Below are 43,729 nucleotides of genomic sequence, written 5' to 3' on the forward strand. Positions count from 1 at the left end.
AACCATTACACAGGTATTGCGCAAGGAATAGCCCTAATGAATAATGGGCACGTTTCATATAATCTTCCGTCCAATGTTCGGGGTATTGCTTTGAAACGAAAAGGTTATAAAGCTCTGTCATCTGGTTTACGTTCAGGAAACTCTGCTTGCGCTTTGCGCTCTTGGGAATGCTTACCAAGCCTTTCTCTTTCTTGTTAGAAAAAGGATAAGGAACATCTTTGAGGTAGCCCTCATGCACACACCTGTTCCATACAGCACGGCAACAACGCAAATAGATGCCAGCGGTAGTGTCGCTGATTTTCCCGACAATCACACCATTCTCGTCTTTTACCCCATTGTGCATTCCGTCCTTCCATTTCTGAAGTTCTGCCGCACTGATACAAAAGTCTTTTATGGCATTCTCTCCAAGAATCTTTCTGAATGATTTGAGAGAACACTCGTAACTTTCGGCTGTGGTAAAGCGTACTCCGCCATCTTCTGTTCGGAGGTCATGGATGACTTGCTCCCAAATGCCAACAAAAGATTGAGAGGCAGTAGCGTTGTCATCTATGGATGTTGCTTCTTCACCGTCTATTATACATCGACGTACCATTTCGTATGTGAGGATGCCTCCCTTGTTCAGATTCGTCAAGATTTCCTTGTACTTGGGAATAAACGTGTCCTTCCATTCCTTTTGCAACTTATAGTTCTCGCTCCTACATTTTACAGCACTACAAATGTCCGAAAACTCTTTTGCAGTATAAGACCCACCAACGGGATAATAAAAAGCTCTACGTTCTAATGTAAAACGCACAGATAAAGGGTACTCACTTGATTTCCTCCTGTTGGTTCGAATATCAAGGGCAAGTGATACAGTACAACCACGCTCTTTGAAAAGGGGCATGGATTTGGTTAATTTTTCCATTGCATTCAATAGTTTATGTTCAACATAACCTCTGAACACAGCCGCTTTGTAATGTGAGGCGTACATATACAAAACGCTGCATATAACCACTGAGTCCCTATCCTTTGACGGATAAAAACATTGTCGTTATATGCAGCGGTGCAATCTCGTTGTCTTCTGTCGCTGACTGGTAACCGGGCTTCTGCTAATCGGTCTCAACCCCTGAAGCAACTCTCACGTATTGTTTGAAATAGAGTATTCTCCGACTAATACTCCCTCTACGCTTCGATTCATCGGAATGGGATGACCCTCCCACGAAGGTTAGGCAAACTCACTTTTCCTTTTGGGGAAAGAGCACCTTTTGGTCATGGCTCACCTTACATAATGATGCAAAGGTAATGAATTATCTTCATTTTCGTGCAATAACAAGATGAAAATCAAGTCTCATAGACACTATTTAACTTTCATACTCATGTCAAACGCCACTATCATACTCTATTTATGTGTTTTCTCCATCATTTCTGCGAAAACAATGCGAAAACAATGCGAAAACAATGCGAAAACAAATGGTTTCAGTTAGGGGTATTTAGTGAGTTTCATAGGGAATAGTAAAATTTACAACTAATTGATACACAGCGAAAACGTGCGAAGTAGACTATCACAGAATATCATATTGCCGTTCTCATAATCTGGAGGTCCCTGGTTCAAGCCCAGGCTGGTCCACTGAAAAATTCCTGTAAGTGCTTCACTTGCAGGAATTTTTCCTTTTTATAGCCATCCTCCAACTAGAATAAAAGATAACTAATTGTTCCCAAATAGGTAAAAACAACAGCAACGGACAAAGCAGAAATGGCGAAGAATAAGCAATAGGGGAATAACACCTATAATATTAAGCTATAGAGTACCCAATATTAAATAATTCCAAAATGTTTCAGCGCTTTACAAAGCCCGTCATTCTCCACCGTATCAGTAACAAAATTGGCTGAAGCCTTGACTATCTCCGATGCATTTCCCATAGCCACTCCGATTCCGGCAACTTCCAACATAGGAATATCATTACCACCATCGCCGCAAGCCATTATTTCCGTCATTCCGATCCCATAATAATCAGCAAATACCGAAAGGCCGGTTGCTTTACTTATTCCTGCCACATTTACGTCAGCAAATAAAGGATGCCAGCGCGACAAGGAAAGATTAGGCAGAAACGACATCACTTTTTGTTCCATCTCATCATCGATATAAAAACAAAGCTGACAACACTCTTTCTTTTCAAACAGGTTTTCAATGTCTACAACGGTCGGGATAGGGTGTTCCACGATTTTAGCAATCTGTTCGACAGTCGGAGTCAGACGATTAACAAACACACCTTCATCCAATTCAATAGCGACTGCAAAATCAAAGGTCTTTGCTATTTCCATGGCTTTCTTAAAATCATCTTTCGGAATAAGGTGCTTTCTTATCACGGTGCCATCCCGCAAAACACAGTCGGCACCATTCAATGCAATAATTCCGTCATACGGAACATCAGCTATTTCATGAAGGTCGCCTGCCGCTCTACCGGTAGCAATGACTATTCGAATTCCACCGTCATGAATCTTCCTAAGGGCATCAACAGAGGATGGCAACACTTTATGAGTTTCAAAACTTACCAATGTTCCATCCACATCGAGCATGATCGCTTTTATCATAACATTTATATCTTTATTCATTCTTCGACAATTTAGAGAAGCAAATCGACTATCCTTGACTGATAAGTCAGAGCAGTCAATTAAACAGTGACAAAGTTACTGAAAAAATTCCCATAACAAATACAAACCTCCAACACATAAAATAAAAAAGGCAAAAGGAAACGAGATCCTTTTGCCCTATACCTATTGATACCAACTGAAAATTGATAGTAAACGTTTAGCGGAAGTCCTTTAATTCTTCCTGCAATTTCTGACGGGTAAAGAATATGCGGCTCTTTACAGTACCTAACGGAAGATTCAGCTTTTCTGCAATCTCACGGTACTTGAATCCTGAAACGTGCATAGCAAACGGAACTCTGTATTCTTTCGGCAGAGCATTGACTACACGGTGCATTTCTTTTAAATCGTAAGCTCTTTCCGTACTTTCAAAACCTGAATCTTGCGGCAGGTTTAAGTGATAGAGGTTTTCAGTCTGATCGACAAATGTCTGATCGCGCACTACTTTGCGGTAATTATTAATAAAGATGTTCCGCATTATAGTATACATCCATCCTTTGAAATTTGTGTCGGGGGTATATTTGTCTTCGTTATCCAATGCTTTTAATGAGGTTTCCTGTAACAAATCGTTTGCTTCTTCACGATCGGTTGTCAGTTTATATGCAAAACGGAGTAATTCATCCTGTACTCCTATCAGATCTTTCCTGAAGCTTAAACTTTTCATATACGTTATTTTTAAATTGTGAGTATTCGTCATCATCATTTCGATGTTGCAAGTTTACGGGTTTTCAACAAATGTGGCAGGTGAAGAACAGACATTGTTTAGGGGAAAATCTATCCACTGATAGAATTTAGCTCATTTCTGATAGTATTCAGGTGGTTTTGAGACTGTCCTTATAGCGAAAATCCCATTTTGAAGTCACACCTGACTCAAAATGGGATAACACAAACAAAACAAACAATATTAGCGATTTTCACAAACAGCTGTCTTTTTCATCTTTAAAAATTCATAAGACTTAATTTAGAATCTGTTACTAAAACATTCTAATTATGGGAACAAAAGTATTATTTTCCGGCAAAAAGGAACGTAGAAATTAAGAATAGTTATAAATAATAGTTGTTTTATGTATAAAAAATTGTGCCTGACTATAAAGAATTGTATTTAATATTTGCTGCCAAAAGAGGCATAAATGCTTCATTTGACGATATTTTATAATATCAGTATTCCAAAGCGATGTAAATTCTCCTACTTCTTTTTTTCACTAAGAATTAATTTCTATATTTGGAGAATATACAACCAAATTCAGATTTACTATCTATGACTGATACCATCTCTTACCAATATGCAGCTCCTTCCGCACTGCAACGGTCAGCCGATCAGGACGAACTGTTTCTTGCCAAATACAGCGAAATAGAAAAGAAAGAAACACCCTGTTTCTTTTGGGGAAAGTTGACACAACCCTACATGACAGCACGCTGCCTCATCGCATTATCCAATGTTGTGCAGTCCAGTTTTAATCTGACACCGTCACAGCTTTCCATGCTGAAAGATCCGATTGTAACCGCAGGAAATGACCGCCTGCGTTTTGAAGGATTCTCTAATTGTGCAGGTGTATATGCCAGAGTCGACGTGCTTCCTGACGGACACGACGGAGAATTTCTGGAAAACGGGACAACAAACGTAGATTTTAATCCCGGAATGATTTCTGCCTTAGGAGGAATAGGCAGACAGGAGAATATGGTAATGTCGGTCGGTCCCAAAGAGGTGGGACTTTATCATAAAGGTGAGAAAGTAATAGAACGAAAAGTACCTCTTCCCGTGAAATGGATAAAAGGGCTGACTACGGTACAGATTTATCAATCCGTTGCGGAACAGCTCTACTCCTTCAATCGCATACAAACCTTACAACTCTTCCAGACTCTTCCGAAAAGTAGTGTGAAATGCGACTATTATTTAGTGATGCGCGGTCAAAAACCCGCCTTTTCACCGGTGAAAAGCATGAATGCCGTCTGCATTGGAGGACTTCATCGCTTACGTCTGCTCGAGCCCTTGCTTCCATTTGCCGATGAGCTGAAAGTCTTTGCGCATCCCACCATGCAATCTACCATTTGGCAACTTTATTTCGGTCCGGTACGCTTCAGCCTTTCTCTTTCCCGCGAATGTTGGAGAGGATTTTCCGGAGAAGGCGCCGCACTGGAATCTCTGCTCGAAGATGTCCCCGAAAGATGGATAGAGGCAATGGACAAATACAGTTATGCCAACCAACAGTTCAACCCCACTCTTTTTGCCATAGAGGAACATATTGACCTGGATAAGGTAGATTCTCTCGCGGCACGGCTGGCAGCCATGGGGTTATTGGGATTCGATTTGGATGAAAACAGCTTCTTCTACCGTCGCCTGCCTTTCAAAACCGAACGTATTTTAAGTCTCAATCCTCGAATGATAGCTGCAGAAAAACTATTGGAAGAAGAAAAAGTAGAAATCATATCGAATGACGAGAAACGGACAGAAGCACGCGTGGCAGGAAGTGGAGGTGTCAGGCATACGGTCATTCTCGACAGAGAGAGTGAGAAGGAGCGTTGCACTTGCACCTGGTTCAGCAGCAATCAGGGAGAACGGGGAGCTTGCAAACATATTCTGGCAGTAAAGAAACTAGTACAATGGAAGAACTAAAAAAAGAACTCGAGAAATTATCCAAGGCTTATGTGGATACTCCGGAGAATGAAGAGAAGATATTAATCCCTTTTGTCAAGAGATTACTGGAGTTACCAATGAAAGAAAGGCGGAAGCTGCTGCCGGTTATCCGGGATTTACAATGGATAAAAAGTAAGTTTGCCGGTTTCAGTAGTGAGACAACCTGCAGTGCGGCACGGGCACATTTTCTATCTGCTGTCCAGTTTGTCTGCGCCAACAAACGGGAGATGGATATGGCATATCATGTGAAGTTTGATATGCTTTGCAAACTACTCCCGCTCTACTACCCCACCTGGCTGACTGATTTTATCAATGATGACAAAACTTGGTTTAATTTCAATCTCAATTACGAACAGCTGATGCAGCTCATGGATATGGGATACCTCAAAGAAATTGCTCCAAGCCGCATTGCACATGTACTCCCCTGGATTACCCGCATCAGAAATAAGGAACCTAAAGGAAACGATACTTTCAACAGTGAGTTATTACTCAAGCGGGACATCACCCTGAAAGAACATATCTGGACGATTTTCGAATACGAATCGTCCATCGGCTATCAAGATGATTGCGCCAAAGAGGCTTATAAAAAAGGAGTTACCGCACGGGATGAAAGTATCAGTGCCGCTCTCTACCGCTTTTCGCTGGACGGCCATCTGGATAGAGAACGCCTATTAAAAGCCACACTCGCCACCTTCCACCGGAGTTTCAAAAAAGATATGGCAGGATGGTTTGCCGGATTCTTCGAAACTCTGCAACCAACTACCGGAGAACTGTTATCCTTGCAAGAAGAAATGATGCAAATATTCACCTCTTCCTATACCAAACCGGTGAACGTGATGTTGCAACAGTTGAAAAATATTGCATCCGAAGAAGGATTCCGTTATCAGGAATTCATCGAACGTGCAACCACCCTTTTCTTCTCCAGCCCCAAAAACTCGCTGCTTACCATTTACGCCCTCTTTGAAAAGATCGTCGCACAACATCCCGAGATGAAAGAGCCCTGCTGCATCACTCTCTGCCAACTCTTCTTGAAGAAAGACGAAAGCCTTCAAAAGAAAGCCGCTAATTTTATATCAAAATATGGAGACGCCTCTTCATCCAATCTCCAGGAAACACTGCAATCTTATCAACCGGAGATGTTTCAAAGCGTGCATGCGATACTCTCATCTTTCAAACCGCAGCCTGCGGAAGATACCCTTGAACCCGATGCAAGTGTGGGAGAAACGGTACGCATCTGCAGGGAAGACAACCCTATTCCCTTCCCCGCCAACAAAGAAGATTTCCTGTTCCAGCTTAGTCGTTTGTTCGACATGGAGGAAAGTTGGGAGATAGAAACAACCATCGCCGCCATCATTGCTTTCCATCCCCAATTGGTCAAAGAAGATCTCAACCAGATGGAACCTGTTTTCCAACGGGCTGCCACTATCGTTGCCAATAGCTGGGAGCCATACGAAGATCTTCTCGCTACCTTCCTACTGGAATATCAACGCTTATGGGCACAGAAAGATACCTCCAACACAGGATTTTTGAGAAATATGTTCACCCGACTGGAAGAAAGGCTGAAAGGAATAGATGAAAACAGAGGAGCTTATGACGAGCGCTCTTTCAAACGACTTGCCGACTGGAAACCCGGCTACAGCAACGCAACCTGTTTCACACCCATCAAACATTTATGGCTAAATGTGATCCGTAAAATAAAAGGAGGCAATGCCTTCCCCCTACTTTCTACTCCCACCCATACCCCGGCATACGTACAGGCTACCGAACTGGTACGCCGGCTTGCCGTATATCAGAAAGCAGAAACGAAACCCTGTCCATGGGATTTCCAGCTAGCTATTGCCCGATGTGCCATGGAAGACAAAGAAGAAGCCATCGCCACCGCCCGGCAACTGTTGCAAGATGAATACCTGCATCTCTTTCTGTTCCTGTTGGATGAAAACACGCTACCCGAACCGCCCTACAATCATCCAACCGCCTGGATGGCCGCCGGACTGGTAAAAGCACCGGAGACGGAATTCGAAGCATTCAAATCTTTCGCCTGTAACACATTACCTCACAACTATCTGACAGGAGACTACGAGTGGAAAGAGGTGAAACCCAAAGAGAAATCATACGAAACTGACAGGCGTCTGCTCCAACTCGAGTTCTACAAATGGCATACATATGCCGAATGCAACAGCCACCAGTTATGGCAGGAACATCTGATTATCAATAGTAAATATAACATGGATGATTCCTGTTACATGGAACCTCTGCTATGCTGTTTCCCCAACCGCCCGGAACCATTGATAGCCCAAATTATCACTTGCTACATGACTTTCGGCACTCCGCAGGAAGACAGCAAACGCACCCTCGCCTGTGCCTTGCGCATGTTGTTGTCTTTCCACTGCCCGCTCAAAGAGATGAGTTTGCTCCTACTAAGTGGTTCGCTGCTTTTTGTAGACAAAACAGTCCGTTCCTATGCAGCCGAATTATGGGTAGAAGGAATATCCACAGGAAGAATAAACAATCACCGGGTAGGAGAAATCCTGGCCCGCCTCATCCAGATGGAACTTGCTCCGCTAAAACGCTTCACCACACAAGTGTACGAAAGCATGTACAAACGAAGTACTTTCCACAACCAGCAACTGGAAGCACTGCTCACAGAATTTATAGGCGGATTGCCAGACAAACCCGTTACCGGACTCAAACAACTGCTCGAACTTTATCTGGAGCTATTGACCATCAACCACAGCAAGGTTACAGACGAACAAATCCTGCAACGCCTACAAGAATGGGGCACAAACAGCAACCTGAAAAAAGTGACGACTTCACTCAACAACCTATAACAAATTCATGATTATGACCATAGAAGAACGCCTCAACGAGATAGTAGAAAAAGGACAAGGCGACGCCATCATCCCTTTTCTGCAAGGACTAACGCAGGAAGAACGAAAAACGCTTGTTCCCTGCCTTAACAAATTGGAAGAACACTACAATAAATTCGTGCAACTTAACGAGAACACATACGGTACACGCGGAACTCCCGAACAGCATCGTATCATCAATCTTACCGCCCTCGTCATCTATTCGCTAAAAGAATTCCGCAAACACGAATGGGGAATCTATACGGAACAACTGAATGAATTGATCCCATGGTACATTCCTTCCTGGATCGACAGTTTCTTCAAAGAGGGTGAAAGCAAGGAATTCGGCGGTTTCTATGGAATGAATTACGAAACTCTGATGGATTGGATAGAACAGGGAGTACTCACCCTAACACCCTCTCCGCAAACCATCGCCGGTTATCTGGTGAACTACATGAACAATACCGATTTCCTGCAAAAGCGGGCAATCACACTCAAAGAACATATCTGGTATCTGTTCCAATACGATTGCGGACAAAACTGGACGGATAATCGTACAAGCGGACAGCCTTATTTCTCTTTCAGATACTTCGTAGAACACGGTCAACTAGATCGTATGCGTGTATTAAAAGAATCTCTGCTTGCCGTCAACCGGAATCTGAACAAAAACCTAAGTAGTTGGTTTGCAGGCATGTTTACCGCACTTAACCCCAGCACAGAAGAACAACTGACACTACAACCGGAAATATTTGCCGTTCTGTCCGCCCCTCACAGCCGTCCGGTAAATATCATACTCGGACTGCTGAAGAACTTATGCACTCACCCACAATTCCAGGTTGAAGAGTTTCTAAGTCAGACTTCCGTGCTTTTTGCTTCGGACGTGAAAGCGATTCACCAAAACACACTGGCAATACTCCATAAGCTGGCAAAAGAAAGAAAAGAACATCGCGACACTATCTGTTGTGCAGCCGCACAAGGACTGATGAGCCGGGAAGAATCCACCCAAAGTAAGATAGTCAAACTTATTCAGACGTATGGAGAGACGGCATCTACTACATTAAAAGAGGTACTTTCCATATATACGGAAACCATGTTGGCTAATACTAAAAAGGAGCTGAAAGCGTATTTGGAGAATAATGAGCCGGAAGATTCCGCCTCTTTCACGTATGAGCCAATACTCCCTATCATCCGTGAAGACAACCGGATACAGGAAATCACTTCCACTGAAGACCTGATATTTCTAGCCAGCCAAGTGCTCGACGTGAACGAGATCTATCACTTCGACCTGTTACTCGGAGCCTTAGTGAAATGGGACCGGCAACAGGAAGCAAAACAAATCTCTCAATGGACCCCTATTCTCCAACGTGCCTACAAATTGCTGATGAGCGGAGGAAGTTCCCGAAATGGTATATTAGACCAGTTAATGGCCACCTTCCTCCTTGACTATGCCAAACTGCTGATTAAACGTTTCCCTGAAGAAGCCCAAGAGTTAAACAACTTACATCTGAAAATGGTACAAAAAGACGAACTTCAAAAAGGCAAATGGGGGTATCGTAATCTACAAAAACTCACCATTCGTGAAAAGACGAACAAAAAAATAAAGTTCCCCGTTCATAAGCAACTGTTATGCCGGACATTAGACCTTCTGGAAAGCAAGGAGAAACCTTTGCCCCTATTGTCCACTCCCACTCATACACCGATGTTTATCGCTCCGGAAACCCTGATAGAAAGGTTAAAACAATATCAGCAGGCAAATGCCGAACCGGACGATATGGATATGCAAACAGCACTTTCACGAGTGGCACTGGAAAGTTCGTCGCAAGAGCTTCCTCTGCTCCTCCGAAGTTTGAAAGGAGAATACCGGCACCTGCTCACTTTTTTGCTGGGAGAAAAAGACGTACTTCCCCAAGCACCTTTCAATCATCCTTCCTGGTGGATGATGGCAGGATTAATGAAATCACCGGAAACAATCTATGCTGAATTTAAAGATTTCTCCTATAATAAAAGTCCACGTGAATTTCTGACCGGAAACTTTAAATGGAGAACCTATCAGTATACTGACTCGTACACGGATTATAACAAGAAAACGGTAGAATGGATTTGTTCAACTCTTACTTTCGATATTCCGGAAAGCGAGAACTCTCATGTCATCAATAAAGACAAATATAATGAAAGAGTCAGTTACTATTCATACGATCCGCATCCGTTACTGGTTGAAATGTACCCACAGATAGAACGTTTTGACGACATACAGAACGACTTGCCACGTTTGGCATGGTTAACTCCCAATATACCGGAGCCACTATTGGTATGGTGCATCCGCAGCGCCATATACGACCCGACGTTAAATGAGGTAAGGGAAGCAGGTATCACCCAAGCTGCCATTGAAGCGCTTCATCAGTTAAGGCATACATGGCACGAAGTGTCTTATCTACTGGAAGCCACTTGCATGCTGGTAGCCGATAAAACTTCCCGTTCCTATGCTGCCGAAATCTGGATAGAGCGTGTAGGTCAAGGCTGCATAGACAGTGGACGCATAGGCAGCATCTTAAGTTCGCATCAACATACCGGCTGGGGACCGCTGAAAAGACTCACTGATCTGATACAGCAACAAATGATAAACGTCAGTCCGCTGCATAACCGGGAATTGGAGAAACTAATCGTGGCAATGTTGGCCGGACTTCCAGAAAAGCCTGTCAAAGACTTAAAGAAATTACTGGAAATATATGCGGAGCTGTTATCCATCAACCATAGCAAAGCCGAAGACGAACATGTTTTGCACCTGCTTGACGCATGGAAAGGAGTGGCCAATCTGAAGAAAGCAGCAGCTAATATCCAACGGTAAGAGAGGTAGCTTATTGGAGCTAAAGCCAAAAAGAAGTATCTTTGGCACACTAAATACAAAAGGTTGAATGATTATTCTAAAATATAGTTTAGCTATTTTCTGTTTACTGCTGACAGGATGCTCCTTCTTTTCCAGTCATAAGGAAAAGGAGAGCACTCCCCTCATGGAATACGAACAAACGACGGAGGATATACAACCACGCGAAGAATGTTCCACCGTTTCACCACCGGAGCGAAGCGAAATGGCTCTCTACATGGACTCATTAGGACTCGTCAATATAGCTGACCTGGATAGCAGTCTCGTTGTAAAACTGATGTATACACAGGCTGATAATTTCACAGGCGAAGTGCTTTACGACAACTTAACGGAAGCCTACCTGCATCCGGATGCGGCATACGCTCTGATAGAAGCACAAAAAGCCTTAAAGAAACTACACCCGTCTTATAGTCTTATCATTTACGATGCGGCGCGTCCAATGTCGGTACAGAAAAAGATGTGGAACGTAGTGAAAGGAACGTCCAAATATAAATATGTCTCCAACCCCAACCGTGGAGGCGGGTTACACAACTACGGACTGGCAGTAGACATCAGTATCCAAGACTCTCTGGGACAGCCCCTACCGATGGGAACCAAAGTAGACCACTTAGGCATGGAAGCACACATCACAGACGAGATCGGATTGGTACATAATGGAAAAATGAGTGAAACAGAGCGTCAGAACCGGTTACTGCTACGAAAAGTGATGAAAGAGGCCGGATTCCGTGCATTACCCAGCGAATGGTGGCATTTCAATTTTTGCAGCCGGGACGTAGCCAAACAGAAGTATAAGTTAATACCATAACCGACACTCAACAACCCCATAATCAGAGCTCGACGATTCATTGTAATATCCTATAACACAATAACACCATGATGCAAATCTCTCCTGAAACCCAACTTTTTATTCGCGAACATTCATCGGACGATGTACGTGTGCTGGCTTTACAAGCTAAAAAGTACCCGGATATAGATATGCCAACTGCCATCACCCAAATTGCAGGAAGGAAGGTAGCAGCCGAAAAGATTCCCTCATGGTGGGAGATCGAAAAGATATGGTATCCGAAACATCTGTCGCTGGAACAATGCTCTTCAGAAATCACCGCCCGCTACAAAGCACGTCTTTTGCAGGGAGATTCTCTGACCGACCTCACCGGCGGATTCGGCATTGACTGTTCTTTTCTTGCCACCGGATTCAAGTCCGCCACTTACGTAGAACGTCAGGAGGAACTCTGCGAAATAGCAGCACATAACTTTCCCGTACTGAATCTAAACCATATAAACATAAAAAACGAAGATGGAGTAACCTACCTGCAAGCAATGTCCCCCGTAGACTGCCTTTTCCTCGACCCCGCGCGTCGCAATGAGCACGGCGGAAAAACGGTTGCCATCTCCGACTGCGAACCAAACGTAGCCGAACTGGAAGAGCTTTTACTTCAAAAAGCCAACCGGGTAATGATAAAACTCTCCCCCATGCTCGATCTTTCATTGGCACTGAAGGAGTTGAAACAGACACAGGAAGTTCACATTCTGTCTGTCAACAACGAATGTAAGGAACTACTTATCCTACTCGGACAAACATCACCGACAGAAATCTCCATTCATTGCGTGAACCTCTCCACGAAAGGGACTCAAGAAGAACAACACTTTGTATTCACCCGCGAACAGGAGCAATGCAGTGAATGTACATATACGGATTCTTTAGAAACCTATCTTTACGAACCGAATGCCTCCCTTCTGAAAGCCGGTGCTTTCCGTAGCATTGCAGCAGCTTACCCTGTCCGCAAACTGCATCCCAATAGCCATCTTTATACTTCCGATACTTTCATTGAAAACTTCCCCGGAAGAATATTCCGTATTGTCAACCAGTGCAGTTTCAATAAAAAAGAAGTAAAGGAGAATCTGGCAGACCTGAAAAAAGCAAATGTAACTGTCCGTAACTTCCCCGCCACAGTAGCCGAACTCCGCAAACGAATCCATTTGGCTGAAGGAGGAGATACCTACTTATTTGCCAGTACATTAAATAATGGGCAAAAAGTTCTGATTCGCTGTGAGAAAGTCTGAACTATTTTCTATTTTTGCAAAAAAGAAACACAATCTAAACTAATCCAGATGAATCAAACACTCATAAAAGCCATTCTATTACTAATCGCATTCACCTTGTCCTGTCACACTCCACTTTTCTCACAGAGAGATTTTGAGCGACACGAGTTCTCTTTTCACGCGGGCTACGGTGTTATGTTCCATCACCCTCCTACACTCACGTTAAGTACCCATAGTTACCAACGTACACTCGCACAAGGCGTAAGCTGGGATGGACAATATAATTTCCGCCCTCTCAAACGTTTTGTCTTTGGAGGAATCTACTCCGGATTTTCTTCCAAAGGAAGTCATCCGGAAGGGAAGGACCATTTATGGGTTCATTTCATTGGTACTCAAATCGGAATGTGTAATGCTAACACCAAACATTGGCAAATCCGTGTAACAACTGGTCCCGGTGGAGTCATTCTACGGAACAACAGTGAGGTGTTCGGCAAAACACGGAAAGTGAAAGCCTTCACTATTGGTCTCCTGACCAATGCCAATCTTACCTATAAGCTGAATCCCAATCTGGGAGTCAGTTTAGGAGTACAATATATGTATAGCGAACTGCTTAGAATGAGAACCCACTATCACGGAGAAAGGGTTATTGTAAAACTCGATGGCAATAATGATACCAACCTCACACGAATAAATTTCACTACGGGATTATCCTATTATTTTTAACATTCACTCAAAAAAAGCACTATGAAGAAATATATACTCATTCTTTTTTCCATTATCAGCTTTTGGAGCTGTACGGAAGATGAATCGATTGACATTACAGTTTTACCTTCTGTCACCACTACAGGTGCCAACACCTTTGGCTGTCTGATGGACGGATGGATTTATGTGGGAGGACGATACCTGAATTGGGGGCACTCGTATGTCTGGACGTATGATTCATTCCACTACTATCCGGAGGAGGACAAACTATCCGTCAATGTTTCCGTCAAACCTGACATCAACATACACTTCATCATTTTATCTCCCCAGGAAGGCAAAGAAGCAACTCTCACCGATATACGGTTCAGAGGAGAAGAACTGGAAGACGGAACAGCTTTTATAAGCCATTTCGACCCAGAATTGAATATTATCAGTGCAACCTTCGGCAACGGCAAACGTCTGACTAACGGACGTTTTGATATTCATTATACAACACAACAGCAATAATGGCGGCGACAGTAATAACTATTCAGATTTACTTTCTTCCCCCGCCTTATTGGAAGGATTGTTACTTTTCTGATACTCTTTGGGAGTGGTTGTCTCATTTCCATCCCGTACAGCCATATAGTGCGGCGACATAATTTCAATGCCGGCTTCATTAAATTTATCCTGAATATTCTGATGCAAATCCGAATAAATCTGTGCCATTTTATCTGCCTGTTTGATATAAGCATTAATTTGATAGACCGGATACCAGTCGCTCAAAGAAGTCTCTAACACAAACGGACGCGGATCATCCACCACTCCGGGAGTATTCAACGCAGCATCAATCAGTATCTGATTAACCTGTCGCCAGGGAATATCATAACCGATAGATACTTCCGAGTGAATAATCAGTCCATATTCACGTGCCGAAGTACTGTAGTTTACCGTATGAGACGACATGATAAATGAATTGGGAACAGTCACAACCTCATTTTTAGGAGTCCGAATACGTGTCACTAGAGGAGTCTTTTCGATGATATCTCCGGTGGTATCATTCAATTTGATCCGGTCACCCATCTTAAACGGACGCATATAAGTGATAACCAATCCAGCGATGATATTACCAATAACCGTACTTGATCCGAGCGAAACAATCAATCCGACAAATACCGAAATACCTTGGAACACTCCGGAATCGGAACCCGGGAGATAAGGATAAATCATCGCAATCATAAATGCATAGAGCAGGAAACGAGCGATATGGAAAGTTGGCATCGCCCAGTCCGGATAGAAGCCGTTGATTTTGAGCCGTCCTGCTTCCACCTCACGTGCCAGATACAAGACGAGACGTACCAAGTATTTCACGGCATACCAGATAACGATGATAGTAAACAATTTGGGCACATAGTCGATAATACCCACAAAGATACCGCGAATCGGATTCCATATATATCCTAACAGTTGGTATGCCAGTCCTTCCGTCTGGGGGAAGATGATGAAAATCAACGGTACGGTAAACAGTAGTTGCAATCCCATCAATATATACCGCCCGATACTGGACAGGAATACCAACAGGTTCGCCTGTTTCTGCGCATCCAGCAATTCATACCCCTGGATGGATACCGGTTTTATCTTCGTATCTTTCAGGCGCAGGATACGCGCTTTCAGTTTACGGAACAACCAATTGGTCAAGCGGAACAGGAAATACTGTCCCACAATTACCAACACAAAATAGAGCACACGCTTTGCCATCCGCCAAAGTCCGTGCTCCGCTTTCATCTCATGCAGTTTGGTAATGACGTTCTGCTGTCTTTCCTTAGCTAACGAATCACGGGAAACTCCTTCCCACAAAGCATCCTGATCGGTAAGAGAAAGCAGGACTTTGCTGCCGTACATCAAATCGGAAACAATGTCCGAATGGTCGATAGACACAGAATCGGGTTGTAGATTAAAGCGTCTTCCTATCTCTTCAATCGCTGCACCGGTCATTTGGGCACGTTGCTGAGGAGTATATCCGCCTCGTTTGGTGAAAAGGTAGAATAAGGTATCATCGTCCGCCACTACCGGTATTCCCTTAGTGAACTGACGCAGAGAGTCAATACGCTGTCGCTGCTGTACATACTTGACGGAGTCGGCAGTAGCCATCTGGAGCTTCATCTGCTCCATTTCCATCCGCATATTCGCTTCATTGAGCCGGGCTTCTTCCAACGATTTCCGCATATCCGCCAGATGGATAGAGTCCGAATCCCGTTTCAAAGGAACATGTCCGTTCGTTATTGTATCTCCGGCAAATATCTTCTTAACCGCCTGTTCCAACTGTGCCTGCGCCCCGATTGCCAGAAAAGAAAGGAACAACACCAGTAACGACCGTTTTATTTTATTTATTTCCATACCTTATATCCCTTGATTATAATTAAGGTTAATCTAACTTTTCATAAAAAACAGAGCAAACATACGGATTGTTTTTGACATTACCATTTCCAAATTGATTATCTTTGCCACTAAAAGAGAAAAAGCATGAATATATTATTACTTATCGGGGGATTAATCCTCATTCTTCTAGGAGCTAACGGATTAACAGACGGTGCCGCCTCGGTAGCCAAGCGTTTCCGCATCCCTCCCATCGTGATCGGACTTACCATCGTTGCATTCGGTACTTCTGCCCCGGAACTGACGGTCAGTGTATCTTCTGCTCTCAAAGGAAGCGCGGATATTGCCATAGGCAACGTGGTGGGAAGTAACATTTTCAATACATTGATGATTGTAGGCTGCACGGCATTATTCGCCCCGATTGTCATCACCCGCAATACACTTAGAAAAGAGATTCCGCTCTGCATACTTTCTTCTATTGTCTTGCTGATTTGTGCCAATGATGTATTTTTGGATAAAGCTCCGGAGAATATCCTGAACAGAGTAGACGGCTTGTTGTTGCTTTGCTTCTTTGTCATTTTCATGGGCTACACTTTTGCCATCGCTTCCAAGCCGGTTACAATGGAACAACAAGCAGAACATCCGGTCATAGAAGAGGAAACAGAAATCAAATCACTGCCTTGGTGGCAATCCATTCTTTATATCATCGGAGGCTTGGCCGCCCTTATTTATGGAGGGCAGTTGTTTGTCGACGGTGCCACGGGCATCGCCCGCAACCTGGGTGTCAGCGAATCGATTATCGGACTGACACTGGTTGCAGGAGGGACTTCTCTTCCGGAACTGGCTACGTCTATCGTTGCCGCATTAAAGAAAAATCCGGAAATTGCCATTGGAAATGTGATTGGTAGTAACCTCTTCAATATATTCTTTGTACTGGGATGCAGCGCGAGCATCACTCCTCTCCATCTTAGTGGAATCACCAATTTCGACCTGTTTACATTAGTAGGTTCCGGTATTCTGCTTTGGTTATTCGGACTGTTTTTTGCCAAAAGAACAATTACAAGAATCGAAGGAGCGATTATGATACTTTGTTATGTGGCGTACACGGTAGTATTAATTTATAATACATAAAAATAGAAAAAGGCTTCCGGCAGTAACACCGGAAGCCTTTTATTCCCACTAGCCAATTAAATTCTGATATTTATTTCACTTCCACAGTTGTCAGTATATTGACACCATATTTTCCATCGTCAGATGTCCACCAGGTAGTATTCCCATTCGCACAACGGATAGCATAACGGGGATTATACTTCAATCGATCTGAACCATCAGGTATCCACAAACCTAGTTTATACTCTCCGGCAGCCATTGAACCGGGTAATTGAACAACTTGTTCTACAGAATGTGTCAATGGTTTACATAATATATCACCCGGTTGGAAAGGTTGCCAATCCAACGGGTTGGTTTCCGTCAGGAACTCTGTGACTTTTCCTTTATCATCAATCAACACGAAGTAGACAGGATGTTCTCCAAAGACAGTGGCAAAACCTCTGTTCACCAGGTTCAGATTCAGTCGGTTTTCTTTTCCAGCTTGCAGATAATTCGGTAATTGAAGGGATTGCAATTCTATACGATAACCTAGATGATCGCGTATATAATCGAACATATTGCGTTTCACTTTCGTTCCGTCCTGTTTCCGGAAATAGCTGTCGGACACAGGCATGAGATGCTGGCGAAGAGAATCTTCCGTTATCATTGTCTTCTTCCAGACAATCATGGAGTATTCGGGAGGATTATTCTCATCAAATCTGTTATTAGGATGCTGTTCCTTATAATTATGGATAACGCTCAAGGAAGTGTAATGCTGGAGGAACAAACGTCTCGCTGCTTGCAGTCCGTCAATAATCCATCCGGCAGACGGACTGTCGGGATCGGCTCCTACACTCCAGAATCCCCAGGGGAGTTCTCCGTCCACTACGAGATAAGGAGATTCTGCTACAATCTGATCGAATTTGGAAGTCCCTTCGTGCATGTCGGCATCCCATCTATCAGGTCGTATGACGATAAAATCATCGTGGAATGAAAGTCTTTTATACAGTTCCGGTTTATCTTTCAACAGGTTTTTAAATTCCGGAAGTCTCACCTGCACATTTCTGCCTTCGGGCACTACTGACAGTAATTTTTCCAATACCGCAGCCTTTGTCTCTTCCGAGTTCTCAAGCCCCTGAATAGAACTATGCCATTCGCCCCATGCACCAATCATTCCGGCTTGTACCACCAGAATCAAATCTTTATTCTTTTCCAGGAAAGGTTTCAACTGGTCCAGATGTTCCAAAATCTGTTCGCCGGTGGGACCAACGGCAGCTCTTCCCATGAAATCTCTTTCATAAGCAAAACGCAATACGGCTTTCTTTCCCTGCTTCTGTAATTCATCAAAATACGTCTGCATGGTCAGGAAATTTTCCTCCGATAGTTTCTCACCTATTAAATAGGTAAGATAAAAATAGCTTTGAGCCAGTGAAACACTATCTTCCACATATTTCTCCGACAATTCTACCAGCTCTTTAGGAGGGCTATCCTTCTCATGCAGTACATCTACCGCTGTCTCCAGCCGGAATCCTCTTCCAGGATTATAGAGCCCATTCTCACCGTGTAAATCATCGACACAGATTCCGCGAAACTCAACAGTCTGCCGGGATTCACCGCATCCACTTGCCAACGAGGCAAATAAAACAGCCATCACACTGCCATACATCCAATTCTTCTTCATAGTAATATATTATTTATCCACAAATATATAACAAATCGAAACACAGCAATCTGTTATCACTCATTTCGCACAGTAAAGTATCAGTTTGGGATAAATAATGCAAAAGTATTGGATAATGCTAAGATTGTATTTGTCCCACCGCAGGAATTGCCCTACCTTTGTCTGCATCTCAAAAATTAAGGTAATACATGAAAAAACAAAATTGGCTACTCTTACTTGTCATTCTTCTGCTTCCGGCAGAAAGTATGATTGCTAAAAAGAAAACAGAAAAAAGCGATAGAGAAATCTGGTGTGAAATTATGTACCGGATGGCGACCCCTGTATTAAAGAATATGAGTGATGGTCTGTTGAAACAGAATATGCTTGTAGAATTAAGCCCAACATGGGATGGTCGCAATAAAGAGGTCACTTACATGGAATGTTTCGGGCGACTGATGGCAGGGTTGGCCCCCTGGCTATCATTACCGGATGATGATACGGCAGAAGGCATACAGCGCGAGCAGCTACGGGAATGGGCTTTGAACAGCTATAAGCAGGCTGTTGACCCTGCAGCACCGGATTATCTGCTGTGGCGCCAGGAAGGACAGACTTTAGTTGATGCAGCATATATTGCAGAGAGTTTTTTAAGAGGGTACGATGCTTTATGGATGCCTTTAGACAGTGTTACCAAACAACGATATATCAACGAATTCACCCAGCTCAGGCGAGTGGACCCTTCATACAGCAACAGGTTATTGTTTAGCGCAACTGTCGAATCGTTTCTTCGAAAAGCAGGCGCACCTAGCGACACCTACCGTATCAGCTCCTCTTTACGAAAAATAGAAGAATGGTACGTAGGTGACGGCTGGTATTCCGACGGCCCTCATTTCGCATTCGATTATTATAATAGTTTTGTGATACACCCCATGTATATCGAAGCATTGGAAATTATCACCGAAGCCGGCAAACATAAAAAGATATGGAACATGCCCGGCTGTGATTACCACAAAGCGATCACGCGTGCACAGCGATTCGGAGTGATCCTTGAACGTCTCATCTCTCCGGAAGGAACACTACCCGTTGTCGGACGTTCCATCACTTACCGTACCGGTTCCCTGCAAACACTGGCATTACTCGCCTGGCGCAAATGGCTTCCCGAAGAATTGACAAACGGACAAGTACGTGCCGGCATGACGGCCGTCATCAACCGCATGTTTGGAAATAACCGCAATTTCAATAAGAAAGATTTTCTTACGCTAGGTTTCAACGGTTCCCAACCCGGTATTTCAGACTATTACACCAACAATGGTAGTTTATATATGGCTTCCCTTGCTTTTCTGCCGTTAGGCCTTCCTGCCGACGATCCCTTTTGGACAGATGCTTCACAGCCCTGGACTTCGAAAAAGGCATGGGATGGAGAGGATTTTCCAAGAGATCATTCTTACCATGAGGAATAATTGATAATCAGCATCATATAATAGCTTCCAGTAAGACTGAAAACTATTATCCATTACGAATGGAAACTATCATGTAACACAGCTCCTTGTTTTTATTTATTATAAGTAAGAAAATCAATAAATATCACTTTTTGTGTTGTGGACAAAACAAGTAAAGAAGAGAACAATTTAATAGTAGCCAAATCCTTGACTTCTCCTGTTTTATTTCGTATCTTTGAGAAAACAAAAAGAAGAAAAGCAAGATGAGACATACAAATATCAAGACATAAAGACGTATTATCAAGCATAGATTTCCATATATACAAGAATAAGAATGGGAGAAGATCAGCACTGATTTTCTCCCATTTTGTTTATATAATTCACAAACATTTCTGATATTCATCAAAAATAGTTTCTAATAAACTCGAATACCGTTCTTAATAAACTCTTCAACTATTTATTAAAAACGATATTCGGATTTATTATAGAACTGTAAACATATTATCTTTATAAAGCAACAGACTGATTCATATTAAAATAAGAGAGATCGCTATATAGTCAATATTACATACAAATTCACCACGATATTTTTCTTACATATATTAATAGTACATCCTTTCTCTCTAAAAAAACAGTTACCAAATAAAAAAATCAAAAAGCAAATCATGTAGTTTCAGAGGAAATAGAAAAAAAGTATTAGTATCTGCTAATATTATATTTGTCTCCCGTTCAAAATAGCCCTACCTTTGCTTATCGTCAATTACAGCATCTCATTAAACAACGAATAAAACATTAACCCTTTAAATAAAAGTATCATGAATAGACAAAACCTTTTCACTTTATTTGCTACATTCTCATTACTCTTCTGTTTCACATATTCTTGCAATGCCAAAGGAAAAGACAAAGCCAAACACGTTGTCTTCATCGGTTTGGACGGCTGGGGTGCGTACAGTCTCCCTAAAGCGGATATGCCCAATGTCAAAAAATTAATGGAAGACGGTGCCTATACATTAAAGAAACGCTCTGCACTACCTTCGTCCAGTGCCATCAACTGGGCTTCCATGTTCATGGGAGCCGGACCGGAACTGCACGGATATACCGAGTGGGGGTCTAAAACTCCGGAACTTCCCTCACGAGTATTAAACCAGCATGGCATTTTCCCAACTGTTTTCCAATTGCTGCGTGATGCTCGTCCTGAAGCAGAAATCGGCTGTTTATACGAATGGGAGGGAATCAAGTATTTGGTAGATACTCTTTCCATGAGCTATCATTATCACGTTGCTGATTGCAACAAAACTCCTAAAGAATTGGGAAATATGGCATCTGCTTATATTAAAGAAAAACAGCCAGCACTGGTTGCAATATGCTTTGACAGCCCCGATCACACAGGGCATACTGAAGGACATGACACCCCTGCATATTATACCAAATTAGCAGAATTGGATACGTACATGGGACAAATAGTACAAGCCGTAAAAGATGCCGGAATACTTGATGATACTATTTTCATATTGACTGCCGATCATGGAGGTATTGACAAAGGACACGGAGGAAAAACAATGCAGGAAATGGAAACTCCGTTTATCATATCCGGAAAGAATATCAAAAAAGGACTTAGATTTGATGATATAAGTATGATGCAATACGATGTAGCTTCTACAATAGCATCTATTTTCAATCTTGAACAACCACAAGTCTGGATAGGCAGACCGATGAAAGTAGTTTTCAAATAATCTCTCGAGATTATATAAAAAAGGAAAGGAGAAGCTAAACACAGAATTTAACTTCTCCTTTTATTTTTTCCTCTCTCGTCAATCAACTGTTTATGACCGCTACAAGATTCAAAAGATTTCTTCCATCCGTTCCAATTCGCAACCACGGAACTGCATCACAATGCAATGCAACTCTGTACCCTGCACCAACTGGCGCACCTTCGGCGCAGCAGCATATTCCTTTATCTGCACCGTTGCCTCCTGCCATTGTACTTTAGCTTTTGCATCAGTCTCCTTCGAAGAAAGATATTTCAGTTCCAATATATAGCTATGTTTCACCTCATAACGCAGCAAGTCCGGCATCAAGAATAAATCACAGTATCCATGATTTAACTCCACTTCCGGAGCTATCAGATAATAGGCATTCACACTTAGATAAGCAGTAAAAAATCCCTGAATATTACGCTCGCCCTCAATGGAGCTTCGCACAGAGGAATTATCCTTATAGGCATGGGCTATGAACTCCAAAGCCTCATGCCATCGGCCATCATAAGCCATATCGTAGAACATTAAACCCAGATTATTCAAATTGATATACCGTTTCTCCTGATATTCTTCTAACAGAAATTCATAATACTGTTTGCGCACATTATTGTTAGGAATACTCAATACTACATAATTTCCACGCGTACCAGTAATAGTCAGCATACCATAATAAAAGAGCAAGCTGGGAAAGATTTCCGGATTAGCTATTTCGGTTGCAGGAAAAGTAGTAATCAGGTTGGTTACGATTTGTCCCTCGTCGGTAATTCTACGCAAGACGCCCTTTCGGTCACCGTCCAGACGATCCAAACGAATAAGCTTCTTCATCTTGTTATAGTCCGTACGGGTGTTAGGATCTATCATCTGCTCGGGAGCTTTGCCTAATGTTATATAATTACGCAGATAATAAAGCACCATATCGCAGTTAAACATCTTCGGGTCACGCGTCAAACTCTCTTTTGCAAAACAATAATTGTCATACCACGGTTTCATTTCCAGCATCATCGCCTCTATGTCCGTATCTGCAGGCAGTTGTCCGGCATCCTTATAATATTGAAGCATCGTACGTACATCTGTCTCACTGAAACCCAGCATCATATTAAATTGAAAGTCGGTACTAATATTCCAACCAATATTAAACCCACTAGTCAAATCGTCTAATGTGACAGGACTGACACCAGTCATAAAGATACGCTCAAACATACCTTTGAATTTCTTAAAGATCTCCCGATAAAATCCACTGGCATGAGTCAGAGCATGATAAACTTCATTACCTTGCTCGTTGAGTACCACATTGGTGAAATTATCATATTCATCAATAATAAGATAAAGCCGAGAGGCATTATTTCGAGCTTTTCGGTCGAGAAAGTTTAGTTTATTAGCGGATCCTTCCTGTTTTTGCATCTCCTGTGCAAATCCCGGATAATAGTATGATTCATAAATGGATGCGAAATCGTCCAACCCGCCACAGCAATAATCATCGAAATTCTGCGCTAGTGTTCCTTCAATTCCACCGATGCGTGAGAAGTCGAGATGAAGAATCTGAAACTGTCCCTGCAAAGAAGTAGGCTGACTGCCTATCCAAAGACTACCAAAACGCTTTTGGAACTTTTCTTTCTGTGTGATGTCATAATAAGCCCGGAGCATACTCAAAAAAATACTTTTACCAAAACGACGCGGACGGATAAAGAACAGATATCTTGGCTGTTTTTCCAGCAAAGGCAGATACATCGTTTTATCCACATAATACATATTCTGCTCCGCCACTTCCACAAAATTGGAAACGCCATAAGGGATTTCTTTTACTTCTTCCATATTTACTCCTGTTTCTCGTTTAGCCTATCTGTAACGGCATGAGACAAAGGTACTTTATTCCGTCTAAAAGAACAAAAGAAAGGGACAGAAAGTTGAGAATTCGAAAGAAATGCGGAGAATGCAGGTTTCGGCATAGACAAAATGAAGAGTTGGAAACAATTGACAGGAAACGAAGTTTCAATTCTAAATGAAATAGACTATGTGACAGTAACATTTAAAATAAAAGGGCAAAACAGAAATCGCAAACGAGGTGGTCAAATAGGTGGTCAAATGCCAAAAAATCGTATCGAGATATTACGCCTTGTCATTGAGAATAATTATATAACCCGCAAAGAGCTTACCCAAAAAGTAGGAATAGCCTCTTCCGCCATCCAAAAACATTTGGAAGTATTAGTGAACGAAGGCTATATAAAACGTGAGGGCAAAACAAAATCCAGTTATTGGGTTATATTAAAACAAGACGACTCAAGCATACATAAAGAATGAATCAAAAGTAGATTATTACAAAAAGGTAATATAGAAGCATTCTTCTATTGGAATGAGATTCAGGAATTGATATAATAGACAAAGTACATCACTTCTTTCTAAAAAATGCGCTTTATTATCGGTATATTTTGCAGTAAATAGAATCATTATATTCTGTATCGGAAAAATAAAGTATCCCCTTTCTTTTTATAAGCAAACAATCCGTTTTAGTAAAGGAAAAGATAGACGAAATATACGTGTATCTAATCTTCATATCAACAAACACATCTATTTATAGCGTTTTAGTATTACATTAAAGATGTTTAATCACTCTTTTTACCCATTTTTATGCTTTTTGTTAATTTTGTATTAGTATTTGATAAAATTATATTTGTCCCTCACCGCAAACCACCCTACCTTTGCCCACAGAGTTTAACATCATAAAAATATATGCAATGAAAAACAAATTATTTTATCTTATTGGAGTAGCCTCCCTTTTGAGCTACACTGGTACATTTACTTCTTGTGTAAACGGAGTTGATGACGAATATCTTGAACAGAAGTTTACTGATAATGGTGGAACTGATGATGAAAGTGAGGAACTTCCTGATTTGAACGGAGAGTATAGTATAGAGGGTGATTATGATCTGGTGATGACTTGTAACGGCGATAAGCTTGAGGGAAAGAAAATGATCATGACAGTAGACGAAAATAACGAAACTGCCTCTATTACGTTTGCAGCAGCACAAACAGATTTGGAAACAGCAATCGCTACTGCAATCCCAGGCGGTGTGGGAGGATTGGTCTCAGGCTGGGGACTCAAATACACAGGCAACAGCCCTGTTCCGGGAGTAAAGGAAATTACTGTAACTAATGTTCCTTTATATAGAAATGGAACAGATTATATATTTGAAGGAAGCTACGTCCAACCAACATATACTATGGATTATAGGGGGAAGATTGGAAACGAAAAAGCAACAGTAGCCATCAATTATGAACTGACAAATAAGAAATTAGTAGGTAAGTGGTATTCAGCAAAGATGAGCCAAAGCGGTGGAATAGCTAACCACGCTCCCTTTTGGGCTGATTGGAAATCAGACGTAATGCTCAGCCCTGGCAAAGCATTTGGTGTTAATATATCCGGTACACCTAACACAATGCTCGGCACAGTGGACGGCATGATTTTCAGTGCGAAGATTATGGAGGCAATAACTGGCAAAAATATAAAAATGAATCAAATTGTATTCAATTTATTAGAATATGTAGAAGCAGAACCTAACGGAGGTATGCTTGCCAGCTACTCCTACAACGAAGATATAACACAAGCAGGACCTTACAGCACGGAAGGGACTCACAATGTATTGCGATATTATTATGATCCTGAAAAACCGGATGAAAGAATTTACTTGGAACTCAACTCCGGCTTCCTCATAGATATGATCAACAGTCTAGGAACTTCTCTTTCTGGCAGCACTCGTACTGATGGCAGTACTCGTGCGGATGATGGTGATCTTCGCGACAAAGCTAAAGCACTAATCAAATTATTGGTTCCAGTCCTTGAGCAAGGTATTCTTTGCGAATATAAAATCGATGGTAACAATATGGCAATCAATATCGAAGGGGTTACACTGAGAAATATTTTGGCCAAGGCGATGGTAGTAGTGAATGACCCGACTGTAAAATCGTATTTAGACGGAGCATTTGATAGTTTGGGGGACACCAAAGACTTTGTAGTCAATCTATTAGAAGGTCTCCCGACAGCATTAAGAGAGGATGAATGCCAATACGTTAAAATAGGCTTGAAGTTTATCAAAAAATAGCGCCAAGCAAGAAAAAGGAGTTTTCAGGAAACATCACTATCATTGAATTAAAAAGAAAGTTGAAGAGGAGAGAATCAACATATTCTCTCCACACTTTCAAACCACATTTTTATAGACCGATGCATAAACATTAATTATCGGTCAGGAAATGAATGTGCGTTACCTTTAAAAATACCCCAAAAACAGCACATGTTTAATACCCAAGTATTATGAAAAAAGAACTTTATATATTCTTTATATTATGCCTCATTACCCTTTCCGGATTCGCCCAGGAAATAAAGGTAACAGGTATAGTTACAGAGGCTTCGACCAATGAGCCGATGCCCGGAGTTACTGTCCAGGTGAAAGGAACCACCAACGGGACTATCTCAAATGTAGATGGTCAATATACCATTCAGGTGAAGATGAATGACATTCTTGTCTTTTCAACCATTGGCATGAAAACAGTTGAAAGAAAAGTATCTTCCAACTCTCCAATCAATATCTCAATGGCAGAAGATAATGTCCAACTGGATCAAGTGGTAGTCATCGGTTACGGTACAGTAAAGAAAAGCCATCTCTCAGGATCGGTAAGTTCCGTAGGAACAAAAGAGCTGAATGGAGATGTGGCAACCACTGCCGCTACCGCCCTACAAGGAAAAATTGCAGGCGTATCCGTTATGAGTTCCAGCGGTAATCCGAATGATGGAACCACCATCAACGTGCGTGGCGTCAGTTCTTTATCAAACAATGCGCCACTATACGTAGTAGACGGTGCATTTGGTGATATCAACATGGTAGACCCTAACGATATCCAGTCTATCGAAGTTTTGAAAGATGCTGCTGCAGCAGCCATCTATGGTTCGCGCGCTGCCGGTGGTGTAGTATTGATTACTACTAAAGGCGGTCGCAAAGAAATGCCGACCAAAGTCGACGTTAACTTCTTCACAGGCGTTCAACAGAACCCTAAAAAACTGAATGTATTGAATGGAGAAGAATACAGCCGTTTCGCACGTTACTACGGTCTTGCCGCTGATGGTTACGGTGCAGAAACCGATGCTGTGCCATACATTGGGAAAGGCACAGACTGGCAGGACGTCATGTTGAACACAGCGATGGTATACAAAGCCAATATTGCCGTTACAGGAGGCTCAAAAAATGCATCTTTCAGCGCATCAGGTGGTTATCTGAACAAAGATGGTATTATGCGTAACAGCAGCCACGAGTCTTACAATATTCGTCTAAAAAGTGATTTCAGCTTCCTCAACAATCGTGTAACTGTAGGTGAATCTTTAATTCTTCGCCTAGCAGAGGGTAAAGGCGGTACAGATCAAGACACAATGAACGGCTTACTGCGTTTCCCTAGCGTTGTTCCTATTTTTGACTCGGAAAACGCTACAGGATGGGGTACATCTGCCGATATCAATCTTCCGAACCCTTATGCAATCTCTGAAATCAATGATATTACAAGTGAAAGCACGCAAATCTTCCTGAATGCTTACCTCCAGGCCGAAATCATCAATGGTTTGAAATACAAGCTGAATCTGGGTCTAAGAAGAAACCACACCAAAAACCGTAATTATACAGACGCATATGATCTGGGAACTTACGGGATCAACGAATCACCAGACCTTTCAGAAAGCTTCTCAAGTTTCGACTCATGGGTACTTGAAAACACATTGAACTACGACCGTACTTTCGGCAAGCACAATATCTCCGCTATGATGGGGTATTCTGCACAGAAAGACAAGAGCTATTCTTTAAATGGAAGCAACTCGGACCTTCCCAAATATATCGACACAATGACCGGAAACGTAACGACGATGAAAGCCGGAAGTTCTTTGTATGAACAGGCATTGGTTTCTCTCTTCGGACGTGTGATGTACTCTTACGATGATCGCTATCTGTTGTCTGCTTCTATCCGTCGTGACGGTTCGTCACGCTTCAAGGATGGACACCGCTATGGCAGCTTCCCCTCTGTTTCCGTAGGATGGAATATCAACCGCGAGAAATTCTTCCGCCCATTGGAGAATATCTTCGACCAAGTAAAACTGCGTTTAAGCTACGGTAAATTGGGTAATCAGGAAATGGACAGCTACTACCCTACACTGAGTGTGGTAAGTGACGGCATGAACTATCTGCAAGGCAACAGTATCTGGTTTGGTAAACTGCCTTTTGTAAACGCAGTATCTCCAGACAACCTGACATGGGAAAATACAGAAACTTACAATATCGGTCTGGATGTAACTTTACTAAATGGAAAATTGGCACTGACGGCAGATGCCTATATCAAAAATACAAATAATGTATTGCTACCGATTCCTTATGCTTCTTCCACCGGTATCAGTGGGCTCTCTATCCAGAATGCAGGACAGGTACAAAACAAAGGTATCGAAGTATCAGCTACATGGCGCAGTTCTATCGGCGATAAAGTAAACTACTACGTTGGTGCCAACTTGAGCACAGCAAATAATAAAGTTACCGAAATCACTGCAGGCGGAAAATATATGTCTATCTCCGGATATTCAGCTCACGGAGCAGGCGGACGTGGTATCAACATGTTCAAGAAAGGACATTCCATGTCTTACTTCAACCTGATTGAAACAGATGGAATCTTCCGCAGCATGGAAGAAATCGAAAACTACAAGAACAGCAAAGGCGAATTGATTCAACCAGGTGCACTGGTAGGTGATATCCGCTACAAAGACTGGAATGGTGACGGAAAGATTGACACAAACGACCAGCATGATGTAGGCAGCCCGCTTCCTAACTTTAATTTTGGTCTGAGACTGGGCGGTGACTGGAATAACTTCGACCTCAACATCTTTATTGATGGTGTAGCCGGTAACAAGATTTATAACTATCCCCGTTATTGTCTCGAGTCAGGCGCATTCAACGGTAACTTAAGCACAAATGTTGCCAACTCATGGAGACCGGACAACCCGAACGCTGACATGCCTCGTTTCTCTAAAGTAGATGGTACGGACAACAAACTGGCTTATACCGACAGATGGCTGGAAGACGGTTCCTATGTACGTTTGAAAACAATTGACCTCGGATACACTTTCCCGAAACAATGGTTACAGAAAGCAATGATTCAAAACCTGCGCATTTATGTATCTATGGAAAATCTGTTGACACTAACCAAATATACCGGTTATACTCCCGACTTGGGTGAAAGTTCTTCAACCGGTGTGAGCTACAATGTATTCTCAAGAGGAATTGACCAGGGACGCTACCCCATTCCACGTACGTTCTCTTTTGGTATCCAATTAGGATTATAAATACTAAGATTAATACACAGAAAAATGAAATTATGAAAAAGAATTGGTTATCATATATGCTTATATCAGCCCTCCTATCAGGGGCGCTGACATCCTGCAGTGACTCTTTTTTGGATCTGAAAGACCCAAACCACTTTACTAACGAAAACTTCTGGAAAGATAAAACAGATGCAGAAAGTGCATTAGCGGCAGCTTACTCGCCCATTAAATATCAGATGAACGGATATTATGGGGCATTCGACGGATGGCTGAACCTCAATAGCCGTGGAGATGATATTTTCACGATACTGAACGAAGAAGCCAGCATGTGGGATATAGCTACGTTTCAAAATTCCGCAACAACAGGGAATGACCCGTATGGTGCACTATATACAGGTATACAACGTGCCAACATTGTACTTAGATACATCGATCAGGTACCGGCAAGCGGCATTACGGAGGGCGACCGCGCCACCATCAAAGGCGAAGCCCTCACCCTACGGGCCTACCAATATTTTCTATTGGTGAGCAACTATGGAGATGTGCCTTTGCGTCTGGTTCCATCAAATGAGGATGATCCTAACAAAACGGCTTCTCCCGCATCTGAAATCTGGATACAGATTGAAAAGGACCTACTCACTGCAATCAATGATGGCAATCTGCCGGAAAGCCGTCCTGCCGAACAAAAAGGACGCATCGAAAAGGGGGCTGCCATTGCTATACTTGGAAAAGTATATGTAACACAGCAAAAATACAAAGAAGCCAAAGAGTTATTGAAAGGATTGATTGATTCATCCTACAGTCCATTCGGAACATCGGGCAAACGTTATCAATTGATGGAGAACTTCGTTGACAACTTTACTACTGCTAAAGAAAACAACGCCGAATCTGTATTCGAATTGCAATATAGTAGTGACGGAGACATGTCATGGGGTAATGAGGGTGGTATCAGTTTAGGTAGCTCACTGGCACAGTTCGTAGGACCTGCAAAATCAGGAGGATGGGCGAAGTTAATGCCCTCTGCATTCCTTGTTAGTGAATTTACAACTGAAACACGCGGCAATCGTCCCACTAAAACGATCATCAATGACAAGGGAGAAGAAGAAACGGTAACCGATACAGATCCGACCGCAGAACCCAACTCAAAATATGACAAACGTATCTACGCCAGCATGTTCTTCACTCCGAGCGAGTATGGCGATTGGGTATCGGAAGAAAACGGCTGGTACGATGGAAAGTTCTATGGTGGTCTTTTCACAATGGATGACCTTTGGACCGGAAATGCTTCCAAAATGGCAGGTGGTGCTCCTACCTTTAATGTTAGTCAGGCCACTGGCGCTCAAGTCGGTAAATTTCTCCTGAAGAAATACACCGCTCACTACGTAAAATCAAAAAGTGCCGATAACATGGGTAATATAGAAGGAAGAGCAAACAATGTACGCATTATACGTTTCGCAGAAGTATTATTGCTCTATGCTGAAGCCTGTGCTAAAGAGGTAGACAAAGACCAAGCCAACTGGGCATTGAACGAAATTCGCCAAAGAGCTGGTTTGCCGAAAAAAGAATTCCCACAAAGTGATCTGATGAAAGAAATTGAACATCAATGTCTACTGGAATTCTTCGGTGAAGGACATCGTTTCGATGACTTGAAGCGCTGGTATTCAACCATTCAAATCCAGGCAATATTTAAAGGAAATGATAAACAGGGTGCAACCAATTTCAGAGAAAAACATAAATATTTCCCTATTCCAGCAGGAGAGCTCAACAACTCATCTGTAGAACAGAATAATTTGTGGAAATAATTAAGAATACTATAAGAAACGATTTTATGAAAAAGATATATTTATTTTTAAGCACATCATTGTTCCTGCTACTGGGAGGTATCACAGCTTGTGATGATAACAGTCTGAGTCATGATGAAGTGAATATTCCGGATCCGGTAGTCATTTCAGACGAAGACGACGGTATTTCAGCGGAACCAACTACCGGGTCGGTTATCAGAATCCTGCCTGAAAGTAAACATCAGGAAATAGATGGTTTCGGATGTAATTTCGGATGGGCGGAAGCTGTATATGGATGTACAAAACGTGAACAGCTCATGGACGAATTATATGGCGAAAATGGATTGAGATTTAATATCTATCGTGGAGAAGTATGTGCTTCATCCGCATCCACAGACGGCAAAACTTTCAATTTCAAAACTGAAGAAAACTATCATCTGGGAGCACATTCTGCTGAACAAAAAGCACTGTTGAGTGCAGATAGCGAAAAATATAAGGAATATTCGCAGTTGTGGATTATCGACTATTTGTGCAAGAGAAAACTGATGGATATCTATTATTTCTTCTCTGTATGGACTCCTCCAATCGTATGGAAATCTTTTGGTGTGGGCGAAGAAGTCAGCGGTGGAAGTGGCTCTTTCAACAGTGAATACAGCAAAGAATATGCCGAGTTCCTAACCGGCTTTGCAAAAGCCTTTAAAAACAAATTTGGTATCAATGTCTACGGTATCTCCGGTTGGAATGAGCCCGACCAAGCCATGGGTGGATGGGACGGATGTTTGTGGGGTAATCAGCAAATGGCAGATTTTACAATCAAAAACCTACGTCCGGAACTGGATAGACAAGGCTTACAGGATACTAAAATTGTTTATGGAGAATTGCCTTGGTGGGCAAATGCCGTAACATGGGTAGAAACTTCATTAAAGAATAACCCGGAATTAGTGAATGCCAACATTGTGGCTGCAGGACATGGTTACTCTACAGTTGACTCCAATATCCTGCCAATGACAGCAGCCCAGGAAAAGGGTATACATGTATGGCAAACAGAAACCTGTGATGACAAAACCCGTGATGAGACTTGGAATGATGCAATGAAATGGGCAAAGAACTATCACGACTACCTGACGAAAGCACAGACCAGTGCCGTCGTATGGTGGGCAGGAGCACGTTACTGTACGTCAACGGGAGAAAACTTGCTTCAAACCGACAAATGGGATTTTAGTGATTCATACTACCGTGTAGACCGCTACTACTCTATCGGACAATTTTCCAGATATATCGAAAGAGGTTCCATACGCGTGGATGTAGAAACCGCCTCAACAACGGCAAACAGAATTCCGAGAGATTTAAGTGCGTCGGCATATATCAAAGACAATGCATATACCATTGTATTGGTGAACAAATCAAAAACCACAGGCTTTGACGCTTTGCTGGAAATAGAGGGCAAAGAATTCGATAGCATGGTTTCATACACTTCCAATTCCAGTGTAAAATGGTTGCGTAAGAAACTGAATCCTTCTTCGACAGGCAAACGTTCCGTGAATGTTCCCAAATACAGTGTAGTAACAATCACCGGAAAGTTCAAATAAAACAATCCGCCAACTCGAAAGAGGAACAATTAAGTTATGTATTGTCAATAAAATGATTCCGGATTCTTTTATCGGATCTGGAATTATTTTATAAAGAAATAGTATTATGAGTAGAACTTATGACAATAGATTGCGTCTTCTCAAAAAAGCGCATGAAACTCTGATAACCCGCCCAAACAACATGATTCTTCCGGGCAATGGGATTTTTGAAAGATACGAATATCCGGTTTTAACAAACGAGCACGCTCCCTTGGAGTGGCGTTATGATCTGAATCCGGAAACGAATCCATACCTAATGGAACGAATCGGTGTGAATGCCACCATGAATTCGGGAGCCATTAAATGGAATGGAAAGTATCTGATGATAGTACGTGTAGAAGGAAACGATCGGAAATCGTTCTTCGCCATCGCTGAAAGCCCTAATGGAATAGATAATTTCTGTTTCTGGGAGTATCCGATAGAATTACCCGACACAGACCCGGCAGAAACAAACGTCTATGATATACGTCTGACAGCCCATGAAGACGGCTGGATTTATGGTATTTTCTGCAGCGAAAGCCTTGATCCCAACGCTGCGCCGGGTGATCTGTCCTCTGCCGTAGCCAAAGCGGGTATTGTACGTACCAAAGACCTGAAAAATTGGGAACGACTGCCCAATCTGATCGCTAAAAGTCAGCAACGGAATGTGGTATTGCATCCGGAATTTGTAAATGGCAAATACGCTCTATACACACGTCCGCAAGATAACTTTATCGATGCCGGAAACGGCGGAGGTATCGGCTGGGCACTGATAGACGACATCACCCACGCAGAAATAAAAGAAGAAACCATTATTAACCACCGCCATTATCACACGATTAAGGAGGTAAAGAACGGTGAGGGTCCCCATCCTATCAAAACCCCCAAAGGATGGCTGCACCTGGCCCACGGAGTTCGCGCATGCGCTGCCGGTCTGCGTTATGTGCTCTATCTGTACATGACTTCTTTGGAAGACCCGACAAAGAGCATTGCCGAACCGGGCGGTTTCTTATTAGCCCCTATGGGAGAAGAGAGAATCGGCGACGTATCCAATGTACTTTTCTCTAACGGGTGGATTGCAGACGAAGATGGAACAATGTATATCTATTATGCCTCTTCCGATACTCGTATGCATGTAGCAACTTCGACCATAGACAGGCTGGTAGATTACTGTCTCCACACTCCAGCAGATGAGTTCCGTTCTACTGCCTCTGTGAAGAACATTTGCAAGCTTGTAGAAGCAAACAAACTCGTTATGGCAGAACAGCTTTATTTTTAAAGCGTCCAATAAATAAAGTGCAAAGTTGCCTGATTCAATACATAAAATCGGCAGCTTTGCACTTTTCTTTTTTATATTAAAAGCCTATTCTTATCCCTCATTCGATACACATTTCATCAAATCGAATAAGCCCACTCGTTATAATTTTATGTATTAAGCTGCAAAATAGTATCATTTCTACAAATTAAATAATACCGCCTTTCTCCCTTATAATACCATTGTTCCTTTTTCAAAAACAAGAAATAAGACATTAATATCCAACATACAGGATATACCAATGTAGCAAACAAGCCATTCATAGCCTAAAAGCAAGACATTTAAGCTCTATATGTAAAGTACGTCCTCACCATAAAAAAATAAATACATCACACAAAGACAGGCAAAATAATATCAGAACGTGCTAAGATAATATCTGCATAACATGACATAATCCTCTATTTTTGCATCATACAATTGTTGGTTGAAGTTTCCATGGATCAATTGACAGTTGCCCAGAGTTTATAAATCTAATGCAATAAATTATGAGAAGAAAAATTCATTTCTTACTATTCTTATTTCTCTGCATGACTAGCATCCCACTAGCGGCTCAAGACATTGAAGTAAAAGGAGTAGTAACAGAAGCTGCAACAAATGAACCTTTACCTGGAGTCACAGTCAGAATCAAAGGAAAAGACACCGGCACAGTAACAGACATGGATGGTAAATATTCCATCAAAGTGAACAAAGGGAGTACGCTGGTATTCTCTACAATAGGTATGAAACATATAGAGAGAGCAGTTACATCCGGTGCTCCGATCAACGTCTCAATGGAAGAAGATAATATTGCTCTTGAACAAGTAGTAGTTATCGGTTACGGTACAGTGAAGAAAAGTCATCTTTCGGGAGCTGTAAGCTCGGTTAGTGCCAAAGAGCTTAACGGACAAGTGGCTTCCAATACCGCAACAGCATTACAAGGAAAGATACCCGGAGTATCAGTGGCAAGCTCCAGCGGTGATCCGAATGGAACGATGACAATTAACGTACGCGGTATCAGTTCATTATCCAACAACAATCCACTGTATGTAATTGACGGTGCATTCGGCGACATCAGCATGGTCGATCCGAATGATATCTCTTCTATCGAGGTATTAAAAGACGCTGCCGCAGCAGCCATCTACGGTTCACGTGCAGCAGGTGGTGTAGTACTAATCACAACCAAAAGCGGCCGTAAAGATATGCCAACCAAATTGGATATCATTTTTTTCACAGGCATCAGCCAAACCCCTAAAACACTAAAAGTATTCAATGGAGAAGAATACAGTCGTTTCGCACGTTATTATCGTCTGGCGGACGACGGTTACGGATCAGAAAACGGAGCAACTCCTTTTATCGGTGAGGGTACAGACTGGCAGGATGTAATGTTACGCACCGCTATGACCTACAAAGCCAATGCTACAATCAGCGGCGGTTCGAAAAATGGTTCTTACAGTTCATCCGTAAGTTATCTCAATAAAGAGGGTATATTGCGCAATACAGATCATGAGTCTTATAATATCCGCCTGAAGAGCGATTATTCTTTCCTGAACAATCGATTAACCATAGGCGAATCGCTGATTGTAAACATGACAAAAGGAAGTGGCTACATTCATCAGGATACAATGTTCGACATCTTCCAGTTCCCCTCCGTTGTACCCGTCTATGACCCGACGAATTCAGGGGGCTGGGGTACCTCCAACGATATCAACTTACCCAACCCATTGGCAGAAATGACGGTCAATGATGAGCGAACTGAAACAACCAGAATTTTCCTCAATGCCTATTTGCAAGCGGAAATCATCAAAGGACTAAAATACAAACTCAACGTAGGTATCAGAAAAGAACATACTAAATGGCGCAAATATACAGACGCATACGATTTAGGTACATTTGGAAAGAATGACAAACCCGACCTGGAAGAAAAATCATCCACCTGGGAATCGTGGGTATTAGAGAATACTTTGAACTACGACCGTACATTCGGTAAGCACAACCTGTCACTTCTCGCCGGTTACTCTGCGCAGAAAGACAAAAGCCATAGCTTGTATGGAAAGAATAGCGATATGGCCCAATTCATAGAAACAATGCCGGGCAATGTGGATCCTTCCAACCTGAAAGCATCCAGCAGCCTGAATGAATTGGCATTGGTATCCCTGTTCGGACGTGTCATGTATTCATTCGACGACCGCTATCTGTTTTCCGCCTCCATTCGTCGCGACGGTTCGTCACGTTTCAAGAAAGGGCATCAATATGGTGCGTTCCCATCCGCTTCTATCGGATGGAATATTAATCGCGAGAAGTTCTTCAAACCGTTGGAAAATGTATTCGACCAGTTGAAGTTACGCTTCAGCTACGGTAAACTCGGTAATCAGGAAATGACCAGCTACTATCCTACGCAAAGTGTAGTATCGGATGGAATGAACTATGTATCGAACAATTCACCCTGGTTTGGTTCCATGCCTTATGTACAGGCTATTTCACCGGCTAATCTGACATGGGAAAATACAGAAACATATAACATCGGTCTGGATGTCAGCCTGCTGAACGGAAAATTAACTTTCACTGCCGATGCTTATGTGAAAAACACGAATGACGTACTGCTGCCTATCCCCTCGACCGCATCTACCGGTATCAGCGGAAACTCGATCCAGAATGCAGGACAAGTACGAAATAAGGGATTTGAATTTGCCGTGAATTATCGGGGTTCTATCAAAGATAAGTTCACTTATTATATAGGTGCCAATATCGCTGCCGACAAGAATGAAGTAACGAAAATCACATTGGGCGGCCAGAATCTGATGATTTCCGGTTATAGCGCACACGGTGCCGGTGGTCGTGGTATCAATATGTTTGCCGAAGGACATTCCATGTCCTATTTCAATCTGATTGAAACAGACGGTTTATTCCGTTCGGCAGAAGAGATTGCCAATTACAAGAACAAAGACGGCGAACTCATTCAACCCGGAGCCCAGGTCGGCGATATCCGTTACAAGGACTGGAACGGTGATGGCAAGATTAATACAGACGACCAGCATGATGTAGGAAGCCCCTTCCCCGATTTCACTTTCGGCGTCAGACTGGGTGGTGAGTGGAACAACTTCGACTTCAACCTTTTCTTTGACGGTATGGTAGGTAACAAAATCTATAATTATCCGCGTTATCGCCTGGAATCAGGAAACTTCAACGGAAATATGAGCACCGTATTGGCAAACTCGTGGAGACCGGACAATCAAAATACCGATATTCCACGCTTCTCTAAAACAGATGGTGCAGACAACAAATGGGCATACTCCGACAGATGGCTCGAGAACGGTTCATATATGCGTCTGAAAACATTGGATATCGGCTATACATTACCCAAAAACCTGACCAAGAAAGTCAAACTTGAGAATGTAAGAATATACACTTCAATGGAAAATCTATTCACACTGACCAAATATTCGGGTTATACTCCGGATTTGGGTGAAAGTACTGTTGCCGGTGTTGACTACAACGTATTCTCAAGAGGTATCGACCAGGGACGTTATCCATTGCCCCGCACTATCTCATTCGGAATACAAGTTAACCTGTAATGCCTTAAATTAATATTAAACATTAAAAGTCTATAAACATGAAAAGAAATTGGTTATCATATATGTGCATGGCAGCTCTTCTTTCCGGAGCACTGACATCGTGCAACGAATCCAGCTTTTTGAATCTGTCGGACCCTAACCATTTCACTGAAAGCAACTTCTGGAAAGATAAAGCAGATGCGGAAAGTGCTTTGGCAGCTGCCTATTCCCCCATAAAAGGAGCCATGTACGGATACTTCGGTGCATTCGACGGCTGGCTGAACCTCAACGGTCGCGGCGATGATATCTTCACCATCAAAGGAGAAGAAGTTCCCATGTGGAATATTGCAAACTTCCTGAATTCACCATCCACCGGCAACGATCCTTATGGAGCGCTTTATTCGGGTATCCAACGTGCCAATATCGTATTACGCTATATCGACCAGGTACCGGCTTCAGGCATTACGGAAGAAGATCGTTCGACGATTAAGGGCGAAGCGCTCTTTCTGCGCGGCTATCAATATTTTCTGTTAGTCAACAACTACAAAGAAGTCCCTTTGCGACTGATACCGTCTAACGAAGATGAAACCAATAAAGGTCCTGCCAGTGAAGCTGCATTATGGACACAAGTGGAAGAAGATTTGGGTAACGCGATCAAATGTAACCTGCCTGTTGAACGCACCACCGCCAAAGAACGGGTTACCAAAGGGGCTGCTATCGCAATGCTAGGTAAAGTATATGCCACCCAACATAGATATCCGGAAGCCAAGCAATTATTAGGAACATTATTAAAAGCTCCTTACTCTTATGAGTTGATTGACAACTTCGGTAAGAACTTCACGAATGAAGATGAGTTCAATAAAGAATCCGTGTACGAAATAGCATACAGTCCCGACGGAGAATACTCATGGAGCAACGAAAGTGGAATCTGCCTGGGTTGCTATATACCGCAGTTTACCGGTCCGGTAAAATCCGGCGGATGGGCCAAACTGATGCCGAATTCTTTCATCGTAGGAGAATTCACCAGAGAAACTCGCCCGAACGATGCGGATACCAAGTTTGACAGACGTATGTATGCCAGCCTTTTCTTTGATGCAGCCAACTATGGCGACAAAGTACCCAACGAAAAATGGTATGGAAACAATTACTCGATGGATGAGCTTTGGGAAGGTAATGAGGGTAAAATGGCAGGTGGAGCTCCTAGCTTCAATGTCAACGGAACGGCAGGTAAATTCCTAATCAAGAAAAATACCGCATACTATGTGGATGATAAAGCACCGGATAATATGGGTAATAAGGAGGGAAGGTCCAGCAACTTACGTGTGATGCGTTTTGCGGAAGTCTTGCTGCTTTATGCCGAGGCATGTGCCAAAACCAGCGATCCGGACGGTGCCAACTATGCTTTAAAACTAATCCGTAAAAGAGCAGGACTTCAGGAAAAGACTTTCGCGCAAGAGGAGCTTATGACTGAAATCGAACATCAATGTTTATTGGAATTCTTCGGAGAAGGTCACCGTTTTTATGATCTCAAACGTTGGTATTCCGTCAGCGAAATCCAACTGATTTTAAAGGCCAACGGAAAGCAGGGTGCAGAAAACTTCCAGGAAAAGCACCTTTACTATCCTATACCGACAAGTGAATTGAACAATAATACTGCCATGGTGCAAACCAGTCTATGGAAATAATGTCCAGACAAGATTAACTTAATAAAGAAACAATATGAAAAAGATATATTCATTATTATTCGTATCCCTCTTCCTATTTCTAGGATACTCTTGTGACGACGGAACTCTGAGTCACGGCGACGTCTACATTCCCGACCCGGTAGAAGAAACAGACGAAGACGACGGTTTCTCTGCCGAACCGACTACCGAAGCTGTCATTAAAGTACAGTTCGGGGATGGACACGAACATCAGATTATTGATGGTTTCGGATGTGCTTTTGCCGAATGGTCACACCGCATATGGAACCACATGCAACGTGAAGATGTAGTAAACGACTTGTTTGGTGAGAATGGTTTAAAACTGAACATCTTCCGGGGAGAAGTATTTCCGCACTATCAGAATCCTGTCACCAACGTTATCGATTTCGGCATTAACCGCACATTCAACCTGGCTCCGAACGATCCGTCCATGATTAATGATTATTGGAGAGACTTCAACGGTTCGGGGTGTGGCGAACAGGTGCAGTTGGGTCAAATGTGGCTGGTGGATATTCTTCAGAGAAAATACAAGAATGTAAAGTTCATGTTCTCTACATGGAGTCCTCCCGGAACGATGAAATCCAACGGAAAACCTTCTGGCGGTAGTTTGAAATCCGGCTCGGGAGAAGAATTCGCCGACTATCTGATAGACTTCATCAATACATATACGAATAAATTCGGTATTAAGATTTATGCCATTTCACCGTCCAATGAGCCGAACAGTAGCGGAACAGGATGGAACGGATGTAGCTGGACTTATGGTAATTTAGCCAATTTCTGCCAAGATAATCTTCGCCCGGCTTTAGACAAGGCTGGTTATCAGGATATGAAAATTATCTTCGGAGAGCACTCATGGTGGAAAGCGGGAGTCACCTTCCTTGAGAACGGTTTGAAGGCTCGCCCCGAATTAGCAAATTCTAATATTATTGCAGCCGCTCATGGATATACATTAATCGGTAACACTGAATTTGTGCAATCACCTCTCTGCGCAGAAAAGAACATCCATATATGGAACACAGAAACCAGCTCTACAGACACATACGATCCATCCTGGAAAAATGCGATACAATGGGCCACAACTTTCCACAATTATCTGGCAGTCTCCAATCTGAATGCATTTGTCTGGTGGGCAGGCGCACGGCCTTGTACCAATAACGAAGCACTTATCAGACTGGAAGAAGCACTGCCCGGAACAAATTATGAAAGAGCTGCCCGCTATTATAGCTATGGACAGTTCACCAAGTTCATTCCAGAGGGAAGCCGTCGTGTAGACGTAAAAACGATTGCTCCTGAAAACGATGAAGAAGTTTTCCCCAAAGAACTGTTAATGACAGCCTATGTTAAAGACGACACTTATACCATCGTATTAGTGAATAACTCTACAAGCAAAGCTTTCGAAACTAAACTGGAGATCGAGGGAAAAGAATTCCAGACAATGATTTCATATACGTCGGACGAGGGAGTAAAATGGCAGCGTAAAAAAGTGAACCCGTCTCTTACCGGATTGCGTGCCATTACTGTTCCTAAGTTTAGCGTTGTAACCATCACCGGTAAAATGAAAGATATTGGAGCTGAATAATCATCCTAAATAAACAATGAATATCATGAAAAGAAATCTATTATATTTAGCAGGATTCCTGCTTGCAGCCGCTACTATTTTCTCCGGCTGTAACGATGACGATCCCTCCTATCACAATCTCGTGCCAGATACACAGGAGCTAATTATTAATTTTGATGAAACACCGCAAGGAACGATTCAGATGCTTCAGGGAAATGGCAACTACAAGATAGCCAGTTCTGATGAAGAAGTAGCCACTGCCGTCGCCGAGGGAAATATGATTAAAGTGACAGCTTTGAAGGCGGGCAGCACTAATCTGACAATCACCGACTGGGCACAAATGAGTACCAGTGTAAAAGTCATAGTAGATCAGTTAAGTGAGCTAGTTCTGGCTGTTTCATCCACAAAAATGTATCCGGGTGAAAATAAAACGATTAACATACATACAGGGAATAGAGGATACAAAGTGACAGTCGATAAAGAATCCATAGCCAAAGCTACGGTGGATGAAGAGGGACATATCCAAGTGGAATCCCTGGCACCGGGCATTGCGACCGTGACAGTTACCGACAGACTAAACAAAACCGCTGAACTTTCCGTAAAAGTTGTCAAACAGCTAATGCTCGACAACAGCGAAGAGATTGCTTATCTGACTATTGGCGAGCCTCTGACTCTCAAGATTTTGGACGGTAACGGAGAATATACCTGTGTCAATAATGGATCTGCCACTTATCTGAAATGTACAATGGCAGAGAATGGGACGGATGTCGTGGTCGAAGGTCTTAAAAGGTACCGTTTCAACAAGACGATAACCATCAGTGACCAAGAAGGGGAATCAATCAGCATCAATGTGGTATACATTGATGACCCTTATCTGGCAAACCCGTCTTATCGTTACTTTATAGCCGGTTCTGCTTCTTATCAAAGTCTATCTACTTCGGCAGTAGGCACAGTAACTCATGCAGCAGAGTTCAACATGTCCGAACTGGTTATAAAAGGAACAGGAACGTATGCCAGCGGTTTTGCCATCCAATTTACAGGAGACTTGACAGTGGGTGACAAGAGCAACGCCGTACTGTATAAGGTGACAAGAAATGCAATCGATAAAAGTGTGAAATATCCGGCTGAAGATTGCCGTATTGATAAAGTTAAAAACGACTGGTATTGGGTTAGTTTCGCGGAACCGAACTGTACAGCTCGTTCGTATTTTATTACTAAACAATAATTTGTAAACTTGACGCGTGTATTTTAAAAGTACCCCCATACTTTTGAAGTGACAAACATAAAAAGAGACTGTTCTTGCAACACAGTATATCCCTTGTATCTGTCTGTATTGTGGTCAGTCTCTTTTTATTAATTTTGAATAGATATGAATAGATATGATAACAGATTACGTGTTCTTATGGAAGAATACGAAACGCTCATCTCCCGTGAAAATGAAAAGATACTGCCAGGCAATGGAATATTCGAACGTTACAAATATCCCATATTAACAGCTGCCCACACTCCACTGGAATGGAGATACGACTTCAACCCCGAAACGAATCCGTATTTCATGGAACGCTTCGGTATTAATGCCGTATTCAATGCAGGAGCAATCAAGTTCGATGGGAAATATCTTGTAATGGGACGGGTAGAGGGGTATGATCGCAAATCATTCTTTGCCATTGCCGAAAGCCCTAACGGTATTGATCGTTTTCAATTCTGGGAGTATCCGGTTCAACTGCCGGATTTATATCCCGAAGAAACGAATGTATATGATATGCGCCTGACAGCCCATGAAGACGGCTGGATTTATGGAATTTTCTGCAGCGAAAGCCTTGATCCCAATGCTGCGCCGGGTGATCTGTCTTCTGCCGTAGCCAAAGCAGGTATCATACGTACCAAAGACCTGAAAAACTGGGAACGTCTTCCGAATCTGATTTCCAAAAGTCAGCAGCGCAATGTCGTACTGCATCCGGAATTTATAAATGGCCAATATGCTTTATATACCCGCCCACAAGATAACTTTATCAACGCCGGAAACGGTGGAGGTATCGGCTGGGCACTGATAGACGACATCACCCACGCAGAAATAAAAGAAGAAACCATTATAAACCACCGCCATTATCACACCATCAAAGAGGTGAAAAACGGCGAAGGGCCTCATCCTATCAAAACCTCCAAAGGATGGCTGCACCTGGCTCACGGAGTCCGTGCATGCGCTGCCGGCTTGCGTTATGTGCTCTATCTGTACATGACTTCTCTGGAAGATCCGACAAAGATCATTGCCGAGCCGGGTGGTTTCCTACTGGCACCCATGGGAGAAGAAAGGATAGGAGATGTATCCAATGTACTGTTCTCTAATGGATGGATTGCAGATGAAAATGGAACAGTGTATATCTATTATGCCTCTTCCGACACTCGTATGCATGTAGCAACCTCTACTATTGACAGACTGATAGACTATTGCTTCCACACACCTGCAGACGGTTTCCGTTCCGCTGCTTCTGTGAAGAACATTTGCAAGTCCGTAGAAGCCAACAAACTGATCTTGGCAGAACAGTTTCATTTTTAAGGTATTCAGACACAAAGCCGGAGTGTGTCAAAACGCAGATTAACGCAATATTATCGCAGATTATTCCAATTATATTGATATATTAATCAACGACTTATAAAATTAATTTCTGCGATAATTTGCGTTAATCTGCGTTTTATTATTCATTATGACACACCTCCGTTCTTCTTTTATTATGAAGCTACTTCTACCCGTATCTCTGTATCTATCACTGAATATGTCAATACAAAAATAAAACTCCGGCGATATCAATATAGTATCAGAATGAGTTAAAAATAATATTTGTTTCCTTACCACTTTCCGCCTA

27 protein-coding genes (1 of these 27 cut by a window edge) are annotated in these 43,729 nt (G+C 42.5%); 21 read left to right on the top strand and 6 right to left on the bottom strand.

Annotation, left to right across the window (positions count from 1 at the left end; all coding sequences use genetic code 11):
- The 3 genes from HMPREF9010_RS22380 to HMPREF9010_RS22370 all read right to left on the bottom strand — a co-directional run.
- Nucleotides 1–904: the 5' portion of a tyrosine-type recombinase/integrase gene (locus HMPREF9010_RS22380; RefSeq protein ID WP_198139049.1), read on the bottom strand. The gene continues 593 nt to the left of window position 1, outside the view; 904 of the gene's 1,497 nt are visible here — the first part of the coding sequence; it begins with the start codon at nt 902–904; its stop codon lies off the left edge, out of view.
- Nucleotides 905–1,794: 890 nt separating this feature from the next.
- Nucleotides 1,795–2,571, bottom strand: coding sequence for a Cof-type HAD-IIB family hydrolase (locus HMPREF9010_RS22375; protein WP_032852412.1), 777 nt, complete (start codon nt 2,569–2,571; stop codon nt 1,795–1,797).
- A gap of 217 nt (nt 2,572–2,788) precedes the next feature.
- Complete coding sequence (locus HMPREF9010_RS22370) at nt 2,789–3,292, bottom strand: RNA polymerase sigma factor (RefSeq protein WP_004323001.1); 504 nt, start codon at nt 3,290–3,292, stop codon at nt 2,789–2,791.
- Nucleotides 3,293–3,886: 594 nt separating this feature from the next.
- Here HMPREF9010_RS22370 and HMPREF9010_RS22365 point away from each other — a divergent pair.
- The 7 genes from HMPREF9010_RS22365 to HMPREF9010_RS22335 all read left to right on the top strand — a co-directional run bounded on the left by HMPREF9010_RS22365 (nt 3,887) and on the right by HMPREF9010_RS22335 (nt 14,242).
- Entirely contained in the window at nt 3,887–5,242 is a 1,356-nt protein-coding gene (locus HMPREF9010_RS22365; protein ID WP_004302599.1) for an SWIM zinc finger family protein, read from the top strand.
- On the top strand, nt 5,230–8,091 hold the full coding sequence (locus tag HMPREF9010_RS22360; RefSeq protein ID WP_008646621.1) for a DUF6493 family protein: 2,862 nt from the start codon (nt 5,230–5,232) through the stop codon (nt 8,089–8,091). Before HMPREF9010_RS22365 ends, HMPREF9010_RS22360 begins: the two co-directional genes overlap by 13 nt.
- Before the next feature lie 13 nt (nt 8,092–8,104).
- On the top strand, nt 8,105–10,954 hold the full coding sequence (locus tag HMPREF9010_RS22355; RefSeq protein WP_004311107.1) for a DUF6493 family protein: 2,850 nt from the start codon (nt 8,105–8,107) through the stop codon (nt 10,952–10,954).
- Between the two features lie 67 nt (nt 10,955–11,021).
- Nucleotides 11,022–11,795 carry a M15 family metallopeptidase gene (locus tag HMPREF9010_RS22350; protein WP_008646623.1) on the top strand — a complete coding sequence of 258 codons (774 nt, stop codon included), beginning with the start codon at nt 11,022–11,024 and terminating at the stop codon, nt 11,793–11,795.
- A gap of 68 nt (nt 11,796–11,863) precedes the next feature.
- Nucleotides 11,864–13,054: a THUMP-like domain-containing protein gene (locus tag HMPREF9010_RS22345; protein ID WP_008646625.1), complete on the top strand. Its 1,191-nt coding sequence runs from the start codon at nt 11,864–11,866 to the stop codon at nt 13,052–13,054.
- Nucleotides 13,055–13,102: 48 nt separating this feature from the next.
- Nucleotides 13,103–13,756, top strand: coding sequence for a hypothetical protein (locus HMPREF9010_RS22340; RefSeq protein WP_008646627.1), 654 nt, complete (start codon nt 13,103–13,105; stop codon nt 13,754–13,756).
- 21 nt (nt 13,757–13,777) lie between these two features.
- A complete protein-coding gene (locus tag HMPREF9010_RS22335; protein WP_004302605.1) occupies nt 13,778–14,242 on the top strand; it encodes a hypothetical protein in 465 nt (154 codons plus the stop codon).
- A gap of 18 nt (nt 14,243–14,260) precedes the next feature.
- Here HMPREF9010_RS22335 and HMPREF9010_RS22330 read toward each other — a convergent pair whose 3' ends face one another.
- Entirely contained in the window at nt 14,261–16,111 is a 1,851-nt protein-coding gene (locus HMPREF9010_RS22330; RefSeq protein WP_008646629.1) for a mechanosensitive ion channel family protein, read from the bottom strand.
- Nucleotides 16,112–16,237: 126 nt separating this feature from the next.
- Here HMPREF9010_RS22330 and HMPREF9010_RS22325 point away from each other — a divergent pair, with 126 nt between their 5' ends.
- Nucleotides 16,238–17,221 carry a calcium/sodium antiporter gene (locus HMPREF9010_RS22325; protein WP_008646632.1) on the top strand — a complete coding sequence of 328 codons (984 nt, stop codon included), beginning with the start codon at nt 16,238–16,240 and terminating at the stop codon, nt 17,219–17,221.
- Nucleotides 17,222–17,291: 70 nt separating this feature from the next.
- Here HMPREF9010_RS22325 and HMPREF9010_RS22320 read toward each other — a convergent pair whose 3' ends face one another.
- Nucleotides 17,292–18,860 carry a DUF4832 domain-containing protein gene (locus HMPREF9010_RS22320; protein ID WP_008646635.1) on the bottom strand — a complete coding sequence of 523 codons (1,569 nt, stop codon included), beginning with the start codon at nt 18,858–18,860 and terminating at the stop codon, nt 17,292–17,294.
- A 188-nt stretch (nt 18,861–19,048) separates the two neighbouring features.
- Here HMPREF9010_RS22320 and HMPREF9010_RS22315 point away from each other — a divergent pair, with 188 nt between their 5' ends.
- Nucleotides 19,049–20,296 carry a DUF2264 domain-containing protein gene (locus HMPREF9010_RS22315; RefSeq protein ID WP_008646636.1) on the top strand — a complete coding sequence of 416 codons (1,248 nt, stop codon included), beginning with the start codon at nt 19,049–19,051 and terminating at the stop codon, nt 20,294–20,296.
- A gap of 794 nt (nt 20,297–21,090) precedes the next feature.
- On the top strand, nt 21,091–22,008 hold the full coding sequence (locus tag HMPREF9010_RS22310) for an alkaline phosphatase (protein ID WP_008646638.1): 918 nt from the start codon (nt 21,091–21,093) through the stop codon (nt 22,006–22,008).
- Nucleotides 22,009–22,116: 108 nt separating this feature from the next.
- Here the strand turns inward: HMPREF9010_RS22310 and HMPREF9010_RS22305 are convergent, their stop codons facing one another.
- Entirely contained in the window at nt 22,117–23,844 is a 1,728-nt protein-coding gene (locus HMPREF9010_RS22305; RefSeq protein WP_008646639.1) for an ATP-binding protein, read from the bottom strand.
- Between the two features lie 141 nt (nt 23,845–23,985).
- Between HMPREF9010_RS22305 and HMPREF9010_RS22300 the strand changes: the two genes are divergently transcribed.
- From HMPREF9010_RS22300 to HMPREF9010_RS22250, 11 genes are all read left to right on the top strand, one after another.
- A complete protein-coding gene (locus tag HMPREF9010_RS22300; RefSeq protein WP_008646640.1) occupies nt 23,986–24,330 on the top strand; it encodes a winged helix-turn-helix domain-containing protein in 345 nt (114 codons plus the stop codon).
- Nucleotides 24,331–24,764: 434 nt separating this feature from the next.
- Nucleotides 24,765–26,129, top strand: a complete 1,365-nt coding sequence (locus HMPREF9010_RS22295) for a hypothetical protein (protein ID WP_008646641.1) — start codon at nt 24,765–24,767, stop codon at nt 26,127–26,129.
- 209 nt (nt 26,130–26,338) lie between these two features.
- Nucleotides 26,339–29,392, top strand: a complete 3,054-nt coding sequence (locus HMPREF9010_RS22290; RefSeq protein ID WP_008646642.1) for a SusC/RagA family TonB-linked outer membrane protein — start codon at nt 26,339–26,341, stop codon at nt 29,390–29,392.
- Nucleotides 29,393–29,424: 32 nt separating this feature from the next.
- On the top strand, nt 29,425–31,173 hold the full coding sequence (locus HMPREF9010_RS22285; protein WP_032852413.1) for a RagB/SusD family nutrient uptake outer membrane protein: 1,749 nt from the start codon (nt 29,425–29,427) through the stop codon (nt 31,171–31,173).
- Nucleotides 31,174–31,199: 26 nt separating this feature from the next.
- Nucleotides 31,200–32,741 (top strand): glycoside hydrolase, encoded by a 1,542-nt coding sequence (locus tag HMPREF9010_RS22280; RefSeq protein ID WP_032852414.1) that lies wholly within the window; start codon nt 31,200–31,202, stop codon nt 32,739–32,741.
- Nucleotides 32,742–32,847: 106 nt separating this feature from the next.
- Complete coding sequence (locus HMPREF9010_RS22275; protein WP_008646645.1) at nt 32,848–34,038, top strand: glycosidase; 1,191 nt, start codon at nt 32,848–32,850, stop codon at nt 34,036–34,038.
- A 521-nt stretch (nt 34,039–34,559) separates the two neighbouring features.
- Nucleotides 34,560–37,625 (top strand): SusC/RagA family TonB-linked outer membrane protein, encoded by a 3,066-nt coding sequence (locus HMPREF9010_RS22270; RefSeq protein WP_008646646.1) that lies wholly within the window; start codon nt 34,560–34,562, stop codon nt 37,623–37,625.
- 38 nt (nt 37,626–37,663) lie between these two features.
- Nucleotides 37,664–39,289 (top strand): RagB/SusD family nutrient uptake outer membrane protein, encoded by a 1,626-nt coding sequence (locus HMPREF9010_RS22265; protein WP_008646647.1) that lies wholly within the window; start codon nt 37,664–37,666, stop codon nt 39,287–39,289.
- A 34-nt stretch (nt 39,290–39,323) separates the two neighbouring features.
- Nucleotides 39,324–40,886: a glycoside hydrolase gene (locus tag HMPREF9010_RS22260; RefSeq protein WP_008646649.1), complete on the top strand. Its 1,563-nt coding sequence runs from the start codon at nt 39,324–39,326 to the stop codon at nt 40,884–40,886.
- Between the two features lie 25 nt (nt 40,887–40,911).
- Complete coding sequence (locus HMPREF9010_RS22255; RefSeq protein ID WP_032852568.1) at nt 40,912–42,090, top strand: hypothetical protein; 1,179 nt, start codon at nt 40,912–40,914, stop codon at nt 42,088–42,090.
- A 144-nt stretch (nt 42,091–42,234) separates the two neighbouring features.
- The gene (locus tag HMPREF9010_RS22250; protein WP_008646653.1) at nt 42,235–43,422 is read left to right on the top strand and encodes a glycosidase; all 1,188 of its coding nucleotides are present in this window, start codon (nt 42,235–42,237) and stop codon (nt 43,420–43,422) included.
- Nucleotides 43,423–43,729: the final 307 nt, after the last annotated feature.

Origin of the sequence: Bacteroides sp. 3_1_23, assembly GCF_000162555.1 — a bacterium.
In the GTDB taxonomy this organism is placed as follows: domain Bacteria; phylum Bacteroidota; class Bacteroidia; order Bacteroidales; family Bacteroidaceae; genus Bacteroides; species Bacteroides ovatus.

Excerpts from the sequence above, each read along its gene's own strand:
- HMPREF9010_RS22375 (WP_032852412.1), bottom strand. The coding sequence starts at position 2,571 with ATGATAAAAGCGATCATGCTCGATGTGGATGGAACATTGGTAAGTTTT.
- HMPREF9010_RS22370 (WP_004323001.1), bottom strand. The coding sequence starts at position 3,292 with ATGAAAAGTTTAAGCTTCAGGAAAGATCTGATAGGAGTACAGGATGAA.
- HMPREF9010_RS22365 (WP_004302599.1), top strand. The coding sequence starts at position 3,887 with ATGACTGATACCATCTCTTACCAATATGCAGCTCCTTCCGCACTGCAA.
- HMPREF9010_RS22360 (WP_008646621.1), top strand. The coding sequence starts at position 5,230 with ATGGAAGAACTAAAAAAAGAACTCGAGAAATTATCCAAGGCTTATGTG.
- HMPREF9010_RS22355 (WP_004311107.1), top strand. The coding sequence starts at position 8,105 with ATGACCATAGAAGAACGCCTCAACGAGATAGTAGAAAAAGGACAAGGC.
- HMPREF9010_RS22350 (WP_008646623.1), top strand. The coding sequence starts at position 11,022 with ATGATTATTCTAAAATATAGTTTAGCTATTTTCTGTTTACTGCTGACA.
- HMPREF9010_RS22345 (WP_008646625.1), top strand. The coding sequence starts at position 11,864 with ATGATGCAAATCTCTCCTGAAACCCAACTTTTTATTCGCGAACATTCA.
- HMPREF9010_RS22340 (WP_008646627.1), top strand. The coding sequence starts at position 13,103 with ATGAATCAAACACTCATAAAAGCCATTCTATTACTAATCGCATTCACC.
- HMPREF9010_RS22335 (WP_004302605.1), top strand. The coding sequence starts at position 13,778 with ATGAAGAAATATATACTCATTCTTTTTTCCATTATCAGCTTTTGGAGC.
- HMPREF9010_RS22330 (WP_008646629.1), bottom strand. The coding sequence starts at position 16,111 with ATGGAAATAAATAAAATAAAACGGTCGTTACTGGTGTTGTTCCTTTCT.
- HMPREF9010_RS22325 (WP_008646632.1), top strand. The coding sequence starts at position 16,238 with ATGAATATATTATTACTTATCGGGGGATTAATCCTCATTCTTCTAGGA.
- HMPREF9010_RS22320 (WP_008646635.1), bottom strand. The coding sequence starts at position 18,860 with ATGAAGAAGAATTGGATGTATGGCAGTGTGATGGCTGTTTTATTTGCC.
- HMPREF9010_RS22315 (WP_008646636.1), top strand. The coding sequence starts at position 19,049 with ATGAAAAAACAAAATTGGCTACTCTTACTTGTCATTCTTCTGCTTCCG.
- HMPREF9010_RS22310 (WP_008646638.1), top strand. The coding sequence starts at position 21,091 with ATGAATAGACAAAACCTTTTCACTTTATTTGCTACATTCTCATTACTC.
- HMPREF9010_RS22305 (WP_008646639.1), bottom strand. The coding sequence starts at position 23,844 with ATGGAAGAAGTAAAAGAAATCCCTTATGGCGTTTCCAATTTTGTGGAA.
- HMPREF9010_RS22300 (WP_008646640.1), top strand. The coding sequence starts at position 23,986 with ATGAAGAGTTGGAAACAATTGACAGGAAACGAAGTTTCAATTCTAAAT.
- HMPREF9010_RS22295 (WP_008646641.1), top strand. The coding sequence starts at position 24,765 with ATGAAAAACAAATTATTTTATCTTATTGGAGTAGCCTCCCTTTTGAGC.
- HMPREF9010_RS22290 (WP_008646642.1), top strand. The coding sequence starts at position 26,339 with ATGAAAAAAGAACTTTATATATTCTTTATATTATGCCTCATTACCCTT.
- HMPREF9010_RS22285 (WP_032852413.1), top strand. The coding sequence starts at position 29,425 with ATGAAAAAGAATTGGTTATCATATATGCTTATATCAGCCCTCCTATCA.
- HMPREF9010_RS22280 (WP_032852414.1), top strand. The coding sequence starts at position 31,200 with ATGAAAAAGATATATTTATTTTTAAGCACATCATTGTTCCTGCTACTG.
- HMPREF9010_RS22275 (WP_008646645.1), top strand. The coding sequence starts at position 32,848 with ATGAGTAGAACTTATGACAATAGATTGCGTCTTCTCAAAAAAGCGCAT.
- HMPREF9010_RS22270 (WP_008646646.1), top strand. The coding sequence starts at position 34,560 with ATGAGAAGAAAAATTCATTTCTTACTATTCTTATTTCTCTGCATGACT.
- HMPREF9010_RS22265 (WP_008646647.1), top strand. The coding sequence starts at position 37,664 with ATGAAAAGAAATTGGTTATCATATATGTGCATGGCAGCTCTTCTTTCC.
- HMPREF9010_RS22260 (WP_008646649.1), top strand. The coding sequence starts at position 39,324 with ATGAAAAAGATATATTCATTATTATTCGTATCCCTCTTCCTATTTCTA.
- HMPREF9010_RS22255 (WP_032852568.1), top strand. The coding sequence starts at position 40,912 with ATGAAAAGAAATCTATTATATTTAGCAGGATTCCTGCTTGCAGCCGCT.
- HMPREF9010_RS22250 (WP_008646653.1), top strand. The coding sequence starts at position 42,235 with ATGAATAGATATGATAACAGATTACGTGTTCTTATGGAAGAATACGAA.